Annotated in this window: 59 protein-coding genes and 1 tRNA gene (2 of these 60 cut by a window edge); 22 read left to right on the top strand and 38 right to left on the bottom strand. The window is 56.7% G+C overall.

Translation table 11 applies throughout. From position 1 onward, the window contains the following. Both ABLO27_RS25420 and ABLO27_RS25415 read right to left on the bottom strand, forming a co-directional pair. Window positions 1-1,124 carry the 5' portion of an HlyD family secretion protein gene (locus tag ABLO27_RS25420; RefSeq protein ID WP_353036896.1) on the bottom strand. The gene continues 28 nt to the left of window position 1, outside the view, so the window shows 1,124 of its 1,152 coding nt (coding positions 1-1,124); the start codon lies at window positions 1,122-1,124; its stop codon lies off the left edge, out of view. Beyond that, a complete protein-coding gene (locus ABLO27_RS25415) occupies window positions 1,124-1,522 on the bottom strand; it encodes a DUF3302 domain-containing protein (protein WP_353036895.1) in 399 nt (132 codons plus the stop codon). The genes ABLO27_RS25420 and ABLO27_RS25415 overlap by 1 nt, the downstream gene beginning before the upstream one ends. 250 nt (window positions 1,523-1,772) lie before the next feature. On the opposite strand from ABLO27_RS25415, the gene ABLO27_RS25410 reads away from it, so the two are divergent. Together ABLO27_RS25410 and ABLO27_RS25405 are read left to right on the top strand one after the other, a co-directional pair. After that, complete coding sequence (locus tag ABLO27_RS25410) at window positions 1,773-2,993, top strand: argininosuccinate synthase (RefSeq protein ID WP_353036894.1); 1,221 nt, start codon at window positions 1,773-1,775, stop codon at window positions 2,991-2,993. An 11-nt stretch (window positions 2,994-3,004) separates the two neighbouring features. Continuing rightward, a complete protein-coding gene (locus tag ABLO27_RS25405) occupies window positions 3,005-3,694 on the top strand; it encodes a hypothetical protein (protein ID WP_353036893.1) in 690 nt (229 codons plus the stop codon). A 65-nt stretch (window positions 3,695-3,759) separates the two neighbouring features. Here ABLO27_RS25405 and ABLO27_RS25400 read toward each other — a convergent pair whose 3' ends face one another. From ABLO27_RS25400 to ABLO27_RS25380, 5 genes are all read right to left on the bottom strand, one after another. Then, the gene (locus ABLO27_RS25400) at window positions 3,760-5,007 is read right to left on the bottom strand and encodes a glycosyltransferase family 87 protein (protein ID WP_353036892.1); all 1,248 of its coding nucleotides are present in this window, start codon (window positions 5,005-5,007) and stop codon (window positions 3,760-3,762) included. Between the two features lie 334 nt (window positions 5,008-5,341). Continuing rightward, window positions 5,342-5,857: a 2-amino-4-hydroxy-6-hydroxymethyldihydropteridine diphosphokinase gene (gene folK, locus ABLO27_RS25395; RefSeq protein ID WP_353036891.1), complete on the bottom strand. Its 516-nt coding sequence runs from the start codon at window positions 5,855-5,857 to the stop codon at window positions 5,342-5,344. Between the two features lies 1 nt (window position 5,858). Next, on the bottom strand, window positions 5,859-6,677 hold the full coding sequence (folP, locus tag ABLO27_RS25390) for a dihydropteroate synthase (RefSeq protein ID WP_353036890.1): 819 nt from the start codon (window positions 6,675-6,677) through the stop codon (window positions 5,859-5,861). Between the two features lie 93 nt (window positions 6,678-6,770). Beyond that, window positions 6,771-7,982: a multidrug effflux MFS transporter gene (locus ABLO27_RS25385; protein ID WP_353036889.1), complete on the bottom strand. Its 1,212-nt coding sequence runs from the start codon at window positions 7,980-7,982 to the stop codon at window positions 6,771-6,773. After that, window positions 7,979-8,440, bottom strand: coding sequence for a MarR family winged helix-turn-helix transcriptional regulator (locus ABLO27_RS25380; protein WP_353036888.1), 462 nt, complete (start codon window positions 8,438-8,440; stop codon window positions 7,979-7,981). The genes ABLO27_RS25385 and ABLO27_RS25380 overlap by 4 nt, the downstream gene beginning before the upstream one ends. Before the next feature lie 204 nt (window positions 8,441-8,644). Here ABLO27_RS25380 and typA point away from each other — a divergent pair, with 204 nt between their 5' ends. The 3 genes from typA (at window position 8,645) to ABLO27_RS25365 (ending at window position 12,382) form a co-directional block, all read left to right on the top strand. Further along, a complete protein-coding gene (typA, locus tag ABLO27_RS25375) occupies window positions 8,645-10,468 on the top strand; it encodes a translational GTPase TypA (RefSeq protein WP_353036887.1) in 1,824 nt (607 codons plus the stop codon). Window positions 10,469-10,609: 141 nt separating this feature from the next. Continuing rightward, window positions 10,610-11,662 carry a MaoC family dehydratase gene (locus ABLO27_RS25370; protein ID WP_353036886.1) on the top strand — a complete coding sequence of 351 codons (1,053 nt, stop codon included), beginning with the start codon at window positions 10,610-10,612 and terminating at the stop codon, window positions 11,660-11,662. A 114-nt stretch (window positions 11,663-11,776) separates the two neighbouring features. Further along, a complete protein-coding gene (locus ABLO27_RS25365; RefSeq protein WP_353036885.1) occupies window positions 11,777-12,382 on the top strand; it encodes an HD domain-containing protein in 606 nt (201 codons plus the stop codon). On the opposite strand, the gene ABLO27_RS25360 is transcribed toward ABLO27_RS25365, so the two are convergent. The 3 genes from ABLO27_RS25360 to ABLO27_RS25350 form a co-directional block, all read right to left on the bottom strand. After that, complete coding sequence (locus ABLO27_RS25360) at window positions 12,383-13,639, bottom strand: murein L,D-transpeptidase family protein (protein WP_353036884.1); 1,257 nt, start codon at window positions 13,637-13,639, stop codon at window positions 12,383-12,385. A 440-nt stretch (window positions 13,640-14,079) separates the two neighbouring features. Beyond that, a complete protein-coding gene (locus ABLO27_RS25355) occupies window positions 14,080-15,039 on the bottom strand; it encodes an acetyl-CoA carboxylase carboxyltransferase subunit alpha (RefSeq protein ID WP_353036883.1) in 960 nt (319 codons plus the stop codon). Window positions 15,040-15,262: 223 nt separating this feature from the next. Beyond that, window positions 15,263-16,093 carry a DUF3108 domain-containing protein gene (locus ABLO27_RS25350; protein ID WP_353036882.1) on the bottom strand — a complete coding sequence of 277 codons (831 nt, stop codon included), beginning with the start codon at window positions 16,091-16,093 and terminating at the stop codon, window positions 15,263-15,265. 343 nt (window positions 16,094-16,436) lie between these two features. Between ABLO27_RS25350 and rpmB the strand changes: the two genes are divergently transcribed. Together rpmB and ABLO27_RS25340 are read left to right on the top strand one after the other, a co-directional pair. Beyond that, window positions 16,437-16,733: a 50S ribosomal protein L28 gene (gene rpmB, locus ABLO27_RS25345; RefSeq protein WP_353036881.1), complete on the top strand. Its 297-nt coding sequence runs from the start codon at window positions 16,437-16,439 to the stop codon at window positions 16,731-16,733. Between the two features lie 17 nt (window positions 16,734-16,750). After that, window positions 16,751-17,437, top strand: a complete 687-nt coding sequence (locus tag ABLO27_RS25340; protein WP_353036880.1) for a VUT family protein — start codon at window positions 16,751-16,753, stop codon at window positions 17,435-17,437. A 147-nt stretch (window positions 17,438-17,584) separates the two neighbouring features. On the opposite strand, the gene ABLO27_RS25335 is transcribed toward ABLO27_RS25340, so the two are convergent. The 5 genes from ABLO27_RS25335 to ABLO27_RS25315 form a co-directional block, all read right to left on the bottom strand. After that, complete coding sequence (locus tag ABLO27_RS25335; RefSeq protein WP_353036879.1) at window positions 17,585-17,929, bottom strand: hypothetical protein; 345 nt, start codon at window positions 17,927-17,929, stop codon at window positions 17,585-17,587. 45 nt (window positions 17,930-17,974) lie between these two features. Further along, window positions 17,975-19,009 (bottom strand): esterase-like activity of phytase family protein, encoded by a 1,035-nt coding sequence (locus ABLO27_RS25330; protein WP_417714847.1) that lies wholly within the window; start codon window positions 19,007-19,009, stop codon window positions 17,975-17,977. 23 nt (window positions 19,010-19,032) lie between these two features. Further along, the gene (gene cobT, locus ABLO27_RS25325; RefSeq protein WP_353036877.1) at window positions 19,033-20,943 is read right to left on the bottom strand and encodes a cobaltochelatase subunit CobT; all 1,911 of its coding nucleotides are present in this window, start codon (window positions 20,941-20,943) and stop codon (window positions 19,033-19,035) included. Between the two features lie 7 nt (window positions 20,944-20,950). Then, the gene (gene cobS / locus ABLO27_RS25320) at window positions 20,951-21,937 is read right to left on the bottom strand and encodes a cobaltochelatase subunit CobS (RefSeq protein ID WP_352947288.1); all 987 of its coding nucleotides are present in this window, start codon (window positions 21,935-21,937) and stop codon (window positions 20,951-20,953) included. Window positions 21,938-22,003: 66 nt separating this feature from the next. Further along, window positions 22,004-22,594 carry a DnaJ domain-containing protein gene (locus ABLO27_RS25315; RefSeq protein ID WP_353036876.1) on the bottom strand — a complete coding sequence of 197 codons (591 nt, stop codon included), beginning with the start codon at window positions 22,592-22,594 and terminating at the stop codon, window positions 22,004-22,006. 181 nt (window positions 22,595-22,775) lie between these two features. Here ABLO27_RS25315 and ABLO27_RS25310 point away from each other — a divergent pair, with 181 nt between their 5' ends. Next, the gene (locus tag ABLO27_RS25310; protein WP_353036875.1) at window positions 22,776-23,072 is read left to right on the top strand and encodes a BolA family protein; all 297 of its coding nucleotides are present in this window, start codon (window positions 22,776-22,778) and stop codon (window positions 23,070-23,072) included. Window positions 23,073-23,082: 10 nt separating this feature from the next. Here ABLO27_RS25310 and ABLO27_RS25305 read toward each other — a convergent pair whose 3' ends face one another. The 3 genes from ABLO27_RS25305 to ABLO27_RS25295 are packed head-to-tail and all read right to left on the bottom strand — an operon-like array spanning window position 23,083 to window position 26,217. Then, the gene (locus tag ABLO27_RS25305; protein WP_353036874.1) at window positions 23,083-24,411 is read right to left on the bottom strand and encodes an HlyC/CorC family transporter; all 1,329 of its coding nucleotides are present in this window, start codon (window positions 24,409-24,411) and stop codon (window positions 23,083-23,085) included. Beyond that, window positions 24,408-25,550 carry a 3-dehydroquinate synthase gene (gene aroB / locus ABLO27_RS25300; RefSeq protein ID WP_353036873.1) on the bottom strand — a complete coding sequence of 381 codons (1,143 nt, stop codon included), beginning with the start codon at window positions 25,548-25,550 and terminating at the stop codon, window positions 24,408-24,410. The genes ABLO27_RS25305 and aroB overlap by 4 nt, the downstream gene beginning before the upstream one ends. Window positions 25,551-25,569: 19 nt before the next feature. Then, on the bottom strand, window positions 25,570-26,217 hold the full coding sequence (locus tag ABLO27_RS25295; protein WP_353036872.1) for a shikimate kinase: 648 nt from the start codon (window positions 26,215-26,217) through the stop codon (window positions 25,570-25,572). Between the two features lie 129 nt (window positions 26,218-26,346). Here ABLO27_RS25295 and ABLO27_RS25290 point away from each other — a divergent pair, with 129 nt between their 5' ends. The 3 genes from ABLO27_RS25290 to ABLO27_RS25280 all read left to right on the top strand — a co-directional run bounded on the left by ABLO27_RS25290 (window position 26,347) and on the right by ABLO27_RS25280 (window position 29,136). Further along, window positions 26,347-26,490, top strand: a complete 144-nt coding sequence (locus tag ABLO27_RS25290; protein WP_352947300.1) for a hypothetical protein — start codon at window positions 26,347-26,349, stop codon at window positions 26,488-26,490. An 8-nt stretch (window positions 26,491-26,498) separates the two neighbouring features. Next, window positions 26,499-27,422, top strand: coding sequence for a site-specific tyrosine recombinase XerD (gene xerD / locus ABLO27_RS25285; protein WP_353036871.1), 924 nt, complete (start codon window positions 26,499-26,501; stop codon window positions 27,420-27,422). A gap of 76 nt (window positions 27,423-27,498) precedes the next feature. Continuing rightward, window positions 27,499-29,136 carry an AMP-binding protein gene (locus ABLO27_RS25280; RefSeq protein WP_353036870.1) on the top strand — a complete coding sequence of 546 codons (1,638 nt, stop codon included), beginning with the start codon at window positions 27,499-27,501 and terminating at the stop codon, window positions 29,134-29,136. Window positions 29,137-29,155: 19 nt separating this feature from the next. Here the strand turns inward: ABLO27_RS25280 and ABLO27_RS25275 are convergent, their stop codons facing one another. The 8 genes from ABLO27_RS25275 to ABLO27_RS25240 form a co-directional block, all read right to left on the bottom strand. Further along, window positions 29,156-30,286 (bottom strand): GNAT family N-acetyltransferase, encoded by a 1,131-nt coding sequence (locus ABLO27_RS25275; protein ID WP_353036869.1) that lies wholly within the window; start codon window positions 30,284-30,286, stop codon window positions 29,156-29,158. Further along, window positions 30,276-31,670: a lipopolysaccharide biosynthesis protein gene (locus ABLO27_RS25270; RefSeq protein WP_353036868.1), complete on the bottom strand. Its 1,395-nt coding sequence runs from the start codon at window positions 31,668-31,670 to the stop codon at window positions 30,276-30,278. Before ABLO27_RS25270 ends, ABLO27_RS25275 begins: the two co-directional genes overlap by 11 nt. 106 nt (window positions 31,671-31,776) lie before the next feature. Beyond that, a complete protein-coding gene (locus tag ABLO27_RS25265) occupies window positions 31,777-32,541 on the bottom strand; it encodes an ABC transporter ATP-binding protein (RefSeq protein ID WP_353036867.1) in 765 nt (254 codons plus the stop codon). Further along, a complete protein-coding gene (locus ABLO27_RS25260; protein WP_353036866.1) occupies window positions 32,538-33,527 on the bottom strand; it encodes a FecCD family ABC transporter permease in 990 nt (329 codons plus the stop codon). The genes ABLO27_RS25265 and ABLO27_RS25260 overlap by 4 nt, the downstream gene beginning before the upstream one ends. Next, the gene (locus ABLO27_RS25255) at window positions 33,527-34,528 is read right to left on the bottom strand and encodes a FecCD family ABC transporter permease (RefSeq protein ID WP_353036865.1); all 1,002 of its coding nucleotides are present in this window, start codon (window positions 34,526-34,528) and stop codon (window positions 33,527-33,529) included. The genes ABLO27_RS25260 and ABLO27_RS25255 overlap by 1 nt, the downstream gene beginning before the upstream one ends. Further along, window positions 34,525-35,457 (bottom strand): ABC transporter substrate-binding protein, encoded by a 933-nt coding sequence (locus ABLO27_RS25250; RefSeq protein ID WP_353036864.1) that lies wholly within the window; start codon window positions 35,455-35,457, stop codon window positions 34,525-34,527. The genes ABLO27_RS25255 and ABLO27_RS25250 overlap by 4 nt, the downstream gene beginning before the upstream one ends. 499 nt (window positions 35,458-35,956) lie before the next feature. Beyond that, window positions 35,957-36,106, bottom strand: coding sequence for a hypothetical protein (locus ABLO27_RS25245; protein WP_352947320.1), 150 nt, complete (start codon window positions 36,104-36,106; stop codon window positions 35,957-35,959). Window positions 36,107-36,567: 461 nt separating this feature from the next. Continuing rightward, window positions 36,568-37,143: a TetR/AcrR family transcriptional regulator gene (locus ABLO27_RS25240; RefSeq protein WP_353036863.1), complete on the bottom strand. Its 576-nt coding sequence runs from the start codon at window positions 37,141-37,143 to the stop codon at window positions 36,568-36,570. Window positions 37,144-37,247: 104 nt separating this feature from the next. Here ABLO27_RS25240 and ABLO27_RS25235 point away from each other — a divergent pair, with 104 nt between their 5' ends. Beyond that, a complete protein-coding gene (locus ABLO27_RS25235; RefSeq protein WP_353036862.1) occupies window positions 37,248-38,015 on the top strand; it encodes an SDR family NAD(P)-dependent oxidoreductase in 768 nt (255 codons plus the stop codon). 86 nt (window positions 38,016-38,101) lie between these two features. Here the strand turns inward: ABLO27_RS25235 and ABLO27_RS25230 are convergent, their stop codons facing one another. Further along, on the bottom strand, window positions 38,102-38,500 hold the full coding sequence (locus tag ABLO27_RS25230; protein WP_353036861.1) for a YchJ family protein: 399 nt from the start codon (window positions 38,498-38,500) through the stop codon (window positions 38,102-38,104). 96 nt (window positions 38,501-38,596) lie between these two features. Here ABLO27_RS25230 and ABLO27_RS25225 point away from each other — a divergent pair, with 96 nt between their 5' ends. Next, entirely contained in the window at window positions 38,597-39,568 is a 972-nt protein-coding gene (locus tag ABLO27_RS25225; RefSeq protein ID WP_353036860.1) for an endonuclease/exonuclease/phosphatase family protein, read from the top strand. A 22-nt stretch (window positions 39,569-39,590) separates the two neighbouring features. Here the strand turns inward: ABLO27_RS25225 and ABLO27_RS25220 are convergent, their stop codons facing one another. Then, complete coding sequence (locus ABLO27_RS25220) at window positions 39,591-39,956, bottom strand: c-type cytochrome (protein ID WP_353036859.1); 366 nt, start codon at window positions 39,954-39,956, stop codon at window positions 39,591-39,593. A gap of 179 nt (window positions 39,957-40,135) precedes the next feature. On the opposite strand from ABLO27_RS25220, the gene ggt reads away from it, so the two are divergent. Further along, the gene (ggt, locus tag ABLO27_RS25215; protein ID WP_353036858.1) at window positions 40,136-41,881 is read left to right on the top strand and encodes a gamma-glutamyltransferase; all 1,746 of its coding nucleotides are present in this window, start codon (window positions 40,136-40,138) and stop codon (window positions 41,879-41,881) included. Here ggt and ABLO27_RS25210 read toward each other — a convergent pair. The 3 genes from ABLO27_RS25210 to ABLO27_RS25200 all read right to left on the bottom strand — a co-directional run bounded on the left by ABLO27_RS25210 (window position 41,875) and on the right by ABLO27_RS25200 (window position 43,468). Beyond that, a complete protein-coding gene (locus ABLO27_RS25210; protein ID WP_353036857.1) occupies window positions 41,875-42,384 on the bottom strand; it encodes a hypothetical protein in 510 nt (169 codons plus the stop codon). The genes ggt and ABLO27_RS25210 overlap by 7 nt on opposite strands. Window positions 42,385-42,527: 143 nt before the next feature. After that, window positions 42,528-43,100 (bottom strand): TetR/AcrR family transcriptional regulator, encoded by a 573-nt coding sequence (locus ABLO27_RS25205; RefSeq protein WP_353036856.1) that lies wholly within the window; start codon window positions 43,098-43,100, stop codon window positions 42,528-42,530. Next, complete coding sequence (locus ABLO27_RS25200) at window positions 43,097-43,468, bottom strand: hypothetical protein (RefSeq protein ID WP_353036855.1); 372 nt, start codon at window positions 43,466-43,468, stop codon at window positions 43,097-43,099. Before ABLO27_RS25200 ends, ABLO27_RS25205 begins: the two co-directional genes overlap by 4 nt. Window positions 43,469-43,689: 221 nt before the next feature. On the opposite strand from ABLO27_RS25200, the gene ABLO27_RS25195 reads away from it, so the two are divergent. Continuing rightward, a complete protein-coding gene (locus ABLO27_RS25195) occupies window positions 43,690-44,475 on the top strand; it encodes a ThuA domain-containing protein (protein ID WP_353036854.1) in 786 nt (261 codons plus the stop codon). 90 nt (window positions 44,476-44,565) lie between these two features. Beyond that, a complete protein-coding gene (locus ABLO27_RS25190) occupies window positions 44,566-45,633 on the top strand; it encodes a Gfo/Idh/MocA family protein (protein WP_353036853.1) in 1,068 nt (355 codons plus the stop codon). Between the two features lie 320 nt (window positions 45,634-45,953). On the opposite strand, the gene ABLO27_RS25185 is transcribed toward ABLO27_RS25190, so the two are convergent. Further along, window positions 45,954-46,028 (bottom strand) — tRNA-Gly (locus tag ABLO27_RS25185). A gap of 52 nt (window positions 46,029-46,080) precedes the next feature. On the opposite strand from ABLO27_RS25185, the gene ABLO27_RS25180 reads away from it, so the two are divergent. The 5 genes from ABLO27_RS25180 to ABLO27_RS25160 all read left to right on the top strand — a co-directional run bounded on the left by ABLO27_RS25180 (window position 46,081) and on the right by ABLO27_RS25160 (window position 48,949). Continuing rightward, entirely contained in the window at window positions 46,081-46,236 is a 156-nt protein-coding gene (locus ABLO27_RS25180) for a hypothetical protein (protein ID WP_353036852.1), read from the top strand. 34 nt (window positions 46,237-46,270) lie between these two features. Further along, window positions 46,271-46,792 carry a prolyl-tRNA synthetase associated domain-containing protein gene (locus tag ABLO27_RS25175; RefSeq protein ID WP_353036851.1) on the top strand — a complete coding sequence of 174 codons (522 nt, stop codon included), beginning with the start codon at window positions 46,271-46,273 and terminating at the stop codon, window positions 46,790-46,792. Between the two features lie 162 nt (window positions 46,793-46,954). Beyond that, window positions 46,955-47,962 (top strand): thioredoxin, encoded by a 1,008-nt coding sequence (gene trxA / locus ABLO27_RS25170; protein WP_353036850.1) that lies wholly within the window; start codon window positions 46,955-46,957, stop codon window positions 47,960-47,962. 82 nt (window positions 47,963-48,044) lie between these two features. Further along, a complete protein-coding gene (locus ABLO27_RS25165) occupies window positions 48,045-48,722 on the top strand; it encodes an LON peptidase substrate-binding domain-containing protein (protein WP_353036849.1) in 678 nt (225 codons plus the stop codon). Between the two features lie 32 nt (window positions 48,723-48,754). After that, window positions 48,755-48,949 (top strand): Trm112 family protein, encoded by a 195-nt coding sequence (locus tag ABLO27_RS25160; RefSeq protein WP_353036848.1) that lies wholly within the window; start codon window positions 48,755-48,757, stop codon window positions 48,947-48,949. A gap of 83 nt (window positions 48,950-49,032) precedes the next feature. Here the strand turns inward: ABLO27_RS25160 and ABLO27_RS25155 are convergent, their stop codons facing one another. Further along, window positions 49,033-49,329 (bottom strand): YggT family protein, encoded by a 297-nt coding sequence (locus tag ABLO27_RS25155; protein WP_353036847.1) that lies wholly within the window; start codon window positions 49,327-49,329, stop codon window positions 49,033-49,035. A 243-nt stretch (window positions 49,330-49,572) separates the two neighbouring features. Between ABLO27_RS25155 and ABLO27_RS25150 the strand changes: the two genes are divergently transcribed. Beyond that, window positions 49,573-50,376, top strand: a complete 804-nt coding sequence (locus tag ABLO27_RS25150; protein ID WP_353036846.1) for a MipA/OmpV family protein — start codon at window positions 49,573-49,575, stop codon at window positions 50,374-50,376. Window positions 50,377-50,600: 224 nt separating this feature from the next. On the opposite strand, the gene ABLO27_RS25145 is transcribed toward ABLO27_RS25150, so the two are convergent. From ABLO27_RS25145 to ABLO27_RS25125, 5 genes are all read right to left on the bottom strand, one after another. Next, window positions 50,601-51,431: a pentapeptide repeat-containing protein gene (locus ABLO27_RS25145; RefSeq protein ID WP_353036845.1), complete on the bottom strand. Its 831-nt coding sequence runs from the start codon at window positions 51,429-51,431 to the stop codon at window positions 50,601-50,603. A gap of 477 nt (window positions 51,432-51,908) precedes the next feature. After that, on the bottom strand, window positions 51,909-52,922 hold the full coding sequence (locus ABLO27_RS25140; protein WP_353036844.1) for a patatin-like phospholipase family protein: 1,014 nt from the start codon (window positions 52,920-52,922) through the stop codon (window positions 51,909-51,911). A gap of 40 nt (window positions 52,923-52,962) precedes the next feature. Continuing rightward, complete coding sequence (locus ABLO27_RS25135; protein ID WP_353036843.1) at window positions 52,963-53,745, bottom strand: 3-hydroxybutyrate dehydrogenase; 783 nt, start codon at window positions 53,743-53,745, stop codon at window positions 52,963-52,965. A gap of 120 nt (window positions 53,746-53,865) precedes the next feature. Next, window positions 53,866-54,753, bottom strand: a complete 888-nt coding sequence (locus tag ABLO27_RS25130) for a 4-hydroxy-3-methylbut-2-en-1-yl diphosphate synthase (protein ID WP_353036842.1) — start codon at window positions 54,751-54,753, stop codon at window positions 53,866-53,868. A 42-nt stretch (window positions 54,754-54,795) separates the two neighbouring features. Continuing rightward, on the bottom strand, window positions 54,796-55,360 hold the 3' portion of the coding sequence (locus ABLO27_RS25125; protein ID WP_353036841.1) for a hypothetical protein. Its footprint extends 206 nt past the window's final position; only the last 565 of its 771 coding nucleotides appear in the window; the start codon falls outside the window, past its right edge — the gene reads right to left on this strand; the stop codon is at window positions 54,796-54,798.

Here is a 55,360-nt window from a genome sequence, read left to right as displayed (position 1 = left end):
ATCCAGGCATACAGACGCATGTTGATGCGCCTGAGAACCGCAACCCAGCTGCCGCCGCCACCGGTGTAGATCGCCGCCGCTCCGTGGGCGCCCCCCGGATAGCGTTTGAGCGCAGGATCGTCATCAAGAACGATTTCGACTGCGAACCGGCCTTGCGGGCTCATGAAGAGAAAATCCGGCACCCGGCCACTCGGCTTGATCTGCCCCTGCCCGGTACCTTCCCAGATCGACTTGACCTTTCCGGTGAAGATCTGTCCCGGATAAAAATCGAGCGCCACCTCCACCGGTTGGCCCGGCTCCACGAACTTCAGGTGTTCCTGGTAGAAGGTCGCCAAAAAATAGGGATTGGCATCGGCAACGAAGGCCGCGATGGCGCCAACCCGAAAGCCGCCGACCACGAGCCCGGGCCGCGCTTGCTGGCTGACGATCATGCCGTCTTCCGGCGCATGGATCGTCGTCTGGTCAAGATAATACTGCGCCTGATCCACCTGAGCCTGCGCCGCTGCCACCTGGGCATTCACGCCATCGAGCGTCGCATCCGCTGCCAGTTGAGCCTTTTTCAGATTGGCTTCACCTTCCGCCACCTGAGCCTCGGCAGCTGCCAGTTGCGCGTTCCATTTGTCCAGCGTTTCCTGTTTCGCCCCGCCACGCGGAACCAGATTGGAATACCGGTTGACCTGCTCATTGGCGAATTGCTCGTTTGCACGAGCTTCATCGAGCGCATCCTGCGCCAGGACAATATCTTCTTGCAGGATCAGAGCGTTCTGTTGCGCAATTGCCAGGTTCGCCTGTGCTTCCTGCAACTGCGCCGCATAAAGGGTTTGATCGAACTGATAAAGCTGATCCCCCTTTTTGACTTTCTGATTCTGCGCGACGAACACTTCTTCCAGCAGTGTCGGGTGCGGCAGTCGTGGCGCAATCTGGATGGTTTGCCGGATCACGTGACCATCAATTGTGTAGGGAGTGTAGAACCTCAGGAATACAATCAGCAGAAACAGAACATGGAAGCCGACCCAAAAGGTCACAACTCCCCAGGCAATATTGAACTTCAAAAGCTGGTATTTATAGAACACCAGCCACATCGCGATCGCGTAAAAAAACAGGATGAGCAGCGCGACCGTCATCAGGGCGCACTTTCGTCAGTGTTGGCTCGCTCAAGGTTCGCAGGCATTTTTTTCTGTGAGGTTTCCGAAACTATGCCAGCCTCAAGTTTCCCTTCAGCGTTGGCAACACTGTCGCCGTCAGGTTTCGCATGCATGTCCTTCGGAAGTTTCCTGACATCGATTGTCAGGGAATCATGGTAGGCCCAGATCAGCGCGTGGATCCACGGGAAAATGGTAAAAAGTCCAATCCATCCGCCGAGTTTTACCGATTCCGCATGAGGATGATTGCGCTTTTCCGCCAGCTTGCCCGGCAATCCGCCCAAAGTGATCATCGCGTAGAAAAAAGCGATCACGACAAACAAGAGAATAAGAAACGTCAGGTAGTCATAGACATCGAGCTTGAAGTCGATAAGGCCCATTCCACCTCCTCGTTCGGCTGGAATACCGAACTGCAAATTAACCATCCGGTAACACCCTCAACCGAGGTGAAGTCAATTGCAAGTTTCGAGTGTTCACGATCTCACTGCCACCAGCGACACACTGCCGGGGCCCGCGGCGACCATTTGGCCCTTCGAAGGGGCTTGCACAGCCCATAGAACCGGCTAAATTGCCGCAAATTTTTAACGGTGCGGTCAATCCGCCCAGATCAACGAACTGGACCTTCCTTCAATGGCGCATGGTGACATCAAAAAAGTCGTGCTGGCTTATTCCGGCGGCCTCGATACTTCCATCATTTTGAAATGGCTGCAGACCGAACTCGGCTGCGAAGTCGTGACCTTCACTGCGGATCTCGGACAAGGCGAAGAGCTGGAGCCGGCACGCAAGAAGGCCGAGATGATGGGCATCAAGGAAATCTACATTGATGACCTGCGCGAAGAATTCATCCGTGATTTCGTTTTCCCGATGTTCCGCGCCAACGCGGTCTACGAAGGGGTTTACCTGCTCGGCACCTCCATTGCCCGTCCGCTGATTTCCAAACGCCTCATCGAGATCGCCGAGGAAACCGGCGCAGACGCGATCGCTCACGGCGCAACCGGCAAAGGCAACGACCAGGTCCGTTTCGAGCTGTCTGCCTACGCCCTGAACCCGGACATCAAGGTAATCGCGCCGTGGCGTGACTGGACCTTCAAGTCCCGGACCGATCTGCTTGATTTTGCCGAAAAGCACCAGATTCCAGTTCCGAAGGACAAGCGTGGCGAGGCCCCGTTCTCCGTCGATGCCAACATGCTGCATTCCTCCTCTGAGGGTAAGGTTCTGGAAGACCCGGCTGAAGAAGCACCGAACTACGTTTTCCAGCGCACTGTTGATCCGACCGAAGCTCCGGACGTTGTCACCGAAATTGAAATTGGCTTCGAAAAGGGCGACGCAGTTTCGCTGAACGGCGAGAAGATGTCTCCGGCAACCCTGTTTGCCAAACTCAACGACTACGGCCGTGACAACGGCATCGGCCGCCTCGACATGGTAGAAAACCGCTTTGTCGGCATGAAGAGCCGCGGCATCTACGAAACACCGGGCGGCACCATTCTCCTGACCGCACACCGGGCCATGGAATCCATCACTCTCGACCGTGGTGCATCGCACCTGAAGGACGAGCTGATGCCGCGTTATTCCGAGCTGATCTACAACGGCTTCTGGTTCTCACCTGAGCGCGAAATGCTGCAGGCTCTGATCGACAAGAGCCAGGAACACGTCACCGGTACGGTCAAGCTGAAACTCTACAAGGGCAATGTCATCCTCGTTGGCCGGTCCTCGCCGTACTCTCTCTATTCTGAAGAGCTGGTCACCTTCGAAGACGACCAGGGCGCTTATGACCAGAAGGATGCAGCCGGTTTCATCAAGCTGAACGCACTGCGCCTGCGCACGCTCGCCAAGCGCGACCGGATCGGCTGAGAGCTGACAAGATGAAAGAGCCGGCGGCAGTGGAGTTGACAGACAGCCTCGCAGCCGCCGGTTTTTTGTGTCTTGGTGGATTTGAGCCAGGACCGGATGACCTTGTGCCGGACCGGGCCGATGGCTGCCCAGTCAAATCGCTTCTTCTCATCGGGAGCACCGGACCATCCCTTTGGCCATTTCTGAGTCAGAGTCCCGAACACCGCGACGGCAAACCTGATCCTCTTGATCGCTACACCAGGCGTGTCCTCTGGGACCTGGCGACCGGGAACGGATTTGATGTCCTCTTTCCCTTTGACGGACCGCCCTATCATCCGTTTCAACAGTGGGCTCTTAGATGCGGTGGCTTCTCACAAAGTCCGCTCGGGGTACTGGCCCACACGGACTACGGGCCCTGGACCGGGTTCCGGGCAGCGTTTCTCTCATCAGACCCTGAAAGTGATGCTGCGGCATCACTCGCCCCAGGCCCCTGCGAAACCTGTCATGACAAACCCTGCCTTGGTGCCTGTCCGGTAGACGCGATTACCATGACGAATGGATACGACGTTCCAAAATGCCGCTATCATCTTAGGTTGGAAAGCACGACCGAGTGCTGGTCTGGCTGCCTTGCCCGGCAGGCCTGCCCCTTTGGAACCGAACACCGGCAAGACGCCGACACGGCCAATCTTCACATGAAGAGCTTTATTGGTCTTACAGGGTAAAACGAACATCCGCACAACAAAAGCATGCGGAATTGGTAGCGTGATGAGACAACTTGCTCACCTACTCAAGCAACAGAATCTTTATCAGAAACCAAACTCGTAAGGTCTACTTTTTCATCCCGAAAGCAAAACACTGCCAGAATCAGCACAAGTACGGCTAAAAACGGAATAAACCCTGAAAAGTACATCGCCGCGGCTTGGTTATGCTGATAGATCACGTCATGAATTACTGGAGCAATCCAGAGCACTCCTCCGGTCACCTGAAGTGATATCGGCCATTTTGGCATCACCTTCGCCATCAAGAGCAACGCTACCGAGTAGATCAACCAGTCATAGAAAAGAAAAGACGGTGCAGCAATGGCCATTGCCAGCAATGAAATCGATACCGCCGCCTCCTTGCGCAAACTTCTGGCCGCCCACCAAACTACAGAAGCAAAAACCGGCAACATCAATATTTGAAGAACGGTTCTGAATTCGACCGGAGAGCCAAATTTACCCAAGGTCTGCCCAACAGTAATCATCATGCTGTGTGGAGCCTCGAATTGTATCGAATGCACGCCGCCAGCGAGTGATGCCATAAACGCCTGCCAGACCGGAAAACCGTAAACGAAGACAGACACCAGCATCAGGATGGAGCTGCCCACTGCCGCTGCACCAAATGCTCTCCAATCCTGACGCGCAATCAGAAAAATCGGCACCAGGAGGCCAAATTGCGGTTTTATCGTCAAAACAGACAATGCAAGACCGGCCAAAAGTGGCTGCTCTCGACTTCGAAGCAATGCGAACAGAAGCAAAAATGTCGTAATCGGGGCAATCTGCAAGAGTTGAAACGAGTAGACCGCTCCAGCGGATGCGATCGCAAAGAAGTACGGCCAAACCCCCAGATTCATTCGAACTAAATGTATCGCACCGATTAGAAATATAGCGTTGATCGCCATAAAAATTGCTTTTGCCACGGGATAACTAAAAAGAGAAAGCGGTTCGAAAAACAGCAACGCATGAGGCGGGTTCAAGAACAGCAGAAACCTGTTACTTTCGGAGAAGTACTTGCTAAATTGATAGTAGTCGTAAGCGTCGACTGCCTCCCCTTCTCGGGCCATCTCGCCGGCGCGATAGAAAGCCGCAAAATCTTCGTGCTCCGCCAAGCTCAAATTCGCCGGAAAATCAAAAGTCCCACCATCATCTGCATACCAGGACGCAAGCAGAAAAACAGAAGCTGAAAACAGCATGAAGATGAAGATCGGCCCAGCAAACCTGACGTTTAGCTCATCAGCTTTAAGCACTTTCAGGTAAAAATCTCGAAACCCGCCCATCAGACACCTGTTCTTCGGTCGGATATATCTATGTAACGTCGATTCTTGGACAAGATTTTGAGGCCCCCAAAGCGTCCTTCATCAAAGGCCTGAATGCGTCAAACCCCAAAACCGAGAGAAACATAATATTACTGAAGGATGCTTAAGCTCGTGCAAATCCTGACCGCTCGACCAGTCCGCTGAATCGACGTCTCCATGGGGATGGCATTCGATCGCTCCATGAACACATGACAACTCTGATGTGTTTTGTTCAGGCACTCAATTCTGTAGGCGATTGGCCGTCTATTTCACAAAGACCTGCATCGATCACCTCCAGAAACTCTGGCCAATGACCTTATTGCTCAAGCTTTACAACCCCCTCCTGGTCGGGGCAGGTCTCCAGTGCCTCGGCGGCGGTTCTGCCGTCTCCAAGCGGGGCATCTGGCCAAATTTCTGCGAGCGGGATCAACACGAAGGCCCGGTCTCCCATTCGCGGGTGTGGCAGTTCCAGATCCTCATCTTCGACCTTTTCCATGCCGTAGATCAGAACATCCATATCGATGGTTCTTGGGCCCCAGCGAATGTCTCTGACACGGCCGAGTTCAGTTTCAATCTCGAGGCAACGGCTGAGCAGTTCGTGCGGGGTCAGGATCGTGTCGATGACCAGGCAGATATTCAGGTAATCATCCTGCGGCACTGGTCCCCAAGGCGGGGTCTGATAGTTCGATGACCTGGAAACCAGGGTAACGCCTTCCGTTTGTTCCAGCCGCCGCACTGCTTCGTCCAGATTGGCCTTCCGATCACCCAGGTTTGATCCGAGCCCCAGTGCGCTGCGCGTGGGGGCATCGTCTTTTTTTGTTTCGGATGTCATGTCAGGCAGGGTTCCGTTCCAGAATTGTTGCTTCCAGCATACGCACGCAATCCGCATGTGGACCGACATCATGGGCACGCACGATTGACGCGCCCTTCAAAAGAGCGGTCATGTGCACGGCAAGCGACCCATTCAAGCGCTCATCGGTCTCCACACCCAGAACAGCGCCAATCATGCGTTTGCGGGATGCACCGGCAAGAACCGGCAGACCGTGTTTCTTCAATGTTTCAAAGCGATTCAGGATTACAAAATTCTGATCAATGGTCTTTCCGAAGCCAAAGCCAGGATCAAGGATCTGCTTTTCCCTGGCGATACCTGCCTTGTCGGCAAGTTGCAGAGATATCTCGAAAAAACGGTCGATATCGCTGAGAATATCGAGGCTGCCATCCGCTTCGGACCGATTGTGCATCATCACGACATGAACACCTGCCTCGGCGACGACATCTGCCATACCCGGATCTTTCTGAAGGCCCCAGACATCGTTGACGATGACAGCTCCGGCCAGACAGGCGCGTTTTGCAATTTCCGCCTTGTAAGTGTCGATTGAAACGGGAACGCCCAAATCGGCAACGGGCTCGAGGACCGGTGCAAGACGTGCCCACTCGTCCTCCAGGCTGACGGGGACAGACCCCGGCCGTGTGCTCTCCGCCCCGACATCAAGAATATCGGCGCCTTCCGCGATCATCGCTCTTGCATGCGCCAGGGCAGAATCCGTGGCGTTGTGCCGTCCTCCGTCGGAAAATGAGTCCGGCGTGACATTCAAGATACCCATCACATGCGGACGGCTTGTCGGGAGAAGATATTCGGTGGCTTTCGCCATTGCGGGTTCCTCGTAGATCCAGCCAGACTGATGCCCGCTCGGCCTGACCGGGTCAAGTCACGAGTGCGAGGGTCGAAGTTTTCGTGGAGGCTATTATTCCGCAGCAGCCGGCTGGTCGACCTCGTTCTTTAGGACGAGATTGCAGACAATCCCGACAATCGGCATCAATGGCAGGACGATCGCCAGTCCGAGCATCGGATCACCGATCGCAGCAATGATGAGGCTGGTGATCATGCCACCGCCGAACTGGATGAAGCCGACCATGGAAGACGCAGCCCCTGCCATGTGCGGAAACGGCGCCATGGCATCGGTGAAACACGCAGGCAAAACCAGTGCCAGACCAAACGCAAACAATGCAACAGGCCCCATCACGGTCAAAACCGTCGGCTCCTGCGTCAGCGTTAGATAGCTCATCAGAATTGACGCAATGACCCAGGTCGTCATTCCGAAGGGAACAAGCTTGTGCGCCTCGACTTTTTTCAGAAGACGGCCGGTCACTATGGTTCCGGCTATGAACGAACCGGACTGAATGATCATCGTCAATCCGAAGACAAATGATGACAAACCGACCTCGCCCATAAGGACAAAGGGCAATACGATTGCCAGCGCATAAATGTTTCCGAGACCGCACCCGATCAGGATGCTTGGAGCCAGAAACCGGCGATCCTTGAGCAAGCTCAGGTAATTCGTGAACAGCCGAGCCGGATTGAGATGATGCTTGCCCGGATTGGGATTGGTTTCGACCTGGAACAGCACCACGGAAACCATCAGCACAGCGCCATAAATCAGCATGCACCAGAAGATTTCCCGCCAACCGAACAATTCCAGCACAAATCCACCGATCATTGGAGAAACGGCCGGACCGAGCGCCAACATCATGGCAACCGCGTTCATGATCTTGGCAGACGCCTGCCCGGTGAACTGATCACGGACAATCGCCCTGGAAACCGAAATCCCGACAGCGGCTCCAACGCCCTGCAATGCGCGGGCAAACACCATGAACTCGACGGTTGGAGCGAAAGTCGCCAGCACGCTTGAGATGAGATAGAGGGTCAGGAAGGCAAGCGTAACGGGCTTGCGCCCATAAGCGTCTGAAAATGGACCACAAATCAGCTGAGTGACCGCAAATCCCGCAAAATAGGCAGTCAAGGTCAGCTTGACCGCGGAGTAGGATGTATCGAAGGCATCCGCCAACGTCAGCATCGCCGGAGTGTAAAGCGCCATCGAAATGGGGCCGATGGCAACAAGCCCGGCCCCAAGCAACGACGTGCGCCTTGCGCTCATGATTGAACCGCTTGCGGTCATTTCTGCTTTCCTCTGGCAGCCTCCTGAAGCAAGCTGTCCTTCATGGTCTGCAACAGGTTTTCCAGCATTTCCCGGCTGTCTTCGGGGACTTCTTCCAACGCCTTCGCCCGAACGGAATGAAGCGCCTCGCCAATTCTCTCCAACAGCGGATCGGCCGTCGGCGTCAGTTCGATCAATTTGGCCCGTTTGTCAGTCGGGTCCGGGCAGCGTTTGACGAGTCCAGCTTTTTCCAGCGAGTCCAGATAACCGACCAGGGTCATCGGCTCGACATACATGATGTCCGCCAGCATGGCCTGACGCAGACCAGGATTGCGCCACACGTAAAACAGTGTACGCGCCTCTCCGACGGTCAGTCCGGTATCAACCTCCGTCAAAGCGGCTTCGAAACGCCGCCTGAGCAACCGGGCCAGATCCACGACCAGCATGGTGACACTGACATTCGGGTAAGGAAGACTCATCGCCGCCCCATTTAGTAAGGTTACCTTACGAAATAGGCCCGTTCTGCGCTCCTGTCAATGATCTCTTCAGGTCCCGCATTGCACAAATACGGTATGCCACGTATAAAGGCGCCAAATCCGGCACGGATGCCGGCCAGCGAAATCTTAAAATCCAGACAAGATACGGGTCCGCATGGGGCCCGTTCTGTCTTTTGGAGCCCGCTCATGAACCTGCGTAATATTGCCATTATCGCTCACGTTGACCATGGCAAAACCACTCTTATCGACGTTCTCCTGAAGCAATCCGGCGCGTTTCGTGACAACCAGCGCACCGAAGAGCGGATGATGGACTCTAACGACATCGAACGCGAACGCGGGATCACGATCCTGGCGAAAGTGACGTCGCTGGTCCACAAGGACACCCGCATCAACATCGTGGACACACCCGGCCACGCCGACTTCGGCGGCGAAGTTGAACGTATTCTGCACATGGTCGACGGCGTGATCCTGCTTGTCGATGCTGCAGAAGGCCCGATGCCGCAAACCAAGTTCGTCCTCGGCAAAGCCCTGAAGCTCGGCCTGAAGCCGATTGTCGCCATCAACAAGATCGACAAGCCTGAGCAGCGCGCCGAAGAAGTGCTTGATGAGGTCTTCGACCTGTTTGCCGCATTGGATGCCAACGAAGATCAGCTGGACTTCCCGGTCCTCTACGGTTCCGCCAAGCAGGAATGGATGGCACTGGAGCCGGAAGGACCGCAAGACAGCATGGAACCGCTGTTCGACATGGTTCTCGACCGGGTGGCCCCACCCGAAGCAGAGCCGGGTGAATTCCGCATGCTGGCCACCACGATCGAATCCGATCCGTTCCTCGGCCGCATCCTGACCGGTCGTGTGGTCTCCGGCACCGCTGTACCGAACATGCCGATCAAGGCCCTCGCGCGCGACGGCAGCCTGGTCGAAAACGGTCGCGTGTCGAAAATCCTGGCCTTCCGCGGCCTGGAACGCCAGCCGATCGATCAGGGTGAAGCAGGCGATATCGTTGCGATTGCCGGCATGACCAAGGCAACGGTTGCCGACAGCCTCTGCGCACCGGGTGTGGACGAACCGCTTCAGGCACAGCCGATCGATCCTCCGACCCTGTCCATGACCTTCCGGGTCAATGACAGCCCGCTGGCAGGCACCGAAGGTTCCAAGGTCCAGTCGCGCGTCATTCGCGAACGCCTGATGAAAGAAGCCGAAGGCAACGTCGCGCTCAAGGTGGAAGACACCGACGAGCCGGATGCATTCATTGTATCGGGCCGTGGTGAACTGCTGCTGGCGATCCTGATCGAGAACATGCGCCGGGAAGGCTTCGAGCTTGGGGTCGGCCGTCCACGCGTTGTGTATCAGTATGACGATGCAAACAACCGTCTGGAGCCGATCGAGGAAGTCATCATCGACGTCGATGAGGAACATTCCGGTGTGGTCGTGCAGAAACTTCAGGAGCGCAAGGCCGACCTTCTCGAAATGAAACCGTCTGGCGGTGGCCGAACCCGCCTGGTGTTCAACGCTCCGACCCGTGGCCTCATCGGCTACCAGGCGGAACTGATGTCCGACACCCGCGGCACCGCAATCTTCAACCGCCTGTTCCACGGCTATGAGCCCTATAAGGGCCCGATCCAGGGCCGGCACACCGGCGTACTGCTGTCAAACGGCACCGGTGAAGCCGTTGCATACGCTCTCTTCAACCTTGAAGATCGCGGCCCGATGATGATCGATCCGGGTACAAAGGTCTATCCGGGCATGATCGTTGGCGAACATACGCGCGGCAACGACCTGGAAGTCAACGTGCTGAAAGGCAAGCAGCTGACCAACATCCGCTCCGCCGGCAAGGACGATGCGGTCAAGCTGACCACGCCGATGAAGCTGACCCTGGAAGCCGCGCTTTCCTATATTGCCGATGACGAGCTGGTGGAAGTGACCCCGGAAACCATCCGCCTGCGCAAGGCAGAGCTCGATCCGCATGCCCGCAAGCGCGCCGAACGGGCGGCCAACAAGGCATCGGCGTAAGCCGATCCAGAATAGTCTGCTGAAAAGCCCGGGCCTGGCCCGGGCTTTTTTTGTTTTGCCTCAACAAAAGGTCGGACTTGCTTGTGTGCACTGCAATAGGCTCTAATCCCCGCCAACAAACCAGATTTGGGAGGGGAACCGTTGAGCAAGACCAATCGAGGCAACTTTTTCGAGGACTTTGAAGTCGGTCAGGTGATCCGGCACGCCACGCCACGCACGATCACCAGCGGTGACCAGGCCCTATATACCGCGCTCTATGGCTCACGCTTTGCAGTTCAATCCTCGGACGCTTTCGCAAAGTCGCTCGGTTATTCTCACGCCCCGGTCGACGACCTGCTGACGTTCCACGTGGTTTTCGGCAAGACCGTACCGGACATTTCCCTCAACGCAGTCGCCAACCTTGGGTATGCAGGCGGCCGGTTCCTGGCACCCGTGTTTCCGGGCGACACGATCTCGACCGTTTCGGAAGTCATCGGAAAGAAGGAAAACTCCAACGGCAAGACCGGCGTCGTCTATGTGCGCTCGACCGGCTACACATCCAACGGTACGGAAGTTCTGGACTATGTCCGCTGGGTCATGGTCAGAAAACGGGACGAAGCGAGCCCGGCCCCGGAACCCGTTGTTCCGGATCTTCCGGCAGTCATCGATCCCCAGGCGCTCGGAACGGCTGTGCCGATGCTTGATTCGGCCAATTGGGACAATGACCTTTCCGGATCTTCCTTCCGCTTCGACGACTACGAGATTGGCGAAAAAATCGACCACGTTGACGGCATGACCGTTGAGGAGGCGGAGCACCAGTTGGCCACGCGGCTTTACCAGAACACCGCCAAGGTGCATTTCAACCAGCACTCCGAAGGCCAGGGCAGGTTCGGCAAGCGCCTGATCTATGGCGGTCACGTCATCTCACTCGCCCGCGCTCTTTCCTTCAACGGGCTTGGCAACGCCTTCCATATTGCCGGCATCAACGGCGGACGGCACGTCGCTCCGCTTTTCTCCGGTGATACTGTCTACGCCTGGTCGGAAGTTATCGACAAGGCCGAGATCGAAGGCCGCATGGATGCAGGTGCGCTTCGCCTTCGACTGGTTGCCACAAAGAACCGCACCTGCGGCGATTTCCCGCTGAAGGATGCCGACGGCAAATATCTGGACGACGTGATCCTGGACTTCGACTACTGGGTGCTGATGCCGAAATAGGTTTCCGGTAACCGCCAATCAGAAAAGCACGGCAGCTAACGGCGTCAAATTGCCAACTGGACAACATCCGAACGTTCCGCTCACACTCTTTTCAGATCGGGAGGAGTGTGAGCCATGAAAACAGTTTCGTTCACCCAGATGAAGGATGGCACCAAGGAAGACTACGAGCTTCTTGAGCAGGCCGAAAAACCTTACCACGCCATGACGGCAGACCGTATCCTGGCCGAATTGCGCCGCCAGGGAGAAGATACCTTATCCGGCTATCAGATCACCCGCATGGCCCATGGGCTGCAGGCAGGAACACGGGCGCGCCGGGAGGGCGCGGATACCGACTGGGTTGTCGGTGCGTTGCTCCACGATATCGGAGACGGATTGGCGCCCCAGAACCATGATCGCTTCTCCGCGGAAGTCATCAGACCCTTCGTTCGTGAAGAGGTCTCATGGGTGGTGGAACATCACGGTATTTTCCAGATGGTCTATTACGCGCACCACTACGGCTGGGACCAGAACGCCCGCGAGCGGTTCAAGGACCACATCCATTACAAGGCCTGCGCCGATTTCTGCGAACGCTGGGATCAGAGTTCATTCGATCCGGATTATCCGACAGACACGCTGGAAAGCTTCGAGCCTCTCGTGCGCGAAGTCTTTGCCCGCAAGGCATACGATCCCGAGGTCATTCGAGAGGGCGTATCAACAGGTCTGCCGGCGCTTGAAAGCTGATCAGGGCTTTGCCGAAGGCACGACATCGGTTGTCGCCGGCGCGGCACCGGGTGCTTCTTCCGTTGCCTTGGAGCCAAACGGGACCCAACGCTTGAAGAAACTGCCAACCGAACTGCCGCCGGATTGCTCTTGCGGTGCAAATGCCGTTTCCACCGCTTGATCGGACTGCGGCTCAGGCACGGGCGTGCTTTCGGCAGTGTTGGCGGCGGTCTGGGCAGGTTGCTCGACAACCGCCGGCGCATCGGCCGTCACGGCAGTCGCACCGGCTTCATCCTCTCCGCCGCCAAGAGCTTCGGCAAAACGGTTGGAGCGTTCTTCCCAACGCTTCTGACGTTCTTCGCGCGCGTCGAAGCGGGCCGCCAGCTGCTGGAATTTTTCGTTGTCCTTGCGTTGCTTGGAAGCAACCGCGGTCGCGATTCGGGGGCTGACCTGATAATCCGGGCATTTCGCGCTGGCTCGGAAAGGGACACCGTCTACAAGCGTGGTCGCGTCGAAGACATATTTCTTTTCGCAGACCGAAACCTTGGGCGGTGTCTTGGTAACTTCGAAATGGTCGTAGCCGGTCTTCAGCATCTTCCAATAGGCCAGATGCTCATTGTCCCGGTGACGGGCCATGTTTTCCGGCGTCATCCGGAAGGGATACGCCTGAACCTGGAAGGATCGCTGACCGCCTTTGAAACTGTCTCGGGCGAGCGCATAGATATCCTGCACCTGCTCATCGGTCATCGCGTAACAACCGCGTGACGAGCACGCGCCGTGGACCATCAGGTGAGAACCGGTCCGTCCATGGGAACGGTCATACTTGTTCGGATAGCCGAGATTGAACGCCAGGTGATAGCTTGAATTCGGATTCATCAACGCCGGGGTGATCTCATAGAACCCTTCGGGGGCCTGCCGGTCGCCTTCCTTGAACTTCGGCCCGAGTTTGCCGGACCATTTGCAGATCTCGAACTCATCCAGAAGCTTGAACTTGCCGGACCGGGTCTGTTTCCAGACCTCAAGCTCGGATTCTTCCTTGAAGATCCGGATCATGATCGGTGAGGTCGAGCTCATGTTCATGTCGGTCATCTTCCGCTTCAGGGAAGAGCTGACGGGACGTAGATGCTTGGGGCCTGCTCCGAATTCATCTGCTTGACAGCCAGCAAGGAAACCGGCCGCGAGAAGCGCCGCACCGATCTTCGTTACCTTGCGGCCAGACTGACTTTTAAAGCCCTGCCGAAGGTTGGCTGGCGTATCAAATAGGCGCCGAAAGACCATTGTACTATCCCAAAATGATCGGAAATCTAAACAAACCGGAAGCTGACTACCGCACGGCTCGTTCGCAATTCCCGCGTCTCGCCCCCTGCGCAAAGGCTAGGGAATGATGGTTGACGATAAGTTACTGAAACTGGTTAACCCCTACGAACCAAAACTGGGTGTTAGGAACAAAAAGTGTCGTTGCACCGTGGTTCACCCGACCTGACTTAAACCACAACCTCGCCTGAATGACGGCAGAATCTGGCCACACAAAGGCAAAGGAGGCCACAATTGATGCGACCTCCTGCAAATTTCATCTGACAATTCCGTGAATTACGGCGTTTCGTGAAAACCATGAGACAAAAAGCACTACCTACCGCATTGTAATCCTTGATATCGGGTAGCGATAGGCAATTCAGGCTTTTCACGAAATGCTTTGAACCACGCCCTATGGCGCGCGCTTAGCTGAGCGTCCTGCCGATGGAGATGAATTTCTCGCGGCGCTGCTTGCGCAACTCTTCCGGGCTCAGGCCTTCAAGCTCCTTGAGCGCCGCCTCAATCGACTTGCCAGCGGTATCGATCACGATTTCCTGCGCACGATGGGCACCGCCAACCGGTTCATCGATGATTCCATCGATTACGCCGAGCTGCTTCAGGTCCTGTGCAGTGATCTTGAGTGCCGTTGCCGCATCCTGAGCTTTGGCGCTGTCACGCCACAGAATGGATGCGGCGCCTTCCGGAGAAATCACGGAATAGATGGCATGCTCGAGCATGAGCACCTTGTTGGCTGTCGCAATTGCAATCGCGCCACCTGAACCGCCTTCACCGATCACGACAGCAACCGAAGGCGTTCCAAGGCCCAGACCGACATCGGTAGACCGTGCGATCGCCTCGGACTGACCGCGCTCTTCCGCACCGCGCCCCGGATAGGCACCGGAGGTATCGACAAAGCTGATCAGCGGCAGGCCGAACCGTTCAGCCATTTCCATGACGCGAACGGCCTTGCGGTAACCTTCCGGACGAACCATGCCGAAATTGTGCTTCAGGCGGCTTTCGGTGTTGTGCCCCTTTTCCTGGGCCAGAACCGCAACAGATTGTCCGCGAAACCGGCCAATACCTGCGAGCAGGGCGTGATCTTCTGCAAATTTCCGGTCACCGGCGAGCGGCGTGAAGTCTTCGATCAGGCCGGCAACATAGTCGACCGCATGCGGACGGTCCGGATGACGGGCGACAAGCGTCTTCTGCCAGGGGGTCAGTTTCGTGTAGAGGTCTTCGAGCGTTTGCGCGGATTTCGTTTTCAGCCGGTCGATTTCGCTGTCGACATTGACCTCTTCCCCATCCTCAGCGGCAAGTGCCCTGAGTTCCTGGATCTTGCCTTCAATGTCCGCAACGGGCTTTTCGAATTCCAAATAGCTGTGCATGTACTCGGTTACCTGAAACGACCCGGCACCGCCAGCCAACAAGCGGCCGTTCCGGAAAAACAGTTTGTAAGGGCACGAAACGCGCCCGGATGGCATACGTGGTGGGCTGTATCAAGAGACGCAAGAGGGCGCAAGTCTCGGCGACCTCCAACAGAACGAATTCACGCCCGGACCAACGCGCGATTGGCAACAATCTGCATCGGGAAAGATTGACTGTTTGCCTCTAACGAGCGGCCTGATCGTTGCCCACGCCATCAATATTGAGCTTTGTGGCCTCCACCAGCAAGCGGCCATTCTTGGTGTCGACGGCAATTCGGTAGGGCAGCAGCACATTGTCGCGGCCCATGGGTGCAATCCAGACTTCCATATTGGCCTTGGCCATGAACTTGACTGATTCCTTGGACGGCCTGTGCCCAGCCACAGGCACCCAACGGGCCTTGCACACCACCACGGGACCGTCATAGCCGCGACCGGAAACTTCCTTGGTTCCCTCATAACTCAACTTGATGTCAAAACGGGTCCAGCCATCGAATATGGGAAGTTTACGGGAACATGCCTTGGGACCAAGACTGTCCTTGGCCCGGCGGACCGGCATCAGAGCCGCGCTCAGCGGATCGATCGCATTGCGCTTGTGGCGGTTGGTGACCTTGATCCGTTCAGGATTGGGCTTGAATTTCGGCGCCACTTCCATGGACCGGATATTTCGGGACCCCTGGTTGAGATTGACATAAAAATCCAAGTTGGAAGCCCGCGATGCCATCCGGTATTTCGACGGCACGACCTTTGAACCCACCAACCATCCGGACGCTTCCGCACCGCCCTTGCCGGTCGTGAACAGCGTTCCGATGCCAGCAGGCTCAACACTGACCTTTGCAGAATAAGCATTTCCCTGGACGACAAGCGAAAGCGTTCCCTTGCCAATCTTGAAACCGGCCACTGAAATCGAATAAAGGCCGCCGACACTGCTTTTTTTGGCTTCCGCCGGTGAAATCAGCAGCGCGCCGGCAATCATTGGCAGGGCGACAATCCGCCCAAGAGACGTCAAACCAAACACTTCAAACCTCCACACTGTCAAATAGACAGCGATTTGCGCCCCCGCACCAGTGAGTGTTCCGCGGCGGTAACAGTATCATGAAATTCGTCCGTTGAACGCCTTCAATATTTCTAAATTATGGTAACTCAGTGGTTAACGAGTGAGCGCTCGGCAAATAAAAGCATTGAATCTTGCCAAAGCGCCGGAGATGTCTTGACGTTGGCGCGCGCTGCCATTATAGCGGGGCAACTTTTTCCGAGAAATGCCGGAGACGATGTCGCCGGACCTCAGGTCCGCGCCGGTTCCGGTTTGGACATGCTGGGTTCCATGTAACGGCCCAGCCACGAAAACAAAAGGTGATATCATGGCACGCCGTTGCGAACTTTCCGGCAAAGATGTGATGACGGGCAACAACGTCTCTCACGCAAACAACAAATCCCGCCGCCGGTTCCTGCCGAACCTGTGCAACGTGTCTCTGATGAGCGACACGCTGGGTGAAACCTTCAAGCTGAAGGTCAGCGCACACGCACTGCGCTCCGTTGAGCACCGTGGTGGTCTGGACGCATACCTCATGAAGGCTTCCGACGCTGAGCTGTCCGACGCTGCGCGCAAGATCAAGGTCAGCATCAAGCGCAAGCAGGCTGAAGCTGCTGCTGCCTAACCCTCAAGGGTAAAAAAATGACAGAGACCCGGAGTTTCTCCGCGGGCCATCACGCCATCGCGATTCTCGCGATGGCGCTTGTCGTTGTGGCCTCCAACTATCTGGTCCAGTTTCCGGTGGAACATTTCATCGGCAACGTGAACCTTGCGGACACCCTGACCTGGGGCGCATTTACCTACCCGATCGCGTTTCTGGTCACCGACCTGACCAACCGGCGCTTCGGCCCGCAGGCCGCACGCAAGGTTGTCATCTCCGGTTTCGCCCTGGCAATTGTCGTGCCCATGCTGTTTTGGACGCTCGACGAAGCCTTTACCACACCGCGCATTCTGGTCGCCTCCGGCACCGCCTTTTTGGTAGCCCAGTTGCTCGACGTTACGATCTTCGACCGCATGCGCCGGATGAGCTGGTGGAAAGCACCAATCACCTCGTCCCTGATCGGATCGATCATCGATACGGCCCTGTTCTTCGGCATCGCGTTCTCTGCAAGCTTCGCGTTTATTGATACCTTCTTCGGCATGGAAGACGGTTCACTGGCATTTCCGGTCCCCTTCCTTGGTATTGGCGGAGACGTTGAAACGCTGCTGTGGTTCTCACTTGCCGTCGGTGATTTTCTGGTGAAGATGCTGGTGGCCGTGGCGCTTCTGGCGCCGTATCGAATCATCCTGAGTATCTTCCAGCCCGCGCCCAACGGTTCGGCGGCGTGAGCAGCGGCAAATAAGCGCCAGACAATCGAAAGGTGCCCTCTGGCGCCTTTTTTGTTTGATCCGCTCTGGCAGGCGGGGCTTGAATACCTGTTCACCTGCCTTTCATGGAACGGGCAAGGCAGCTGACAGATTTTTCTCCAGAAGTCTTCAAAGCTCGATAGACGCAAGGTTGACGTCAAATCTTTGACCGTCCCAACCCTTGACTTGTTCAACAAAATCTTCCGGAAGCTCTACATTGTACTTCGCAACATATGTGCTTAAGTCGCTTCCCCAAACCCAGACACCGTCCGTCAGCATAAAAAGTGGACCAATAATTTCGTCTGATAGTGTATCTCTTACGAGGCCGAAGGCAGCCGTACAAAGCTCACCGTTCTCAAGATAAGACACAATCCTTTCTTTCTGGGGGTGTTCTTCATCTCGCACGGCATCAAAGATACTTCCGCTGCCACCGTATGGCGCTTCTTTGAAAAAACAAAGGTCTCGAAGTTTCATAGCCGTTCTACGCTGACCAAGTCCCGAGAATCATTTGGCTATGCCTCAATCATCCAGCCGGAACCTGAGAAAGATCGTTCTTTGCAGGATCGAACGATTGTTGTCTGACACCAGCGTCAGGATCGTTTCGCCCTGCTCGTTCTGGTGCACCGCCAATGCTTCCATATTGTCAATTTGATAATCGAAATCCGCTTCCAGGAGAATTTCACCGTCAAGAACCGCACCCGGCTCCAACGCGTCAGAAGGAAATCGGCGCAGCCTCAGTCCGATCAAGTCGCGAAGATTGAACCTGCGCTCCATCAAAAGAAGATCGCCGTTCGGAAGAAAGGCCGCGTCGGTGGCATCAAAGCGATCCAGACGCTTGATCGTGAAACTTTCCGTCCCTTCCGCTCCGATGATGAACGCGGAAAGGTCATGTGCATCGCTCGGTGCCGTTTCGGCGATCGCGATAAGCTCCCCGGCAAGTCGGTGATCGTCTGGCGCGGCGGCCAGCGATTCCAGCCCGGCATTGCGCGGGAGGGACGTGATCTGGTCCGGTAGCGCGACCTGCCCGATCATGCGCTCGGTGCCCGTCTCGATCGGCCAGGGATAACGATACACGGCATTATACGTTTCAGCGGTCACATAAGTGCCAGACGGCGCGACTGTCAGCGCTTCCGTGTCGTGCCCCCAGCGAACCCGCAATGTCTTGCCGTCGCTGCCCAGGAGAGGCGCAAACCTGACATCGGAGATGTCGAGTGGCTCTCCAGTCTCTGATTGTTCAATCTGTCCGGCAACCCAGTGACCGTTGTCGGTGATTGCGAGGAAGGCATTGCCCTTGTCGAGACTGACGAGTCCTGAAAGTCCGCCGGTCTTGCGGTCCGAGGCAAGCAACTCCAGTCCGCCAAGAAAGGTCAGCTTGCCGAACTTCGTATCGTCATGACCGATCCGGAAGCTTTCAATCTTCTTGGTGCGGCTCTTGACCGGGTGCCCTTTGCTCAACAGATCCTGGGCAACAGAAGGCAATGCGACTGTGCAGGAAGCTGCAGCCATGGCGATCAGGGCGAGAGTTGTCCCAATTTTTCGTCGAAACAATCTCATCGCCCTCCCATGAAACTGTCCTTTTACCGTTGCCCCGCGCGACGGCGTCTGCCGCGCGACTGGAAGGACAGATCGACCTCGTCATCGAAAAGATTGGCAAGCTGGTCGGTCATCGCGCCAGCCAGTTCCTCGGCATCAACGATCGTCACTGCCCGACGATAGTACCGGGTCACGTCGTGGCCGATGCCGATGGCGATCAGCTCGACCGGTGACCTGGTCTCGATTTCCTCGATCACGTAACGCAGGTGGCGTTCCAGATAATTGCCCGGATTAACGGAAAGCGTGGTGTCATCAACCGGCGCACCATCGGAAATCATCATCAGGATCCGGCGCTGTTCCGGACGGGCAAGCAGTCGATCATGTGCCCAAAGGAGCGCTTCGCCGTCGATGTTCTCCTTCAACAGACCTTCGCGCATCATCAGACCGAGATTGCGACGTGCCCGGCGCCACGGCGCATCGGCGGACTTGTAGATGATATGGCGCAAGTCGTTCAGACGCCCGGGCGTCGGCGGTTTTCCGGCTCCGATCCAGCTCTCGCGGGACTGGCCACCCTTCCAGGCTTTGGTCGTAAAGCCCAGAATTTCCACCTTCACGCCGCACCGCTCCAGCGTTCTGGCCAGAATGTCGGCGCAGGTCGCGGCAACCGTGATCGGACGTCCGCGCATCGAGCCGGAATTGTCCAGCAGCAGGGTCACCACCGTGTCGCGGAAATTCGTGTCGCGTTCCTGCTTGAAGGCAAGTGGTGACATTGGATCCGTGACAGCACGGGTCAGGCGTGCGGTATCGAGAAGCCCTTCTTCGAGATCGAAATCCCAGGCCCGGTTCTGCTGCGCCATCAGCTTGCGCTGCAACCGGTTGGCAAGTCTGGCAACCGCCCCCTGAAGATGCGTAAGTTGTTTGTCCAGGAACCCTCTGAGGCGATCCAGCTCAGCCGTATCACACAGTTCCTCGGCCGTAATGGTTTCGTCGAACTGATGCGTGAACACCCGGTAATCGGATTCCGGCCGGTTGGTGAACGGCAGATCCTGCCGGTCGCTCTCGCCCGGTTCCTCGGAATCCTCTGCCAGGTCCTGATCGGCGAAGTCCTCCATGTCAGCTTCGGCAGCTTCCGTTTCGCCGCTGTCTTGCTCTTCGCCGGAAAGTTCCATTTCCTGCGGCGCCGCTTCCTGCTCGCCGCTGTCTTCCTGGTTGTCGTCGCCCGACTCGGCTTCGTCGTTGTTGCCCTGGTCCTCGTTCTGATCCGGATCGGTATCCTGATCCTGATCTCCCAGTTCATCGCCCATATCAAGCGACTTCAGCACATCACGCAGGCGCGCGGCAAACGAGCCCTGATCCTCGACCTCTGCTTCGAGCCTGTCGAGGTCACCACCTGCCTTTTCCTCGATCCAGCCTCGCCACATATCAACGAGGTTCTTCGCGCTTTCCGGCGGCTCTGCTCCCGTAAGGCGCTCACGCACGATCAGCGACAGGGCATCCTGCAGCGGAGCCTCTTCGCGACTGGAAATATCCGGTGCACCGGATTTCCGGAACCGGTCATCCAGCATGATGGCCAGGTTGTCTGCAACACCCTGCATGCGACGGGCGCCGACCGCCTCGCAGCGTGCCTGCTCGACAGCTTCGAAAATGGTCCTGGCGTCCGAACCCTGCGGCATATTCTTGGCGTGGACCGCCTTGTCGTGGCAGGCAATGCGCAATGCCATGGAATCCGACAGACCGCGAGTGACCGCGATCTCGTGCGCATTGACCTTTCGCGTTGGCTCGGGCAAGCGCGCAGACAGGCCCGACAGACCTGGCCGATCGCCGGAGAACACAACCTCCAGCTCCGCTTCACCGGAAATAGCCCGCATGGTTCCGCTCACCGACTGCTTGAACGGCTCGGTGGTCGGGGCGGGCTTGTTGCCCGGAAGAGAATTGCTACCTGGCCTCGGAGCCATGTGCACCTCAGCTCATTACGACGTTGACGGACGACTCCGGCAGATCTTCGCCAAAGCAACGCTGATAGAACTCGGCCACAAGCGACTGTTCCATGTCGTCACACTTGTTCAGGAACGTGAGACGGAACGCAAAGCCGACATCGCCGAAGATTTCCGCGTTTTCCGCCCAGGTAATGACGGTTCTCGGGCTCATGACGGTCGACAGATCGCCATTGATGAAGGCGTTGCGGGTCATGTCAGCCAGGCGCACCATCTTGGAGACGATGTTGCGTCCCTCGTCAGTCTGGAAATGCTTGGCCTTGGACAGAACGATATCAACTTCGTTGTCGTGCGGCAGATAGTTCAGTGTCGTCACGATCGACCAGCGGTCCATCTGGGCCTGGTTGATCTGCTGCGTGCCGTGATAAAGGCCGGACGTATCCCCAAGACCAACGGTGTTGGCTGTGGCGAACAGACGGAAGGCGGCATGCGGACGAATCACCCGGCTCTGGTCGAGCAGGGTCAGACGGCCGGAAGATTCCAGGATACGCTGGATCACGAACATCACGTCCGGACGGCCGGCGTCGTATTCGTCGAACACCAGTGCGACGTTGTGCTGATAGGCCCAGGGCAGAATTCCGTCTCGGAATTCGGTCACCTGCTGACCGTCCTTGAGAACGATCGCATCCTTGCCGACAAGGTCGATACGGGAGATGTGACTGTCCAGGTTCACGCGGATACAGGGCCAGTTGAGCCGGGAAGCAACCTGTTCGATATGGGTCGATTTACCGGTGCCGTGGTAACCCGTCACCATCACGCGGCGGTTATGCGCAAAGCCTGCAAGGATCGCCAGGGTCGTTGCACGGTCAAACAGATAGTCCTCGTCCCGCTCAGGCACGTGCTCGGATGCGGTGGAAAACGCCGGAACCTTCAGGCTGGATTTAAAGCCAAATACTTCTTCTACGGAAATCTCGGTATCCGGCATGGCCATTGCCGCAGTCGTCGTCTCAGTCATCAGTCCTCCGCAGTCCCGGATGTTCGGGAAAGGTAATTTGAGAAAAGCCTGCAAGGCCATGCAAGCTCAAAGGAAACCGGCTTTCTTCAGTACGTTATAGGCCTGAATGATTTCCCGCAGGCGGTCTTCGGAAGACCGGTCACCGCCATTGGCATCCGGATGGTTCAATTTTACAAGCTCTTTATACCGCGCTTTGATTTCATCGCCACGGGCAGTGTATGGCAGATTGAGCACATCCAGCGACCGTTTTTCAAGCGTTAGTAGCTTTCTTTGTCGCGGACGTCGCACCTGCTCGGCTCTGCGCTGTGCGTTTCCGCGCATGCTGGCACGTGCGTCAAAGCCGTCCGGGCCGTCTGCCGCCTGCCGGTTCACGCCCATTTTCCAGGTTGGCCTGTGCCCCGTCAGACTGTCTTTCTGATAGGTGCGAACGTCATCGTCACCCATCCCGATAAAGTAATTGTAGGACTTGTTGTACTCGCGAACGTGGTCGACGCAGAAATTAAAATACTGGCCTTCCCGCTCCCGCCCCTTTGGCGCACGGTGCATTCCAGGTCGCTGACATCCCGGATGGTCGCAGACCGGATGACGGTCCTGCGCCACCCGCTCCTTGTCCGGCTTGACCCGGATACTGTCGAAGAGTTTTGAATCCAGTTTCATGCGGTCGAATATCGAATTCTATCAGGTTGCGGACAAGCCGCAGGGCGTTGCATTTATCCGGTGTCCAGAGCTATTTTGCGAACCCTGATTCCCCCGGAACTCGAACAGCCAGCAACTGTATCAGTCACGGTCGGGCCAGCAAAGACTTGAACTTTGAAAACACCGGTTCCACGTTAAAAAAATGAACACGAAACAGATCATCACCGACAAACTGACGACAGCCTTCTCACCCGTTTTTCTGAATGTCATCGACGAGTCGGAAAAACACAGGGGCCATGGCGGCTGGCGCGAGGGCGGTGAAACCCACTTCCGGGTACAAATTGCCGCAGCCGCCTTCGAAGGTATGAACCGAGTGGCCCGGCACAGGGCCATCAACGACCTGCTTGCAGACGAAATCGCCGGCGGCATTCACGCACTCGCGCTGGAGATCCGCTCCGACAGCGAACCGGACCCGCGCGCGGCCCGTGTCGCTGACTGATTGCGCTTTGTTATGCCGGTGAGTTCTGTGCGGTGACGCGCGGAGGTTCGCCGGCCGACAATGTGCGCGCCTGCCCCAAGGGCATGATGCGCAAACGGGTTATGCGGTTCTTTTCCCGGCGCAGGACCGTAAACCGGAAGCCGTGGAAGGTGAAGATCTGCCGCTCTTCCGGGATCATTCGCGCTTCATGAATGACAAGGCCGGCAATCGTCGTAGCCTCGTCATCCGGAAGGCTCCAGTCCGCTGCACGGTTCAGGTCCCGGATCGGCACCGAGCCGTCGACAATCACGGACCCGTCCGCCTGCGGACGCAGACCTTCCAGCTCCAGATCGTGCTCATCGGCAATCTCGCCGACGATTTCTTCCAGAATATCCTCCAGCGTGACAAGCCCCATCACTTCACCATACTCGTCGACAACGAGCGCAAAGTGGGACTTGTGCCGCAAAAATGCATTCAGCTGATCCTGCAAGCTGGTCGTATCCGGTACGAACCATGCTGGGGCGGCAATATCCAGAATGTTGACCTTGTCCTGATCCCCTCCAACCGCATGCAGAGCGCGCAGCAGATCCTTTGCGTGCAGCACGCCGACGAAATTGTCGCTCTCACCGCGCCAGAGCGGCAATCGCGTATAAGGAGACGCCAGCGCGGCATTGACCAGCTTGGACGGCTCTTCGTCGGCGTTGAGGGCTTGCATGTTGGTCCGGTGCACCATCACGTCGGACACTTCCAGCTCGGCCAGATCCAGCAGGCCACCAAGCCGGTCGCGCTCACCTTTTTCCAGCCCGCCCTCGATATGCTGCAGATCCACCGCGCCGCGCAACTCGTCGTGCGCCGACAGGATCGAGGCATCATCGCCGATCTTGACGCCGACCAGCCGCAGAAGGTGTCGTACGATCCATTCCACGCCAACGACAACCGGGCCGAAGACGGCCACGACAATGCGCACAATCGGTGAAACCGCGAGCGCGAAACGCTCCGGATTGGTGATCGCCCAGGTTTTCGGCAGAACTTCCGCAAAGATCAAAACCAAGGCCGTCATGACCAGGGTGGCAAGTGCAACGCCCGCTTCGCCGAAAAGCGTCAGGAACACGCTCGTCGCCAGAGCCGAGGCCAGAATGTTGACCAGATTGTTGCCCAGGAGAAGAGCGCCGATCAGCCGTTCGCGCGAAGCAATCAAACGGCTGGCAACACGTGCCCTCCAGTCTCCTGTCTTTTCCAGCTGGTGCATGCGCGCCCGCGACGCCGCGGTCAGCGCCGTTTCCGAACCGGAAAAGAAGCCTGAGAGGAACAAAAGCACAAATATGGCGGCAACCGCCAGCCAGAGAGCCGTTTCCGTCATGCCTGGAGTTTCTCCTTGAGGAAGTCCGAAACCTGAACAGGGTCGACACCCTTTTCAACAAAGGCTTCGCCGATGCCCCGGGTCAGAATGAAGGTCAGGGCACCACGGCTAACCTTCTTGTCCTGGGCGATGATGTCCATGAAAGTCTCGGCCGTGGGCAACTGGCCAGGTATCTCCTGGATCCGGACCGGTAATCCGACGTCGGTCAGATGCTTGTGCACCCGGGAGACCGTGTCTTCTCCGACGAGACCGAGCCGCTCTGAAAACTCGTGTGCCAGCATCATGCCGATCGAAACGCCTTCCCCGTGAACGAGACGCTGGGTTTCATAGGAAACAGCAGCTTCCAACGCGTGCCCGAACGTATGACCGAGATTAAGCAACGCCCTGCGACCGGCTTCAAACTCATCGGCTGCAACAATGTCCGCCTTTGCCTGACATGACCGTGCCACGGCCTCGTCCCGTTCTGCACCGCCGGCGAACACGGCTTTCCAGTTTGCTTCAAGCCAGGAGAAAAACTCCGCATCGCCCAGCAGACCATACTTGGCGACCTCGGCGTAGCCGGCGCGGAAGTCGCGCAAAGGGAGCGTGTCGAGAACAGCCGTGTCGGCCAGCACCAGTGCAGGCTGGTAAAAAGCGCCGATCAGGTTCTTGCCGTGACGGGCGTTGATCCCGGTCTTGCCGCCCACGGAACTGTCGACCTGCGCAAGCAAAGTGGTGGGCACCTGGACAAATGCCATGCCCCTGCGGACCGCAGATGCCACAAAACCGGTCAGGTCTCCGACAACGCCACCGCCAAGCGCCACAACCGCATCGCCGCGTTCCAGGCGCGCATCCAGGACTTCGTCGCACAGACGCTCGAATTCACGGAAACACTTTGTGCTTTCGCCAGCTGGGACCGTAAGAACTGTGTGGTCAATACCAGCTTCTGTCAGGCTATCGGTAAAAGCATCAAGATGGAGCCCCGCAACGGTCTGATCCGAAACCACGGCAACACGCGCACCGGGAAGAACAGATGCTATCTCCGCCCCGGCATTTGCAATCACTCCCCGGCCAATCTTGATGTCATAGCTGCGCGCACCGAGATCGACCCGGACCTTTTGCTCTTCTGCGGCGGCTTCTGCAACGATCGTATCTGCCATGTTGTCACGCTTCTTGAAATCAGGAACTTTGGGTTTGCGAGGCACCGGTGCCTTCGTCTTGGAAAAGAAAATCAGCCAGTGTGACGACAATCTGATCGACCACCGACTCGTGCGGCACGTCTTTCGACGTAACCGTCAGAGCCGCCTGGGCATATATAGGCTCGCGCTCGGCCATCAGCTTTTTCATCGTCCCTTCCGGATCGGGGTTTTGCAGCAATGGCCTCGTCGACCGCCGGCGCACACGCGCCATGACGGTGTCGAAATCCACCTTGAGCCAGAGGGACACTCCGTGCTCGCCAATCTCGTTACGGGTCGCCTCACTCATGAATGCGCCGCCGCCGGTCGCCAGAACCTGAGGCCCCTCACTCAACAACCTGGCAATGACACGCTCCTCGCCGCTGCGGAAATAGGGTTCTCCGTGCTCGGCGAAAATCTCCGACACAGTCATGTTGGCTGCGCGCTCAATTTCGGAATCGGCATCGATAAATTCAAGCCCAAGACGTTGAGCTAACCGCTTGCCAACCGTCGACTTGCCGCATCCCATGATTCCGACAAGGACGATCGACCGTGACCCGAGAGCATCAACCAAACGAGTGAGATCGACAGTTCTGGCCTTTGCAGCAAGGGCGTCCACTTCGTGGTTCTGCGTTTTGTCGTTTTCTGTCATGGCGGCGTTGTAGCATATTCGCCGGAAAAGGCACGGGGGAACGAGCAGCGACAACAAGATCCTTTATCTTGCACCCTCCTCAGCTTGTTGAAACAATCCGAAATCCGATTCGCCGTCTGGAGACTTTCCGTGCCGACCCTGACCCGCCTGATACTTGTGCTACTGCTGCTGGGCGCACTCGGCTATGGCGCGATCTATTCGCTGGCGAATTTTGTCGAACCACGCGAACGGGAAATCACCGTGCGGGTAAAGAAAGACGGCTTCGGCCGCTAGAGCGTTTCATGGCAACCGGCTTTGACCTGGAAAACTTTCTGGAGATGCTCGCAGCCGAGCGCGGCGCTGCCGAAAACACTCTTGCGAGCTACCGCAGGGACCTGGAAGATTTCTCCGGCTTTCTCGGCAAGAAGCAGCTTTCTGCCGCCGCTTCGGAAGATGTATCGGCTTACCTGAGCGACCTGACACGCCGCGGGTTTGCCGAAACTTCACAAGCCAGGCGTCTGTCGGCCATCAAACAGTTTTACAAGTTCCTCTATTCGGAAGGCAGCCGCGAGGACGATCCGACCCGCACCCTTTCCGCCCCAAAGAAACGGGCCAGCCTGCCCAAGGTTCTTTCAGTCGATGACGTCGACACATTGATAGAAACTGCAAGAGCACAAACGCTGAAAACCCAGAAGACTGCAGCAACCCGCCTTCGGGTCCAGCGGATGTACACACTTATCGAAGTGCTCTACGCGACCGGCCTGAGGGTTTCCGAACTTGTCGCCCTGCCGGTAACCGCAGCCCTGCGCGATGCCAGGCTGATCGAAATCAAGGGAAAGGGTGGGAAGGAACGCCTCGTGCCGTTATCCCACGCAGCTCAGACCGCGATGAAAGACTATGTCGGCCTGCGGTCGGCCGAAGGCGCCTATGAGAAGAGCCCCTGGCTTTTCCCCTCTCATGGGGACAGCGGACATTTGACCCGGCAGCACTTTGCGCGGGAACTGAAAGACCTTGCGCGGACCGCCGGTCTCGATGCCGCGAAAGTATCGCCCCATGTTCTGCGTCACGCCTTTGCCTCGCATCTTCTCCAGAACGGAGCTGATCTTCGCGTGGTACAGCAGCTTCTGGGTCATGCGGATATATCGACAACGCAAATCTACACCCATGTTCTGGATGAGCGCCTGCGTGAGCTGGTGGAAAGCGCGCATCCACTGGCAAACAAGTAAAACCTCCACTCTATTGCGCTGCAGCAATCTGCCTCCTAAACTCCGCTGCCTTAAAAATTTGCACCGGAATTCATCCATGTTGCCGTCCACCAGCGACTACGACACGTTAACTGCCAAATTCAACTGGTCCCTTCCCGATGCTTTCAACATGGCCGGGGCTGTCAGTGACCGTTGGGCGGCACAGGATCCGGACCGCCTGGCCATTCGCCACATACTTGCAGATGGCCCACATGAAGACTGGAGCCATCGTTCGCTCAATCAGGCAGCCAACCGGTTCGCCAACGCGCTTTCGGCTGCCGGAGTTCAGCGCGGCGACAGGATCGCGCTGCTCCTGCCGCAAATACCACAGACCGCGATTGCTCATATCGCTGCTTACAAGCTGGGCGCCATCGCCGTTCCATTGGCAGCCCTTTTCGGTCTTGAGGCACTGCGATACCGGTTGACGGATTCCGGAGCAAAGGTACTCGTCACGGACGATGCAGGTCTGGCAAAACTCAGCGAAATCCGGGATGATCTGGAGGGCTTGCAGCTCGTCGTTTCGATTGAGAGCCGGGCAGGAGGCGCCTTGTCCTTCGAAGAGCTTCTTTCTGGTGCCTCAGACGAATTTCAAACCCTCAAGACAACGCCCGATGATCCTGCCCTGATGATCTACACATCTGGTACAACAGGTCAGCCCAAGGGCGTTTTGCACGGACACCGCGTTCTGCTTGGACATATGCCGGGCATTGAGCTTTCGCAGAATTTTCTTGGTCGCGATGGCGATCTCCTTTGGACGCCTGCGGACTGGGCCTGGGCCGGCGGACTTTTGAACGCGCTCTTTCCGTCACTTTCGCTCGGCGTACCCGTGCTTTCCTATGCCTCGAAAAAGTTCGATCCTGAATTTGCCTTTCACCTCCTTGAGAAACAGGCAGTCCGCAATGCCTTCATTCCACCGACAGCACTGAAAATGCTGCGCACGGTCGAGCGTCCCGGCAGCCGTTACAATCTGAACTGGCGCAGCGTCGGATCGGCCGGAGAATCGCTTGGACGGGAAACCTATGACTGGTTCGCCGAAGAATTTGGGTTCGCGGTCAACGAGTTCTACGGCCAGACTGAGTGCAACGCCGTGCTCGGTTCCTCTGCGGAAATCGGCGTGACCCGCTCCGGTGCAATCGGCAAGGCAACGCCCGGCCACGAGGTGGCCATTCTTGACGAAACTGGCATTCCGCTACCACCGGAAACACTCGGGCAGATTGCCATCAAGCGGCCCGATCCGGTCATGTTTCTGCATTACTGGAACAAGCCGGACGCGACCCGGGACAAATTTATCGGTGACTGGATGATCACCGGCGATCAGGGGCTTATGGACGAGGATGGTTACGTGCACTTTGTTGGTCGTGACGATGACATCATCACGTCGGCCAGCTACCGCATAGGCCCCGGTGAAATCGAAGACTGCCTGATCAAGCATCCGGCCATCGCCCTTGCTGCCGCTGTCGGCAAACCCGATCCCTTGCGCACGGAGATCGTCAAGGCCTATGTGGTGCTGAAAGAGGATCAGCAGGCTGACAAAGTTTTGGAGGACAGCATCCGAAGCTTCGTTCGCGAGCGGCTATCGGCGCACGAATATCCTCGCGAAATCGAGTTTGTCGACGCTCTTCCGATGACCACCACCGGCAAGGTGATCCGCCGCAAGCTCCGCGAGCAAGCGAAAACTGACCATGGCGTTTCGTGAAATGCCTTGGCGGATCTGCTCAGGCTGACAGGCGCTGCTTGATCAACCGTGCACGACGGCGAAGGTCTTCCTTTGCTGCAATATCCGCACTGCACAGCTTTTGCAGCGCTCCGCCAAGCGTTCCATCCGCCATCAGCAAGGTTCCGGTTTCAAGACGTCCTTTCCACAGTGGCTCGATCATCGCGTGTCCCGGAATGGCAAGGGAATCGGCAAACCTGAAGCCCGGCATTTCAAGGTTCTGTCGAAATGCCTGCATGGCGATCTGGACACCGGGGGAATATCGGGAGAAGGCCTCGTCATAGGCAATTTTCCAGGAGAACGAGTTGCCGCGCTGCTGGATCATGACAATGGACGCAACCAACCTGTCTCCCGACCAGAGCTGGTCCAGTCTCACATTGTTTGACGCCGCCAGACCGGCAATTGCCTTTCGGGCAAACGCCGCAGTGGAGTCCTGATTTACAAGGGCAGTGCCGACACGGCCTTTCCATCCTGTCGCTTCCAGCTGCAAGAACGCTTCGAACCCTTCAATCACATCAAGGCCCGACAGGTGTTCAAATTTCACCTGATCATCGTCGCCAAGCCTGCGCAACAACCGTCGAAGCTCCTTCCGTCGCTTTCCCTTGAAAGCCGATGCGAATTGCGCCTGCCCTTCGGCACCGCCCCAATGACAGGCGCGCTCCGTTTTCACGGTCACGGCACAGTGTATTCCACTGACAGACTGCATCCGCCGCGCCGTTTCTGAAGACAATGGCAGGAATGGAACCGTCAGCACATTCTGCCAGCCTGAGGCTTTACGGAAAAAGGTACTGACAACATTCTCCTGCGCTTCGGGGTGAAGCAAAGGTGTTCCCAGAGGAGCATAGTCGGTTGCAAGGCTTGAATTGACCGGCAGCAGAATTCCCGGTCGATGACGGCGGATCGGTGCGGCCATCAGCCAGTCGCCTGTTGCCTGGTCTTTCACCACGATCAACCGGGCCGCATATCCAGGCATATGCTCCAGAAATGCGCGCAGGAAGGCTGGACCGTAAAATGGATTCGGGTCCAGTGCCGCCTCGCTCAGTTTCTGCCAGGCATCGACCGACACCTGATCACTCAACGGATCCAGGGAGAGGACCTCAAGCGTCGAAGCGGTCTTGGTTTCAATGGTCAACCTGAGGGTCCCTGGGTGAAAAAAGCAATGACAAAACAAATGTTGTGACATTGAGCTTTCGTTTGGCGGCAAGAGCAAGCGCTGCCGCTTCAAAAATAATTGCGATGCTGGTCGCAATCGCTGCTCCCATGAGCCCCATAGCCGGAATCAACAACAGGTTCAGCAGAACGTTGACCGCAAAGGTCGCCGCATAGATGCCGGCGCAGGTCTTCTGATGCCCTGTCATGCTCAAAAGCGCATCGGCTGGTCCGACGGAGGCCCGCGCGAGAACGCCGACCATCAGGACGGCTATCAATTGATAGCCGCTCTCGAAGTCCGACCCGAAGAGTCGCAGAAGCAGGGGAGCAACCAGAAGAAGGCCAGCTCCGGCTGCCAATGACGGCCAGAAAGTCCAGTGAGTTGCCTGCCTGGTATAGGCAGACAGACCCTTTGCATCGTTGTTATGCGTAAAGCTTGAGAAACGATGGGCAGAGGCTGCTCGAACGGCAAAATAGACAAAGTGAACCAGGGCAAGTGTGCGCGATGCCGCGAAATAGATCGCGACCTCGTCCGGGCTCTGAAAGAAACTGATCATGATCACGTCCGCACTCGTGATCAGCTGAATGAACCCGTCCACCATCAACAGTGGCAGAGAGACAGCCAGCCAGGTTTTCAGCTCGATCCTTGTCGATCCGGAAGGCACCCTTTGTACCAGGCGTTTGCCAAGATGAAGATACTGGTAGAGCACGGTTGAGATCGTTGCCACAACGGCGACTACGACCGTCAGCTCGGCTGTTGCCGGGTAGCCTGCCAAGACCAGACAAACCAGGAGCGCCAGAATTGCCATGGGTCGCCAGATGAAATTCGGCAACATGGCAATGAAGGGCCAGTCGTAGCTTCGTGCGATGCCATCCTGAACCAGGCCGACAGCAAAGACGGGAAGAACCAGCAGGACGATCATCAGCGGCTGGACATAATAGTGTTCAATAACCGGCTGCAACAGGTAGATCAGGCCAATCCCGAGCGCCGCGATCACGGCTCCGAAAAGAAAAGCTGCCTGTCGGCTTGTCCGCAGGAAGCCTCGCAGTCCGTCGAGATCTCGCATTTCCCTGTATTGCGGCAGAAACCGTCCGGCTGATGTCGAAAAGCCTCCGCAGGCGATCACACCGAGCACAATGACAACCGTCCAGGCAACAGAATAAATGCCGTAATCATGCGCTCCCATCAGGCGCGCCAGAATGACTTGCGAAAGATAAGCAAGGCCGGCTCCGGCAACCCGAACCGCAAAACTCGATACGGCCATTCGGCCGGCCGCTTTCCCATCCGCGCTTGATCCACTCAAACGCTTTGCCAGTATGTCAGCGCCTGGAAGGCGCTTCATCCAGGAAATGGCGGTAAAACGCACGTCGGGGTCCCTTGCAGTTGCCATAAGGCACTTGTGCCACGAGGGACTTAATATTCTATGCCAAACCCCTCCCACCGGATCGGTAAAGGAGGACAGGACCCAAATGCTATGACAGGGTCATCACCGGCGTTCCACTGACCGGGTCCGGATAGACATGCGCGTCAATTCCATAGACCTGGTTCAAGAGTACAGGGGAAATCACCTGTGATGGCTCGCCTTCTTCGACAATGGCCCCATTCTTCATGACAACGAGCACATCGGCGTAACGCGCGGCCTGCGCGATATCATGCAGGACGACAACACAGGTGCGGCCGGACTGCGTCAGCGCCTTGAGGAGCTCCAGAATGTCAAACTGATAGCGCACGTCCAGAAAGGACGTCGGCTCGTCCAGCAAAATGTAAGGCGTGTCCTGAGCCAATCCCATGGCGATGAAGGCTCGCTGTCGTTGACCGCCGGAAAGATCTGAAAGATGCCGCTCTCGCAGGTCGTAAATGTCGGCAGTGTGCATCGCCTCGGCAACAATCGCCTTGTCCTTTGAACTGCGCATGCCCAGCATGTTCTGGTGCGGTGCACGGCCATAGTGAACCAGTTGTTCAACGGAAATGGACGGCGGTACGACGGGGTTTTGTGGCAGTACCGTTACTTCCCGCGCCAGTTTGCGACGACGGGTGGTCACGAGGTCATGGCCCGCAACGCTTACGCTGCCGCCTTTCAGCGGCAACACACCCGCAACAAGTCCCAACAGTGTGGATTTGCCACATCCGTTTGGTCCGATCAGCGCCGTCAGCTTGCCTTTTGCCAAGGTAATGTCGACAGGGCCCAGTTTGAACGTTCCCTGACCGCCGGTCAGGTTCTTCACTTCAATGCTCATACACGCGCGGCCCTTCCCGCCCTGATCATGACATAGATGAAAAACGGTGCCCCGAGCATGGCCGTCAGCACACCTGCAGAGACTTCCACGGGCGGTGCAATCGCGCGCCCAACGGCATCGGCCAGCACCACAAGCCACATGCCCACAAGCATGGCACACGGCATCATCGCCTTGTGGGAACCACCCACAAGGGTTCGCGCGATATGAGGAGCCATCAGTCCAACGAAGCCCAACACGCCGACAACGCTCACGGAAAGCGCCGCCAGAAGCACCGCGTTGCTCAGAAGGACCAGTCGCGCAACGCGCACACGGAGCCCAAGTCCTGTTGCCGTCGTTTCCCCCAGCCGTATCAGGTCGAGCCAGTAGCTGAACAACATTGCGAGCACGGCCAGCATGGCAAGCCAGGGCCAGACAAGGCCGAGATGCGTCCAGCCTCTTGCCCAAAGTGATCCCGTCAGCCAGATGAGCGGGGCAGAAAACTGCGCATCGGAAGAAGTCACCAGAATGAAATCGACTCCTGCATCAAACACAAAGCCGACCGCGATCCCGACCAGGGCAAGACGCACCGGTGACGCACCACGCAGGTCGGCCCCAAGGTAGATCACAAGCGCCGCAACAATCCCGCCGACTACGGCGGCAACAGGAAGCCAGGCAAGCGAAATGCCTGGCAGAACCAGAACCATGAGACACACGCCAAGGGCGGCACCGGAGTTGATCCCGATGATCTTCGGGCTTGCCAGAGGGTTGCGCAGAAGAGCCTGGACAATTGCGCCGGAAAGAGCCAGCGAGCCACCCGTCAGCATCGCCAGCAGTGTGCGCGGCAAGCGCGATTTCAGGATGATGAACTCCTGTTTCGGTCCTTCCAGGTCAAACAGGGTGTTCGCAATGACCTGCCAGGAAATCGGAACCGCACCTGCCGAAAGCGACCAGATGGCGGAGAGGATTAGCCCCACGACAAGAAAGACAAAAAGAACAGGCTGGCGCATTAGTCCAGTCCCCTGGCAAACAGCGTCTGGTAAAGGAAATACGGAGCCCCGATCAGCGCCACGACCACGCCGACCGGCGTTTCGATCGGCGCAGTCAGCCACTTGGAGACAGCGTCCGCCGCCATCATCAGTGCAGCTCCAGCCAAGGCCGTTGCCGGAACCAGAAGCCGGTGATCCGACCCGAGAAGCAATCGACAGACATGCGGCACGACTAGGCCGGTAAACGCAATCGGTCCTGCAACGGCAACGGCCGTTCCCGTCAGGCATGCTGCCACGATGGCACCGGCAAGCAGCGTAAAGCGCGGATCGGCACCCAGTCCTGTGGCTTGAGCTTCACCCAGCGCCATCAGATTGAGCCTGTGCGCAAGAAGAGCGGTCGCAATCAATCCGCCGGCGCTCCATCCCGCGATGGACCGAACTTCGTTCAAGCGTACATCGGTGATGTTGCCAACCGTCCAGCGCAATACCTGCCGGGCCAAATCATCTTCCAATGTGAAAGTGAAACGAACCAGAGCATAGGCAAAGGCACCAACAGCAACCCCACCCAGAACGAGACGCAAACTGTCAAGACGCCCGCCGAAACCACCGGCAATCCCGAAACTGATCAGACCGGCAAGAAAAGCACCGGCAATCGACAGGGCCTTCAGATCGAGGAACGCCCCGAGGGCCGGGAAAACAAGACCCAGAGCAAGCCCCAGGGCCGCCCCCTGATTGATGCCCAGTATCGCGGGAGAAGCCAGTGGGTTTCGGGTAATGGCTTGCAGGATCAGGCCGGCAAGTCCCAGATTCACGCCAAGGCACAGGGCGACAAGTGTACGTGGCGCTCGGATGTCCTGCATTACGGCAGCACCTGTACCGCCGTCCTCAAACAGACCCAAGAGGCCGACATCCGACCGCCCGCCTGTCGAGAGCGACGCATAGGCACTGACACAGCAGGCCAGAAAGAGAAGCGGCAAAAAGATGCCGCCTCCCGAATTGCGTGCCAGACCTTCGCTCGTCATTTCTTGGCTGACGTCTCGGAAATGATTTCAAGCAGGTCCTGCGCAGTCAGTTCCGCCGCCAGAAGCCCCCGCAAACGCGACCAGTTATGCGCGGTGACATAAAAGACATTGTCATTCTTGACCGCGGCCAAACCCTCATAAAGGGTTTCTCCAGCCCAACCGTCCGTAAAGGCCGGATCAACGTATTTACCCAGGATAAGTATATCCGGATTGACGACCGACAGTTGCTCCAGAGTGGTCGGAACGTAATTCGTTTCGTAGACCTCACCCTCTGATGGCGTCATGGTGGACGAAAAGCCAAACATCTTCAGCAGAGACCCGTTGTAGGAGACCGGGCTGTGAAGCCACAGGCCCTTGGCATTGGCAACGCCGAATTGCGCGCTGACGCCTTCGCTCACCTTGCTTATCTCCTGGGCGTACCCGGCCATTTTTTCCTTGTGCTCAGCAACCCGCTGCGCTGCCTCGCCCGGCTGTCCCAAAGCCGCGCCGATCACCGACATCTGGTCGACCGCGGCGTGGTAGTCACCGCCCAGGCTGTCGAGCACAATAGTCGGCGCGATTTGCGAAAGCGTATCGTAAGCAGCTTCGTGTCTGGTCTTGTCGGCGATGATCAGATCGGGCTGAAGCGATGCGATGACTTCGAGGCTCGGCGTCTTGCGAGTCCCGACCGACTTCCAGTTTTCGCCGAAGATGGTCGCATATGCCGGAATGATATTTTCGCGCTTGTTGTCATCGGCGATACCGACGGGAACTACGCCCAGCGCCGCAAGCGCATCAACAAAGCTGAACTCGAGCACGACCACCCTTTGCGGCATGTCCGGTACTGTGGTCGTTCCCAACTCATGCTTGATGTCGGCGGCCAGTGCCGACAAAGGGTTCAACGCGAGCAAGGACGCCGCGAAGGAAAGAAAAAAACGTCTGCAAATCATCAAAGCCACCCGTTTCCCGATAGGCCCGGACCTCCAAAATCGATCATTTTCGATGATAAATCCGGGCGAGACCCCGAACGTTTCCAGCAGAACTTGAGCTGCTGAACCGTTCTCGAAACTGGCTTTCCGGCTCGCGAACTGTCTGCGGGACAGTCGACATCAACGAGCCGAATGGCTGTGGGCAGCGGTATTATTTATGAGCAACAGTGTCAAGTTTTGGAAGTTGATGCTGAGCGCCAGTGCACCGAATGGCGAACTGCGGTTTCGGGCCTCGACCCAGTGCCTGACCTGAGACGGGCGATCTGAGCCGGTTTTTTTCACCTGCAATCCTTTCACCACCTTGTCGTCGTCCGATCTGGTGTGACCTTTTGCAGCATTCTCGAGTGTGGCCATCACGAAAAACAGAGGCCCGCAGCACAAGCGCTGTCCAGGGCCTCTGTCCAACATTCAATCACTTTGGGGCATGGCCGAGAACGGACCGCACCAGGAATGCGCCACGTTACAGGAATTGACGCCAGAAACGGTAGGAATTCTCAAGTTTCCGCAACCTGTCCTTCTCCCTATCCGTCAATTTCTCCCAACGGGTGGAAAGCGTGGTGATTTCCCTGTGAAGCTCTTCCATGTGCCGATCTGCATACTTCCGCAACATGTCCTCCTCCTATTTGATAGAAGCACTACTTGAAGTATAAAATGCCAGAAGAGTCAGAAAGACTGCAAATTAACTATTTTTCATAATTCGAATATTTAGATTTTTATGTTTTATTCGTCATGAAAATTTATTCTCGGCAACCAGAACAATTGAAGACACAATAATTTGTTTGCGTTACTGATTTTGACTTCAAGACAGCACTCAAACTCTTTGCAGGCCATAAATAGAACTCAAACCCATCTCGGCACCGCCCAATGCTTGACACCTTCGTCAAAATTTGGAACAAAACAAGAACAGATGAATTTGATTCTCGATTTCCGGCCGCTTTGCATTCGTATCTGGTCACGGGACTGGACTGACAGTTTGAAATTCGCCTCGCGGGCGCTGAGGGCTGCCTCCCCTTCTGTCCGCCGTTTGATCCGGTCCCTGCCACCGCCGCCTTGCGCAGGGACCGGATACTTTTAGGTTTCCGGGATTTGGGGCTTCATCAGGTCAAAAAGCTCCGGACGCTCCTGGACACGTGCAATCAGCAGACCGCCTTCCAACTGCGCCAGCACTGCCAGGCTCTGTCGTTCAATCTCCTTTGCCGGACGCCCCTCCCCCCAGTCTGTTTGGGACAAGCTGATGCGAAGCCAGTTCTCTGCCCGATCGAAGAAACCTTTCGCTTCCTCTGCGACGGAAGCCGGCAATCCTGTAGCCTCTGCCGCCAGAACGCCGCACAGGCACATCTGCCCGTCCTGTCCCAGCGCCTTTGCAAATTCATCGTGAAGCCTGGTCAGCAAATCCTGTGCCCGCGTAGGACTGTCTTCCGGGTCTCCGAGGGCCTCAAGAAACCGGTCGGCATATCGGCGAGCAACCTTCGCTCCAAGATCGGCCTTGGTGGGAAAATAGTAGTGAACACTGGAGCTTTTCACCCCCACACCTGAGGCGATCTCCCGGAAACTGAAACCGTTGTAGCCGTTTTGACGGATCAACCGCTCGGCCAGGTCCAGGATTTTCGTTTCCGTTTCTGCGTTTGATTGGGGCAATTCGGTCATCCTCATCTATCAACTGATAGATAGGGGTTGATTTCAATTTTCTCAACACCAATATCTCGCAAGTTAAATCTACCTATCAGTAGATAGATAAATGGAGACAACAAATGACCAATTCGATTGCAATCATTCAAGGCGGAACTTCAGGGATGGGCCTGGCAACTGCACACAGGCTCGCCAGACGGGGAACCCCGCTCGTCCTGATCGGGCGAAGCGCGGATAAGCTGGCATCAGCTCAAAAGGAACTGGAAACCGTTTACGGAGCTGCCGTCGAGGTGTGGCAGGCCGACGTGACAGACAGAGAAAGTGTCGAGACCCTCGTGGAGCGGATAGAAAATCTGGACCGACCGATCGGTTATCTGGTCAATGCTGCGGGCTATTTCAGCCCGAAACCGTTTCTTGACCACACCGGTGATGACTTCGATCTCTATCATGCGTTCAATCGGGGAACCTTCCAGATCACGCAGGCCGTTGCGCGAAACATGAGCAACGCCGGCAAAGGTTCAATCGTCAGCCTCGGATCCATGTGGGCGCATCAGGCAGTCAAGGCAACGCCCTCTTCCGCATATTCAATGGCCAAGGCAGGCCTTCATGCCCTGACGCAACACCTGGCCATGGAACTTGGCGACAAGGGCATCCGGGTCAATGCGGTGGCTCCGGCGGTTGTCGAAACACCGATCTACGGCGCTTTCATTCCAGAAGATCAGATCTCGAAAACTCTCCATGAAGGCTTTGACGCATTCCATCCGATTGGCAGGATCGGAAAACCGGACGATGTGGCAGCCACGATCGATTTTCTCCTGTCCGACGAGGCCGATTGGGTCACAGGAGCGATCTGGGATGTCGATGGCGGCGTTATGGCCGGCAGGAATTAGGCCCACCGAAGCAGGCAGTTTCAAAAAGATGCGTGGGGCCGTGGGTATTTCCACGGCCCTATCGCATACTGGCGTCGCAAAATAGACTATTCCGGCAAGGCTTCCACATAATACCAACGGCCGGACTTTTTGCGAAAGCGGCTGAGCTCGCGATGTGTATTGAGTTTCCCGCTGGACAGATACCTTGCCTCAAAGAGCACTTTCCCATCCCGGTCACCCTCAGCGCCTTTTTCCGTTTCAAGAACGGTTAATCCGGCCCAGTGGTTCTCGGTCGCCCACCTTGCAGTCGCAGCCGTATCGAAACCTTCCTGGTACTTCGGCCAAAGCGTATCCTTCAGGTAAGAGATGTTTTCGCGCACATAGGCACTGTAGCGCGACCTCATCAGGGCTTCGGCCGTTTTCGGAGAACCGTCTCCTCGAAGGTAAGGTTGGCAACAAACGTCGTACGCCGCACCACTGCCGCACGGGCAGGCTTCATCGGACATTTGTTCCTCCTGCAATCAAGTCTTGCGCGCTCTCTACCACTTGGCCTTTCCCAACGCTATGGTTCTCTTTAACAATTGGCATAAGCGGGCGGTGGCATGAAACTGGCGACATTCAACATGGAATCCTTCGGCTCCGATCGCTTTGACATGGCTGCCTTGAGACCACGCCTTGCCGCCCTGCGCCCGAAGATTCTGGAACTGGAAGCCGACATTCTGTGCCTGCAGGAAGTCAACGCGCAAAAACTCAGAGGCGCTTCACAACGCCAATTTCAGGCGCTGGATCTGTTGCTGCACGACACACCGTACCAGGACTATTACTGCGTTGCGAGTGAACGCGAACCGGGCAAAGGCCCGGGCCAGAGGCACAATCTCGTGGTTCTGTCCCGGTATCCGATCAAAAATCACGAGAGCCTGTTCCAGCACCATGCCAACGCGCCGAAATGGCAACCGAAAACCGCTGAACCGGCTTATGACGAACCTCAGGGAATTGAATACGAACGCCCCATCCTGAAGACGGAAATCGATCTGGGGGAAAAAAGACCCTTCCATCTGTTCGTCGTTCACCTGCGTGCGCCGATCGCCGCAATGATACGCGGCGGTAAAAACGAGGACCGCAACTGGAAGAGCCTGTCAGCCTGGGCGGAAGGTTATCAGCTTTCGGTTCTCAAACAGATTTCCCAGGCCCTGGAACTTCGCATTGCCGTTGAATCCCTGTTCGATGAGGATGAAAACGCGCGGATCGTCGTCACCGGAGATTTCAACGCAACGGGTGAAACAGGAACGCTCAGGCTGTTACGCGCCGACCCCGATGACACTGGCTCACCGGATATGGCAAACCGACGCCTGTTTCAGCTGGACGCTTCGCTGCCGCCCGATCGACGCAAGACCGTCATTCATAGAGGCAAGGGACAAGCACTGGACCATATCCTTGCGAGCGCCGAAGTAACGGACAAGACCTTGAGCGTGAAAGTGTTCAACTACGAGCTGCCCGATGAGGTCTTTGACGCTGGCAGCAGCGATTACGCTGGCTCGTATCATGCTGCCATGCGCGCCGAATTCGACCTTTGAGATTGCTTGGCTCAGCCTTTTCTCAAGGCTTCAGAGAACTGATATACCCTGCCAGATTGGCGATCTCGATGTTGCCAAGCGACATGTCTGGCATCACCGGATGCGGGTTTGCCAGAAAGGTTGCCAGTTTCGCCTCCGACCAATCGGGATCCTTCGCAATGTCGTAGAAGCTCGGCAAGGTAACGCTCGACGCCGCCGGCTGCTCTTCAGCAACAAGATGACAGGAAGAACACCATTGGAGAGCAAGAGCTTTTCCGGCGTAAAGGTCAGCAGCCTGCGCCGATGTCTGCCCTGCAGAGATAATCGAAGCAGCGGCAAACAGGATCAAAAAACCTGCTCGTGCCATTCCGGAAACTCTTGCCGGAAATGGAAGTGGAATGCGGATCATCTACGCCTCCTCGCATCACGGAACTCATGAAGCTGGGGCTTCAGACTGGATGACTTTCAAAGGCCTGACCTTGCGTTGAATCAATCACAAGGCGAAAGCATGGTCCTCACGCGCTTTTCTATTGCCTCCACAAGACGGCTCCGACAAACTCCGGGCTCAGCAAATTGCAGGAGGTGCGAGTGAGACGTCATCTGAATTCCTTTTTGCGCGCAACATCTGTTGCCATCACGCTACTGGCGTTTTCAGGCCAGGCGGTTCTTGCTCAAGACGCCCCAATCTATTCACTGAAAGACCGCTTCAATCCAGTTGTTGCGCAACACGGGATGGTCGCCAGCCAGGAAGCCGTTGCAACGAATGTCGGCGTCGACATTCTGAAAAAGGGCGGAAATGCGGTGGATGCAGCAATCGCAACCGGATTTGCGCTCGCCGTCACCTTGCCACGCGCCGGAAATCTCGGCGGTGGTGGCTTCATGTTGATCCACATGTCCGGCAGCGACGCCACCGAGGCGTTGGACTATCGGGAAAAAGCGCCTGCCGCGGCCTACAAGGACATGTTTCTGGGACCGGATGGGGAACCCGACAAGCAAAAGTCGCGCTATTCCGGGCTGGCCATTGGCGTGCCCGGAACCGTTGCGGGCTTCGCGGCCGCCTACAAGAAACACGGAAGCGGAAATCTGACCTGGGCGGACTTGATAACTCCTGCAATCGAACTCGCCGACAAGGGCATAACCGTTACGCCAAGCCTCTCCGCAGCGCTGATGGCGCGGCTGGACCGATTGACCAAAGACCCTGCGACTGCGGAAATCTTCTACAAACAGGGATCAGCTCCCTACCTGCCGGGCGAGACACTCGTTCAAAAGGATCTCGCAGGCACCTTGCGCCTGATAGCCGACAAGGGTGTCGATGGTTTCTACAAGGGTGAGGTTGCACAAAACATTGCAGCCAAGGTGCAGGCCGCCGGCGGTGGAATGACGGTCGAGGACCTGGCCACCTATGAACCGGTCTGGCGCGCCCCGGTCACCGGGTCTTACCGGGGTTATGAAATTGCCTCCATGCCTCCCCCGTCGTCAGGCGGTGTCCATATCGTTGAAATCCTGAACATTCTCGAAGGATTTCCGATCCGGGAGTTCGGCTCAAACTCGGCGGATTCGATCCACGTGATGGCGGAAGCCATGAGGCGGGCCTATGCCGACCGGTCGAAGTATCTCGGCGATCCGGATTACGTCACCGTGCCGGTCAAGGGACTGACCTCGCCCACCTATGCGGACATGTTGAGAGAAACCATCCGGATGGATGCGGCAACTCCGTCCGAGGAGATCAAACCGGCCGATCCTTATCCGTATGAGAGCAACGAAACGACCCATTTCTCGGTTGTCGACAAGGACGGCAACGCCGTCTCAAACACATATACGCTGAACTTTTCCTATGGCGCTGGCCTGACGGCCGACGGAACCGGCGTGCTGCTCAACAACGAACTGGACGATTTTTCCGCAAAGCCTGGCGTGCCCAATGCCTATGGCCTGATCGGCGGCACTGCCAATGCGGTCGAGGGTGGCAAGCGCCCGTTGTCATCCATGAGCCCGACACTCGTCTTCAAGGATGGCGATCTCTACCTGGCAACCGGCTCTCCAGGTGGCAGCCGGATCATCACGACCACGTTGCAGATCATTCTCAACGTCATCGATCATCAGATGAACATCGCGGAGGCAACGGCAGTGCCACGTATCCACAATCAGTGGCTACCTGACGAGATCCGGATCGAGGAAGGCTTGTCACCGGATACCATCAGGCTTCTGGAAGCCCGGGGGCATGAGGTCAATCTCAAGAACGCCATGGGGTCGACCCAGTCAATCATGGTGGTGGACGGCATTCTTGCGGGAGCTTCCGATCCGCGTCGTGCCGGTGCCCTGACGGCTGGTTACTGAGCCTCAGGCGGATAGCGCCTGTTCAATGTGCTTGGACTGTCGAGGTCTCTGAGATGCTGAAAGAAGCTCTCAGCGGCCACGGCCAGGAAAGACACGAGCAACACACCTATGTAAGTGGAATGCTCCAGAAGCTCGGCCCGGTCACCGACAATCACATCGAAAATCGTGAAGCCGAGAAAAACGGCAATGGACACGGTGATCGCCAGATCGGTCCGGTAAGCTACCCCGGGCCGTCCCTGAAACAGGCGGATGGCGGCGGCAACGAAAAACCCCGCGGCGGCGAATTCGACGATACCCGCGAAAATCAGGGTCGCCTGTACGTATGCCGGGTCCAATGCCAGCTTGTCGAAATACATGGAAAACTTCTCGACACGGTGGTTTCCCCACCAGTGCACGAAGCCGACATCCTGCCGCGCGAAAAACTTGTCCAGACCGTTGAGCAGCCAGAAGAAAAACCAGAACGCGATTACAACGGCAGTGATAGGTTGACGAAAAACAGCCATGATCGTCCGCAACTGAATTCAATTGTTTGATGCTGAGCCCGTTCTAGCAACAAGGAATTGAATTTTGGTTACGCTTCACATTCGCGTGAGCGCCCTTCCAGAACGTCACTGAACTGTCCATGAACCGAAGTGCAAGCTGTCTCTCAATTCTCCTCGGCCGCACGTGCGAGACCAAAGGTCTTTCGCACCATGGATGCAAACCGCCTGTCGAGATTGAAACGCTGCTGCGAGGTCATTTCCGGCCAGACAATCTGAGATCCGACAAAGGCGGCGTATTCCAACTGGGCAATGTCGCGGGCTTCCTCTTTGGTCAGCCCTTCTTCAACATAAAGCTCAATGACAAAATCCGTCCGGATCCGGTCGACATCCCGCACTGTCTCGCACGCAATGGAGTTGGACTGTGCGAACTGGCGCACTGCCCGCTCCAGGTCCTGGTCCAGATGATTGGCAAGGTCCGAGAGCATTTGCGCCCGATCCTGCAGCTGATGACCCAGTATCTGGTCGGCAACATCAATCGTGTTCTGCTGCTTCCACGCCGCCAGCAAAGCTTCAAGAAACCCGTCATGATCCTCGAAGTGATGGTAGAATGATCCTCGGGTCCTTCCGGCGGATTTGCACAGCGCCTCGACGGTCAGGCCGGCTGCCCCATCCTTTGCCAGTTGTGCAAGACCCAGCTGCAGCCAGTCGTCTCTTTTGAACCGCTTTCGCGTCGTCATTGAACTCCACCAAGAACACCAAGCAGGAAGATGGGCAGAAACAGCCAGCCTTGCGGCATGTTCTTGTACTTTTGTCCTTTCAGCGGCGGAACAGCAAGACCGAGAATGCAGAAGGAGGCGGTAAGCGCCGTTGCCATCCAGGCAAGATCCAGGCTTTCAGCCCGAACACCTGCAATCGCAAACATGACCGCAATCGCAGCCAGGACAATGGTCACGATATGCCAGCAATAATAGGCGACATATTTGGGAACCGGATGAAGATCCGCAGCTCTCAGAAGTGGCACGGCGATGCTTCGTCCCCCCAGGAACGTATGAAGCAGACAGACAAAAACTGATAACCCTGCAGCGACAAGCAAGTAAGCATTCATATTTACCTCCATAACATACCATACTGTATGGTTTGTAATAAATCAGAAAGCGCCCCGATCGCAATGCGGTCGTATGCCGCGTCCTGCGTGCCCTTTCGCACAAACAGCAAATTCAACCGAATTGACAGTTCGAAAAGCCGGTGATAGCGCTATTCAAAGCGCTTTGGAAAATATGCCGAAGCACATTTCCTAAATAGACTTTCTGAACCGGGAGGGCTCAAATGCCTATCAGAACCGTCGTCTGGGGCGAAAACGTCCATGAGCAGCACAACAAGATTGTTGCAGGTCTATACCCTGACGGAATGCATAGCTGCATCGCCGACGCGCTGAATGCCGACCCGGAAATTGAGGCGACAACGGCAACCCTCCAGGAACCTGAGCACGGCCTGAGCGAGGAGCGTCTCGCCAACACGGACGTGCTGGTCTGGTGGGGACACGCAGCACACGGCGACGTCGCCGACGAAATCGTCGAAAGGGTTTGCGATGCCGTCTGGTCCGGCATGGGGATGATGTTCCTGCATTCGGCGCATTTCGCCAAGCCGTTCAAACGGTTGATGGGAGCCCCCTGCAACCTCACCTGGCGCGAGGCTGGCGAGCGGGAACGGCTATGGGTCACAAGCCGGAACCATCCGATCACCAAAGGCCTGCCGGACAGTTTCGAGCTTGAAATGGAAGAAATGTACGGTGAACCTTTCGGAGTTCCCGAGCCCCTGGAAACGGTCTTCATCAGCTGGTTCCAGGGTGGCGAGGTCTTCCGTTCCGGCCTGACCTACAAGCGTGGCGCAGGCAACATCTTCTACTTTCGTCCGGGTCACGAAACATACCCGACCTATCATGATTCCAATGTTCAGACCGTTCTGAAAAACGGCGTGAAATGGGCTTTCAATCCAATGGCTCGCATTTCCGATCCGAATGCAGCACCGAACGTCCCCGTTGATGCAGCACCGGAAAAGATCGAAGAACGCGGGCCGAAACTTCACGAGGAGGGCGAAGAGGGTTACCGGTAATACTGTTCCGGCCACCTTCAACATTTCAGAGACCGGGCGCACAGCCCGGCCACCGCTCGCTCTGCTGAATTTCACCGTCGGAGATTTTTCATGACGTCGACAACCCACCCCGTCCGGTTGCTTGTCCTTGGCACCGGCAACATGGCCCGCACCCACGCATCGGCTTTTCAGACCATCCCAGGTGTAAAAATGGTTGCCGGTGTCGACAGGCGCCCTGAGTTCCTTGCAAGTTTCTGCGAAGACTTCGGGATCGAAAACCGTTTCGAAACCCTGGAGGAGGCAATCGCCTGGAGAGACTTTGACGCGGTTGCAAATGTCACTCCGGACGCTGCCCACCACCCGACAACCATGCAATTGCTGGAAGCCGGCAAGCATGTTCTTTGTGAAAAGCCGCTGGCAACCAATGCCGGGGACGCGCGTGAGATGACCGAACTTGCCAAGGCAAGGAACCTGATCGGCATGGTCAATCTCAGCTATCGCGATGTCGCTGTCCTGCAAAAAGCGGCAGAACTTGTGTCAAACGGCACGATCGGAACGCTGCGCCATTTCGAGGCCTCCTATCTTCAGAGCTGGTTGACCCAACCTGCCTGGGGTGAATGGAGGACAGAAAGCCAATGGCTCTGGCGGCTATCAACCGAACATGGTTCCAAGGGTGTTCTGGGTGATGTCGGCATTCATATTCTGGACTTTGCGACATTTGCCGCGGGAAGTCCGGTAGCCGAGCTTTCCTGTCGCCTGAAGACCTTCGACAAGGCGGAAGGCAACCGGGTCGGCGAATACAGGCTCGACGCCAATGACAGCTTCACTCTGCAGGCAGAACTTGCAAACGGAGCCCTGGGCACCATTTCCGCAACCCGGTTCGCTTCCGGTCACCTGAACGATCTTCGCCTTCGCCTCTATGGGGATGAAGGCGGACTGGAAGTTTCGTTTGAGAAGAAAGTCGAGAAGCTGAGGGTTTGCCGAGGTCCGGATCTGCTGGAAGCGAACTGGACAGAGATTGCCGTGGACCCTGTACCGACTGTCTATGAAAGGTTCGTCGAAGCCGTTCGCACAGGCACATGCGGTGAACCGGACTTTGAACATGGCGCACGTTTGCAATCGGCATTGGACGCCGCCGAACGTTCCCACGTCGAAGAGGGCAGGTTCCTGAAGCTCTAAAAGACGATGATTTCAACCGGATCTGCAGCGGAGCGGGACGGCTCCGCTGCAGGATAGGTACTTGAGGCAAAGTTGCACCGCAGCAAGGCCGCCGTTGGCCAACCGCCTCTCCGCTTGATGCAACTCGACATTATCTCCCGCCTCCTGAAACTTCGTTCATTCCCCTCGTCGGGTTTTTGTCAATTTTTAGATTAAACGCGTTTTATCGCTGCTGAACGGCAGGATTGCGCTGTTTCGGACTTTCCAAAAAAATATCGGGCCTGAAAAACAAAAAACCAGCGTTCTTTCGAACGCTGGTTCCTGAGCCTCTCGGCTAAAACTGGAGCGGGCGATGGGATTCGAACCCACGACCCCAACCTTGGCAAGGTTGTGCTCTACCCCTGAGCTACACCCGCATAGTGTCCCGAGCGCTTGGCGGTGGCCGCCTCGTCGTCGGTGGCGCAGTATATGAACTATGCTGAGACGGATTGCAACACCGAATTTGCAGAAAAATTTTTAGCCGCCTTTCTGTGGATTTCTTGTACACCCGATTTCGGAAAAGCGCAGATTCCCGCCGCTTTTGAAGACGCTTTTCTCTTGCTGGAAGCTTATGAAACGCGTTAGACAGCGCCAAAGTCAAAATTTTCTAGGAAAAAAGATGCCAGCGACCCGCGACGATCTGATGGGCTTCTTCAAGGATCTCGAAATTGAAGTCACAACTGTCGACCATGCGCCTGTATTCACGGTCGCTGAATCCGGCGACCTGCATGACAGAATCCCGGGTGGCCACACCAAGAACCTTTTCATCAAGGACAAGAAAGGCCGCCTTTTCCTGATCGTGGCACTGCATGACGCTGAAATCGATCTGAAGAAAGTGCACCAGATCGTTGGCGGTCAGGGACGGGTATCGTTCGGCAATGCCGAGCTCCTGATGGAAGTGCTGGGTGTGGAGCCTGGCTCTGTGACACCGTTCTCGCTGATAAATGACAGGGAAGCGCTGCGTGTGACGCCCGTATTCGATGCCGCAATGATGCAGCACGAGATCCTGAACTATCATCCGCTAAAAAACGACGCGACAACCGCGATTACCGGCGGTGATCTCATCAAGTTTGCGAAGGCCTGCGGCCACGATCCACAGGTTCTGGCCGTCAGCGAGGAAGCCAAGGCGGCTGGCCTCTAGGCTGGGCGCCCGCAATCGCGGACCTAGATATAAGAATCTCTTCAATCAAGCGTTTGTAATTCAGGCGCAGTGGCTCCATGTTATGGGCCAGTTCAACCAGGTGACGGTTATTTATTGGGCCGGGATGCGAAAGGCACCGGCCGCAACACACGAGGCGGGCATATGAGCAACGGCAACTACAGCATGGGCGGTCAGGTTGGTGGCGGATTTGGCGCCAGCATGGGCGGCGGCTATGGCGGCCAGGGAGGCGGCGGCTTCGGTGGCGACGGCGGTAATGGCGGTGGCGGCGCTCCGGCGGGTGACGACCTGATTTACGATGTCACCACGCAGACTTTCATGGCGGACGTGATGGAAGCGTCCCGACAGCAGCCTGTGCTCGTTGACTTCTGGGCGCCCTGGTGCGGCCCGTGCAAGCAACTGACACCGATCATCGAAGCTGCGGTCAAGGCCGCTGGCGGCACGGTCAAACTTGCAAAGATGAACATCGACGATCATCCGGAAATCGCAGGTCAGATGGGCATTCAGTCCATTCCGGCAGTGGTTGCGTTCAAGGATGGTCAGCCGGTTGACGGCTTCATGGGCGCGCAGCAGGAAAGCCAGATCAAGGCCTTTATCGAAAAGGTCGGCGGCCCTGCACCGACCAACCAGGCGGACGCCTACCTGGAACAGGCGGAAGAACTGCTCGCAGCAAATGATTTCGGCCAGGCCGCGCAACTCTTTGGCGCAGTCATGCAGATGGAGCCGGATAATGTGAAAGCGATTGCCGGTCTCGCGCAATGTTACCTGGGCGCGGAAGATGTCGAGCGTGCCAAGCAGACCCTCGATCTTGTTCCTGAAGAAAAACGGTCAGAAGAAGCTTACACAGCCGCGAAGGCTGCTCTCGAACTGGCCGAACAGGCAGCCTCGCTTGGCGACCTTGCCGATCTTCACGACAGGATCGCCAAGGATCCGCTGGATCTTCAGGCACGTTTCGACCTCGCACTCGGCCTTAACGGCAAAGGCGACAAGGAAGGGGCTGTGGACCAGCTTATTGAAATTGTCCGCCATGACCGCGAGTGGAATGAGGATGGTGGCCGCAAGCAATTGCTGCAGTTTTTCGAAGCCTGGGGCTTCAAGGATCCGGCCAGCGCATATGGAAGACGCAAACTCTCCGCCGTTCTGTTTTCTTGACGATTGTCGGGCCTGACACATTTAGACAGGGCAATAGCACGCTGACGGCATTGTAAAAAAGCCAAACAAAGAAGGCGCGGAGATGCAGGCGGGAAATGCCATTTATGAAACGATTGCGGACCTACCGCCTGTATTGCCTGTCTTCCCGCTGTCCGGTGCCCTTCTTCTGCCCCGAACCCAGCTTCCGCTGAACATCTTCGAGCAGCGCTACATCGACATGGTGGATGAAGCGCTTTCGGGCAACCGCCTGATCGGTATGGTGCAACCTTCCCCTGACCGATTGTCAGCGGACCCTGACGAACCGGTGCTGGCGAGCGTCGGCTGTGTCGGCCGCTTGACCAGTTTTCAGGAGACCGGCGACGGCCGATACCTGATCACGCTTCAGGGCATCACCCGTTTTGCGCTGGGTGAGGAAATCAGCTCATTTGCGAAGTACCGTCAGGTCGAATGCGACTTCGCAGCCTTTTCCCATGACCTCAAATGCGGTGAAGGTGAAGAGGATGTCGACCGGAACGGACTTTTGAAGACCTTGCGCAATTATCTGGACGCCAACAACTTGGAAGCGGACTGGCAAAGCGTGTCGGAAGCTGAGACGGAAGTTCTCGTCAATGCACTTTGCATGATGTGCCCCTATGGCCCGCAGGAAAAGCAGGCCTTGCTGGAGGCACGTGACCTTAGAACCCGTGCGGAAACGCTTATCGCCATCACCGAAATGGATCTTGCCAAATCACAGAATGACGGCGGCTCGACGCTGCAGTGACCCTGCGCTCTTTGACCTGAAAGACCGAATGAATGAACGACACCACAATCGAACGCCCGGTAGACAGAAAACTGCTTGAGCTTCTCGTCTGCCCCGTGACCAAGACAACGCTCGAATATGATCCGGAGGCCAAAGAACTGATCTCCAGATCCGCGAAACTCGCCTACCCGATCCGCAACGGCATTCCGATCATGTTGCCGGAAGAGGCAAGACAACTGGAAGACTGATCTACGCTCGCAAATAAAATGAATACGAAAAAGCCCGGTCCAGATGGCCCGGGCTTTTTTTGTCTGCGCAGCTCTTTGAAGTATCAGAAACCGCGGAACAGAGGCATCAGGTTGATGATGATGATCTGGCGAATGAAAATGATGGCCAAAAGCAGGATCACCGGAGAAATGTCCACACCCCCAAGGTCCGGCATGAAGCGCCGTATCGGACGTAGGGCGGGTTCGGTGAGATTGTACAGTACCCGGCCGATCGAATTGATGAACTGGTTGCTCGAATTGACGATGTTGAAAGCGTAGAGCCAAGAAAAGATCGCACTGGCAATGATTACATAGGTATAGAGTTCCAGCGCGATGAGGATGACGTTGAAAAGGGCTGTCATGGTCCGGTCCGTTGCCTTTCGAAAGCTTTCTTTATCTTCATGTAGCTTCAAGACAGGCCAGCTGCAAGACGGGGCGACTTCCAACATGAATTTGTTTGTAACAAGACTTAACGCCACCGCCACCAGGAAGGGCAGCGATGCTTAAATGCAACAGTCTCACAAAACCCGGATTCCTTAGGGTTTGAGTAAGGCTGCTTCGTGCTATCTTCGCCTGCAACAAGATTCCGTCTGGATATGACTTATATGAAAAAGCTGTTGTCCCGCATCGCGCTCGCTCTTTCGCTGAGCGCAGCCTCCACCGCCGCCCTGGCGCAAAGCGGTGAAATTACCGGTCAGGACGCCAATCGCCAGTTCGTGATCGATCTCGGTATCGGGGCAATCGCCAAGCCACGTTACGAAGCGGCTGATTCCTACCTGATTTATCCGTTGCCGATCATCTCTGTTGGCCGCTTTTACCTGCCCGGCCTCGGCCAGGTGGTTGATGGCCGCCGCAAGAGTGGTGTGTTCTTCTATCCGGCGTTCAACTTTCTTGGCGAGCGCAAGGCCAGCGACAGCAATGACCTGACCGGCACCAGAACTGTTGACTGGGCGCTGGAACTGGGTCTGGGCGGTGGTCTTCGCGGTGAGCACTGGCGTGCATTTGCCGAACTGCGGCAGGGCTTCAACGGCCACCATGGTCAGGTTGGCCAGCTTGGTCTCGACGGCATTGTCTACCCGACCGAAAAATGGGAAGTCAGCTTCGGTCCGCGCGCGGACTTCGCGTCGGAAGACTACATGGACACCTATTTCGGCGTAACCTCTTCGGAAGCTGCAAACAGCGGTGGTCGCCTGACGGCATATAATGCAGGCGCCGGCTTCAAGAGCGTCGGTCTGGCCGCACGTGCCAGCTACGATTGGAACGAAGATGTCCGCCTTCATATTCAAGGTGGATATGACAGGCTGATCGGCGATGCCGCTGACAGCCCGATCGCCAGGGGCGGCAGCAAGGACCAGTTCAGCCTGGGTCTTGGCGTCAGCTACCGCTTCGCGTTTGACGTATTCAAGTAAGCGCCAAACGCAGCGGACAAAGAGTTAAGTGGGCTGGCCTACCTAAAGGCCGGGGCAAAAGGGGGCTGGGGGGCCTCCTTTTTTTCTTTTATCGCCAGCAAGAGTGCTTCATGAGCTGCCAAAAGGTGACGCATTCAACCGCGACCGGGCCTGGATGAGTTCTCCGGGCTCGTTTTCACAGACGCTTCGCACGCCAAGGCTCCTTTCAAAAGCCAGACGTTTTCCTAGTACGAGCACTTGATCAGTTCGATCCCGCGCGGCAGCTTTGTGTTCTCATCGCCGCAGGCACCCAGAATACGGCTGGGGTCGAGATTTTGGGCTCCCGTCAAGTCCGCGCCCACAAGACGCGTCCGACGCAACAGCGCACCATCGAAATCCACATTGGTCAGATTGGCGTTGGTCAGGTCCGAGCTGACAAGGCGAACTCCCGTGAAGTCCGCGCCGGAAAAGTTCGCGCCATGCGCCTTGATCCGGTCGAGTTTGCCCTGACGAATGCGCGCATTTTCGAAGTCCGCGCCGGAAATGTCTACCCGCTCGAGATTGACTTCATCCATTTTTGCGCCCTTGAAGGACGCATCTTCCATCACGGATCGGATCAGGGTGACGTTTCGCAAATCAGCGTCATCGAAAACCGCATTGTTGGCGATACTGGCATTGAGGTCAGCATCCCTGAGATCCACTCCCGTCAAATTGGCATTGGACAGGTTGGCTTTTTCCAGATCCACCGAGCGCATGCTTGCATCGGTGAAGTCGCTGCCTGAAAAGTCGGCTCTTTCAGCTTCCGCGCGCCTGAGGTCCGCATCCTGAAAGTTCGCGTTGGGAAGAACGGCTTCCTTCAAATCGGTCTCACGCAGATTTGCCCGCTGAAAATCTGCTTGTTCCACTGTAAGGAATCTGAGCTCGGCCAGTCGCAGGTCGCAACGCGGACATCCGCCGTTCTTTTTGATCTCAGACATTCGTTCGGCGTCGCTTCCCGCAAGCGCCCCGGTCGACGCGGCCCACAGGGTCATCACGCTCAGGCAACCTGCCGCAAACCGGATAATCCTATCGCTCATCGCATTTCCCTTTTTCCTACATCTTATCAAAATAGGTATTCAGACCGGCAGTTTAAGAACCGTTGCCTTCAACAAAATCGAATTTGTATGAAAAAGATATTAGAACCTTGCAAGAATTGCAGCCCAGGGTGCAAATTCCGGCACAAGTTCACTTTTGCGAGCTGATTTGGCTTGAAAACTGTGGGAGGGAAGAAGCAGGCGGGGTCGCAGTTGCCCACTTCTTCCATCCACTAAAGCGCTGACGACGCACAACCTGACAATCAGCGTGCCAATTCAATCGCAAAAGCCTTGCCAATTTGTTTTCAGCGAAAATTTTCCATATCTGGACAGCCACACGTCGCCGGACACAAGATACTGATTCTGTTTAGAAACTCTTCACCACTGCTGCATTGCAATTTGCAAGGCCGCCTGCAAACGTGGCTAAGAAAGAGTTAACAGAAACGCCCGGCACAAAACGGAGCTGGCCCGAACGAAGGGTCAGGAAAATTCCTGTCGCAAATCGATTGTCGACTGCTTGCCGATATCGTCGATATGACGATCGAGCCATTCCCTGGCAGTTTCACGGCCCAGATCCTTCAACTCGGTCAGAAACGCCCATTCCGCATTCAGCTTCGAGGAGGCCTGCAGAGGTTTCAGTTCCGTGGCAAAAATCCGATGCATGTGCACTTTCATGTATTCGTCCGCAGAGAGTTTGCCTTCTTCGATCAACCGGGTGACAAAATCGATTGCACGCAGTTCCCTGAGCAAGGTCGAATTGAAGGTGATTTCATTCAGCCGGTTGACGATCTCGCGCGCGGTTCGCGGCACCTCACGGCGTTCAAGAGGATTTATCTGAACCAGGACAACATCCGGTGTCGCTGTCTTGTAAAACAGCGGATAGAGCGGCGGATTGCCCATATATCCGCCATCCCAATACGGCTCTCCCTCGATCTCGACCGCCTGGTAAAGCTGTGGCAGACAGGCTGAGGCCATGACCGCATCAAGCGTCACTTCTTTTTCGCTGAACACCCGGATCTTGCCCGTGAAGACGTTGGTTGCCGCAATGAAAAGCCTGAGACCTGAGCAGCAATGTACACGGTCGAAATCGACCATCTTTTCCACCACATCGCGCAAGGGATTGATGTTGAGCGGATTGAACTCGTAAGGCGAGGCAAACCGGGACATAACATCGAAATAAAGATAACTCGGCGAATGGTCGAGGCTCCAGTTTCCGAGCAGCACATCCAGCGGCGAACGCTGAATCGGACTGTATTTGGCCTGCTCGCTGACTTCATGCCAGAAGGCTTCCAGACTTTCCCGAGCCCCTTCCTCGCCTCCCGCCTCCATTCCGCTTGCCAGAACGACCGCATTCATGGCCCCGGCAGACGTGCCGGTGATCGCATCAATGGAAAGACGGCTGTCTTCCAGAAACCAGTCCAGGACACCCCAGGTGAAGGCGCCATGCGCACCTCCCCCCTGGAGGGCCAAATTGATCTTCTTCGGTTTCGCCACGGCTGGTGCCTTCTGATCGGGACTGGTGGGTCGAAAACGCTTACTGCGCGGTCCAGCCGCCATCGATCGGCAGGATGGACCCCGTGATCGCAGACGCGGTGTCGGAACACAGGAACACCGCATATCCGGCGACCTGCTCGATCGTGACGAACTGCTTGGTCGGTTGCGCTTTTAGCAAGACGTCCCTCTTGACCTCTTCCTCGGTCATGTTGCGCGCCTTCATCGTGTCGGGAATCTGTGCTTCCACCAACGGTGTCCAGACATAAGCCGGGCAGATCGCGTTGACAGTGATGCCCTGCTCGGCCACTTCCAGCGCGACGGTTTTGGTGAGACCCGCAATCCCGTGTTTGGCGGCGACATAGGCGGACTTGTAAGGGGATGCGACCAGAGCGTGCGCGGAAGCGGTGTTGATGACCCGGCCCCAGCCTCTTTGCTTCATGCCCGGCAAGGCAGCCTGGATTGCATGGAAAGCAGAAGTCAGGTTGATCGCGATGATCGCGTCCCACTTGTCGACAGGAAACTCGTCAACCGGCGAGACGTGCTGAATGCCGGCATTGTTGACCAGTACGTCAACCGACCCGAACTCCTTTTCCGCATCGGCGATCATACCGGCGATCTCGTCACCCTTGAGCATGTTGGCCGGAGAATAAGTGCAGCGCACACCGAAATCCGCCTCGATGGCAGCACGTGTCCGTTCAATCTCTTCCGCATCGCCAAGACCGTTGATGACGACATTGGCACCCTTTTCGGCTAATGCGCGGGCACAACCAAGCCCGATCCCGGAGGTGGAACCGGTGACGACAGCGGTTTTGTTGGCAAGCATTCAGGATCTCCCAAGAACTGATAAAATTCCGGCACAACATTTGACCAGTTCTCGCCGCACTGCAACAACGGAATGACGAAAAGTGATTAGATCGTCATGTTTGATTGTCGCAGCGGCTTTTCAGCGCCGTTTCATGCGCTGTGCACCGGCAAGCGCCTTGCGCGCACGATCCCGGGCAACTGCCCTGTGTTCTTCTGCTTGCGAATAGTCATCCGCCGTCAATCCGAGCTTTTCGGCAAACCGTTCACGAACGAGGCCATAGAATGTAGCGTGCAGACTTGCGAACACCCACACGAGGATCAGCATCGTACCCATCGGGAAAATAGCGGAACGGACCTGTTGCCAGATCTCGCTCGCCGGCAGAAGACCGTCGGAAACGCTAAGCAGAAATCCCCAGACGAAAACCAGAAAACCGGCCAGCAGGCTCATCACCAGCGCGGAAAAGGCCATCGGCCAGCCGAGGCCGGACGTTGCTCTCCAGCTCTCTTTCAACGTCAGGGGATCATCGACGGCAGCTGCCGGCAGGACAACGGAGAACTTCTGAACCACCATGAGAGCGATGAAGGGAGCGAGAAACAACAACAGCAGGCCGGCACCGGCCGTAATCGCAGCCAGCAGCAGTGATACGATGACGAGCGGCACCAGCGAGAATGCACCGATCAGACTGAGCACAATCTGGTTGACGATCACCCGGACAGTGCGCCTGCCGAAAAAGACGGGAAAGTCACGGGCATCGATCAGGATCCGCCGCACGTAGGCAATCGCAATCCCAAACCCGACAACAAGGTTGGCAATTCCAGCCAGTGCCCTGAGCGCGCCCTCATCAGGCGCTGCAACAGGCTCGGTCATGTAGGACACGGTCCTGAAGCCGCTCTCCGGCATCAGCGAAGAACCGATTGCGAAGTTGAGGGCAACCAGCAACAGAATATACGCCCAACCGGTCCGCAGCAGCGTTCCGACATGGTGCTGTGCCAGTGATAGCGACCGTTCCAGAACGGTTATGAACATTGCCTGCTCCCGAAATTCGGCTCTGCACGCAAAGTAGGGACTTTATTGAAAAACGCTAGGGTCCGGGCTGCTGTGCGCTTCCGTCGCCATCCGGTATCCGGCTGTCAGAACCGAAATGCCGAGCACCGTCACGATGATCTGCAACAGCACGTTCAGCAGCATCAGTTTGAACTGCAGCAGAATGATCGGCAAGCTTCCCGCCATTCCCTGGAGCAGATACTGAAACAGGATACCGGCCAGAACAAAGGGAAGAGACAGGATCAGCGAGGCAAGGAACATGCGCCAGCCAAGACCTTCACTGATGGAATAGGCTTCTCCCAAGCTGATTGGATGCTCCACCGCTGTGGCTGGAAGAATGAGCGACAGTCTCATGAACGTGGGAATTGCGAAAATGAGGAGCAGGATGGCGAAGACACCGGTTACAACGGGAACGCCGATTGCCACCTGAACGAAACCGATGATCAGCCAGACACAAACGAATATCAACGCCAGCAGCAGCGACTTGAGAATGAACTTAAGCTCAAGGCCTCCCACTCTCAAATGAATGAGACCCGGCGTTTCTCCCAACAGGCCGAAACGGTGCCAGGCAACACCGATGCTTGCCGAA

Source organism: Roseibium sp. SCP15, from assembly GCF_040329435.1.
Lineage (GTDB): Bacteria > Pseudomonadota > Alphaproteobacteria > Rhizobiales > Stappiaceae > Roseibium.
This window is presented reverse-complemented; position numbering and strand designations above follow the sequence as displayed.

Coding starts and splice junctions, on each gene's coding strand:
- rpmB (WP_353036881.1), top strand. CDS start 16,437: ATGGCACGCCGTTGCGAACTTTCCGGCAAAGATGTGATGACGGGCAAC.
- cobT (WP_353036877.1), bottom strand. CDS start 20,943: ATGGCTCCGAGGCCAGGTAGCAATTCTCTTCCGGGCAACAAGCCCGCC.
- ABLO27_RS25135 (WP_353036843.1), bottom strand. CDS start 53,745: ATGCTTGCCAACAAAACCGCTGTCGTCACCGGTTCCACCTCCGGGATC.
- ABLO27_RS25190 (WP_353036853.1), top strand. CDS start 44,566: ATGACGTCGACAACCCACCCCGTCCGGTTGCTTGTCCTTGGCACCGGC.
- ABLO27_RS25260 (WP_353036866.1), bottom strand. CDS start 33,527: ATGCGCCAGCCTGTTCTTTTTGTCTTTCTTGTCGTGGGGCTAATCCTC.
- ABLO27_RS25220 (WP_353036859.1), bottom strand. CDS start 39,956: ATGATCCGCATTCCACTTCCATTTCCGGCAAGAGTTTCCGGAATGGCA.
- ABLO27_RS25180 (WP_353036852.1), top strand. CDS start 46,081: ATGAACTATGCTGAGACGGATTGCAACACCGAATTTGCAGAAAAATTT.
- folK (WP_353036891.1), bottom strand. CDS start 5,857: ATGACATCCGAAACAAAAAAAGACGATGCCCCCACGCGCAGCGCACTG.
- ABLO27_RS25235 (WP_353036862.1), top strand. CDS start 37,248: ATGACCAATTCGATTGCAATCATTCAAGGCGGAACTTCAGGGATGGGC.
- ABLO27_RS25400 (WP_353036892.1), bottom strand. CDS start 5,007: ATGGGCGGGTTTCGAGATTTTTACCTGAAAGTGCTTAAAGCTGATGAG.
- ABLO27_RS25225 (WP_353036860.1), top strand. CDS start 38,597: ATGAAACTGGCGACATTCAACATGGAATCCTTCGGCTCCGATCGCTTT.
- ABLO27_RS25305 (WP_353036874.1), bottom strand. CDS start 24,411: ATGACGGAAACGGCTCTCTGGCTGGCGGTTGCCGCCATATTTGTGCTT.
- ABLO27_RS25315 (WP_353036876.1), bottom strand. CDS start 22,594: ATGAAACTGGATTCAAAACTCTTCGACAGTATCCGGGTCAAGCCGGAC.
- ABLO27_RS25380 (WP_353036888.1), bottom strand. CDS start 8,440: ATGAGTCTTCCTTACCCGAATGTCAGTGTCACCATGCTGGTCGTGGAT.
- ABLO27_RS25280 (WP_353036870.1), top strand. CDS start 27,499: ATGTTGCCGTCCACCAGCGACTACGACACGTTAACTGCCAAATTCAAC.
- cobS (WP_352947288.1), bottom strand. CDS start 21,937: ATGACTGAGACGACGACTGCGGCAATGGCCATGCCGGATACCGAGATT.
- ABLO27_RS25250 (WP_353036864.1), bottom strand. CDS start 35,457: ATGATTTGCAGACGTTTTTTTCTTTCCTTCGCGGCGTCCTTGCTCGCG.
- xerD (WP_353036871.1), top strand. CDS start 26,499: ATGGCAACCGGCTTTGACCTGGAAAACTTTCTGGAGATGCTCGCAGCC.
- ABLO27_RS25415 (WP_353036895.1), bottom strand. CDS start 1,522: ATGGGCCTTATCGACTTCAAGCTCGATGTCTATGACTACCTGACGTTT.
- ABLO27_RS25195 (WP_353036854.1), top strand. CDS start 43,690: ATGCCTATCAGAACCGTCGTCTGGGGCGAAAACGTCCATGAGCAGCAC.
- ABLO27_RS25205 (WP_353036856.1), bottom strand. CDS start 43,100: ATGACGACGCGAAAGCGGTTCAAAAGAGACGACTGGCTGCAGCTGGGT.
- ABLO27_RS25160 (WP_353036848.1), top strand. CDS start 48,755: ATGAACGACACCACAATCGAACGCCCGGTAGACAGAAAACTGCTTGAG.
- ABLO27_RS25165 (WP_353036849.1), top strand. CDS start 48,045: ATGCAGGCGGGAAATGCCATTTATGAAACGATTGCGGACCTACCGCCT.
- aroB (WP_353036873.1), bottom strand. CDS start 25,550: ATGGCAGATACGATCGTTGCAGAAGCCGCCGCAGAAGAGCAAAAGGTC.
- ABLO27_RS25410 (WP_353036894.1), top strand. CDS start 1,773: ATGGCGCATGGTGACATCAAAAAAGTCGTGCTGGCTTATTCCGGCGGC.
- ABLO27_RS25405 (WP_353036893.1), top strand. CDS start 3,005: ATGAAAGAGCCGGCGGCAGTGGAGTTGACAGACAGCCTCGCAGCCGCC.
- ABLO27_RS25130 (WP_353036842.1), bottom strand. CDS start 54,753: ATGTTCATAACCGTTCTGGAACGGTCGCTATCACTGGCACAGCACCAT.
- ABLO27_RS25265 (WP_353036867.1), bottom strand. CDS start 32,541: ATGAGCATTGAAGTGAAGAACCTGACCGGCGGTCAGGGAACGTTCAAA.
- ABLO27_RS25335 (WP_353036879.1), bottom strand. CDS start 17,929: ATGAAACTTCGAGACCTTTGTTTTTTCAAAGAAGCGCCATACGGTGGC.
- ABLO27_RS25175 (WP_353036851.1), top strand. CDS start 46,271: ATGCCAGCGACCCGCGACGATCTGATGGGCTTCTTCAAGGATCTCGAA.
- ABLO27_RS25255 (WP_353036865.1), bottom strand. CDS start 34,528: ATGACGAGCGAAGGTCTGGCACGCAATTCGGGAGGCGGCATCTTTTTG.
- ABLO27_RS25365 (WP_353036885.1), top strand. CDS start 11,777: ATGAAAACAGTTTCGTTCACCCAGATGAAGGATGGCACCAAGGAAGAC.
- ABLO27_RS25295 (WP_353036872.1), bottom strand. CDS start 26,217: ATGACAGAAAACGACAAAACGCAGAACCACGAAGTGGACGCCCTTGCT.
- ABLO27_RS25240 (WP_353036863.1), bottom strand. CDS start 37,143: ATGACCGAATTGCCCCAATCAAACGCAGAAACGGAAACGAAAATCCTG.
- folP (WP_353036890.1), bottom strand. CDS start 6,677: ATGGCGAAAGCCACCGAATATCTTCTCCCGACAAGCCGTCCGCATGTG.
- ABLO27_RS25355 (WP_353036883.1), bottom strand. CDS start 15,039: ATGCACAGCTATTTGGAATTCGAAAAGCCCGTTGCGGACATTGAAGGC.
- ABLO27_RS25360 (WP_353036884.1), bottom strand. CDS start 13,639: ATGGTCTTTCGGCGCCTATTTGATACGCCAGCCAACCTTCGGCAGGGC.
- ABLO27_RS25150 (WP_353036846.1), top strand. CDS start 49,573: ATGAAAAAGCTGTTGTCCCGCATCGCGCTCGCTCTTTCGCTGAGCGCA.
- typA (WP_353036887.1), top strand. CDS start 8,645: ATGAACCTGCGTAATATTGCCATTATCGCTCACGTTGACCATGGCAAA.
- trxA (WP_353036850.1), top strand. CDS start 46,955: ATGAGCAACGGCAACTACAGCATGGGCGGTCAGGTTGGTGGCGGATTT.
- ABLO27_RS25200 (WP_353036855.1), bottom strand. CDS start 43,468: ATGAATGCTTACTTGCTTGTCGCTGCAGGGTTATCAGTTTTTGTCTGT.
- ABLO27_RS25385 (WP_353036889.1), bottom strand. CDS start 7,982: ATGACCGCAAGCGGTTCAATCATGAGCGCAAGGCGCACGTCGTTGCTT.
- ABLO27_RS25330 (WP_417714847.1), bottom strand. CDS start 19,009: ATGAGATTGTTTCGACGAAAAATTGGGACAACTCTCGCCCTGATCGCC.
- ABLO27_RS25145 (WP_353036845.1), bottom strand. CDS start 51,431: ATGAGCGATAGGATTATCCGGTTTGCGGCAGGTTGCCTGAGCGTGATG.
- ABLO27_RS25230 (WP_353036861.1), bottom strand. CDS start 38,500: ATGTCCGATGAAGCCTGCCCGTGCGGCAGTGGTGCGGCGTACGACGTT.
- ABLO27_RS25245 (WP_352947320.1), bottom strand. CDS start 36,106: ATGTTGCGGAAGTATGCAGATCGGCACATGGAAGAGCTTCACAGGGAA.
- ABLO27_RS25340 (WP_353036880.1), top strand. CDS start 16,751: ATGACAGAGACCCGGAGTTTCTCCGCGGGCCATCACGCCATCGCGATT.
- ABLO27_RS25310 (WP_353036875.1), top strand. CDS start 22,776: ATGAACACGAAACAGATCATCACCGACAAACTGACGACAGCCTTCTCA.
- ABLO27_RS25210 (WP_353036857.1), bottom strand. CDS start 42,384: ATGGCTGTTTTTCGTCAACCTATCACTGCCGTTGTAATCGCGTTCTGG.
- ABLO27_RS25155 (WP_353036847.1), bottom strand. CDS start 49,329: ATGACAGCCCTTTTCAACGTCATCCTCATCGCGCTGGAACTCTATACC.